Below are 54,979 nucleotides of genomic sequence, written 5' to 3' on the forward strand. Positions count from 1 at the left end.
GGTCGGGTCCACCGTGGTCTGGTGGTCGGACTTCCAGTCCTCGCTGCCGCCGCCGTTGAACACCATGTCCAGCGTGAAGTTGTTGGCGGTCTGCCACTGCTTGAGGTACTGCGCGTCCGCCTGGGTCATCCGGATCGGGTTGGCGGTGTCCGGGGTGCCGGGCGGGCAGGTGACGTCACCGGGGGTGCACTTGAGCACGGTGTCCCAGCGGTCGTCGGCCAGGAACACGTCGTCCACGTGGGTGGCGAAGTAGTTGCGGTCGTAGCCGAGGTGGACGCCCTGGGTGATCCAGTCGACCATGCCGCGGGCCAGCAGCCGGTACTGCTGCTGGTACTGGTTGTAGACGAACGTGACGACCAGTTCCTTGCGGCCGTCGTGGGTGTACTCGCCGACCAGCGAGCCGCGGCTGGTCGTGCCCGGTATCGCCGCGTCGACCAGCGGGACGAAGGAGGCACCGGTCGGCAGGTTGGCGAGCGGCGTCGCCAGGTAGCCGTAACTCTCGCTGACGTTGGGGTCGTTGTCCTCGAACGGGACGCTGCCCTTGAGGTACCCGAACGGACCGGAAGTCCCGGCCGTGGTGGTGGCCGCCTGGAATCCGTCGAGGGTGCCGACGAATCCCGGATTCTGGGCGTAGTTCAGTCCGACCGCCGGACTGGCCCACGTGTACGCGTCGATCTGCCGGACGTTGAAAGCGGCTTCGTACGTGGCGATCGCCGTCATCTCGGCGGCGCTGTTGGGGAAGGGGTTTTCGTTGGGCAGCACGATGCCCTGGTACTTGCCCCGGGGGAGCCCGTTCACCGTGTCGCTCAGGAAAGCCGAGTTGATCACGGGACGGTTGGGGTCATTGAGACTGACGACCTTGTACGGCGTGCCCTGGCTCTTCAGCTCGGCGGTGATCGCCGCGACGGACGGACCCCCGTCGTCGATGACCAGGACGGTGAGGTCGATCCTGGGCGGCGTGGTGTCGCCGTGGGCCAGGGTGGTCTGCAGGCCGCTGGCCAGCAGAACTGCCGCTGCGCAGGCGGCAACTCTTCGGGTCGTTTGACCCATGTCTGATCCTCCCCTTGGGCAGGCCCCGCGCTGCTCGGCGCTCGCCTGCCCGTGTAGCTGTTCGCGGGCAGCAGGCTGCCCGGCGCCCATCCTGGTCGAGCGTCGACGGTGCGAGGGACCAATTGGGCGAGAGTGCAGCGAACCTGTTACCAACGTTCATGGTGAAGCCATGGAGGCGCTGATTGTGACCGCAACCGGACCGCCCGCGCAAATAATGAATTGAAAATGAAAAACCGGAAGCCGAGTGCTACAGCTGGTTACCGACTGTGCGGCTCACACGGATCCGTGGGGCACCTACACTGTCGTCGTTGCGCCTGACACTCTTGCACATCATGTCGCTGCAATGGGCAGGTTCATGCAATATCGGGCACCGCTGTGCCATGTGACAGTTCGAATTTGCAATGGAGGCTCGCGGGTGACCGATGGGCGGATCGCATCCGAGCGAATCGGGGACGTACGGAATGCGCTCCCGAAGCCGGGCCGAGCGGTCCTGGTCGGGCGCAGTCTCGGTCTGCGCGGCGCGGTCAACGCTCGCGACCTGGGTGGCTACCGGACGGCCGGGGGGCGGGTGGTGCGCGGTGGCGTCGTCCTGCGCAGTGACGGCCTGAACCGGGTCACCGCCGAGGACGTCGACCCGCTGGGCGCGCTCGGCCTGCGCGCGGTGGTCGACCTGCGCAGCTCCGACGAGATCCGCGAGGCCGGTCCTGACCTGCTGCCGGACGGCGTGACCTCCCACCACCTTCCGTTGCTGGCAACGGACTTCGACATCAACACCACGCTGCGCGGCGCCCTCTCCGACCGCAGCGCGCGCAAGCAGCGCGGCCTGCTCGGCAACGGCCGGGCGGCCGCGATGATGACCGGGCTCTACCGCTGGTTCGTCACCGACCCGGTGGCCCGCGAGCGCTTCGCCGCCCTGCTGCGGCTGCTGGCCGACCCGGGCGGCGTGCCGCTGCTGTTCCACTGCTCGGCCGGCAAGGACCGCACCGGCTGGGCGGCCGCGCTGGTGCTGACCGCCCTGGGCGTGGACCGCGAGACCGTGCTCGCCGACTACCTGCTCACCAACGAGCGCTCCGCCGCCGTGGTCGAACGGGTGCTGGAGGACTTCGGCAGCCGGGGCCTGATGCGCGAGCCCGAGCTCCTCCTGCCGGTCTTCCGGGCCGACCGCGGCTACCTGGACGCGGCCTTCGCGGAGGTCGAGGCCGGCTGGGCCGGCTTCGACGCCTTCTGGCGGGAGGGGCTCGGGCTGGACGAGGAGGTACTGGCCGGACTGCGCGCCAACCTGCTGGACGGCGGGACGGACTAGGGCCTGCCCGGCGGTCAGCCCTCGCTGATCAGCCCCTCCCGGAGCTGGGTGAGCGTCCGGGTGAGCAGCCGGGACACGTGCATCTGGGAGATGCCGATCTCCTCGCCGATCTGGGACTGGGTGAGGTTGCCGAAGAACCGCAGCATGATGATCCGGCGCTCGCGCGGGGGCAGCTTGGCCAGCAGCGGCTTGAGCGACTCCCGGTACTCCACGCCCTCCAGCGCGAGGTCCTCGTAGCCGAGCCGGTCGGCCAGCGGCCCCTCGCTGTCCTCCTCGCCGGGGCTGGAGTCGAGCGAGCTGGCGGTGTAGGCGTTGCCCACCGCGAGGCCCTCGACCACGTCCTCCTCGCTGACCCCGAGGCAGGCGGCCAGCTCGGCGACGGTGGGGGAACGGTCCAGCCGCTGGGACAGGTCGTCCCCGGCCTTGGTGAGTGCCAGCCGCAGCTCCTGGAGCCGGCGCGGCACCCGGACCGACCAGCTGGTGTCCCGGAAGAAGCGCTTGATCTCGCCGACCACGGTCGGCATCGCGAAGGTGGGGAACTCCACCCCGCGCTCCGGGTCGAAGCGGTCGATCGCCTTGATCAGGCCGATGGTGCCGACCTGGACGATGTCCTCCATCGGCTCGTTGCGGCTGCGGAAGCGGGCCGAGGCGTACCGGACCAGCGGCAGGTTGAGCTCGATCAGGGTGTCGCGGACGTAGGTGTGCTCCTCGCTGCCGGGCTCCAGTGTGGCCAGCCGCAGGAACAGCGAGCGGGAGAGTGTCCGGGTGTCCAGCCCGGAGCCGGGCGGTGCCTCGGCGGGCGTCCCCTGGGCGGGTGCCCCCTCGGTGGGCACCCCCGGGCCGACCCGTTGGAGCGGGATCCGGTCCTCGGCGACCGCCGTGCCCTTGGCCTGACCAGCGTGGATCTCCGCAGTGCCCAGCTCTCCGGACATGCACCCACCCCCTTGTGACTGACAGTTGAACGGGGGCCGTCGCACGGAGGTTCCCGGCGGGGGCCCAACCCCCTCCATACCGGAACACGGCCCACGGCAAACCCGAACGTCGCGAGTTGTCACACGGGGGTAACGCGCTGCAACCTCACTCTTCCCAGGAGTTGCCGGTCCGAAGCCTCGTCAGGATCCGGGAGAGCAGCCGGGAGACGTGCATCTGGGACATCCCCAGCTCGGTGCTGATCTGCGACTGGGTGAGGTTGGCGAAGAACCGCAGCATCACGATCCGCCGCTCCCGTTCGGGGAGTTGCACCAGCAGGTGGCGGACCATGTCGCGGTGCTCGACCTCGGCCAGCGCGGAGTCCTCGTAGCCGAGCCGGTCCAGCAGGGCGAGGCCGCCCTCGTGCTCCTGGGCGGCCTCCAGGGAGGCCGCGTTGTAGGCGCGCCCGGCGTCCAGGCAGGCCCGGACGTCCTCCTCGGGGATCCGCAGGCTGGCGGCGATCTCGGGCACCTTGGGGGCCCGCCCGTGCAGTACCGTCAGCTCCTCCATGGCGCCGCTGACCTGCACCCACAGTTCCTGGAGCCGGCGCGGGACGTGCATGGTGCGGACGTTGTCCCGGAAGTAGCGCTTGATCTCGCCGAGGATGGTCGGCAGCGCGTAGGTGGGGAACTGGACGCCCCGGGTCGGGTCGAAGCGGTCGATCGCGTTGATCAGACCGATGGTGCCGACCTGGACGACGTCCTCCATCGGCTCGCTGCGGCTGCGGAAGCGGGTGGCCGCGTAGCGGACCAGCGGGATGTTCACCTCGATCAGCGCGGCCCGGACCCGCTCCCGCTCGGGGGCGTCCGGGGGCAGCTCGGAGAGCCGCTCGAACAGCACCCTGGTGAGCGTCCGGACGTCCACGGCGGGCCGGCCACCGGGGCCGCGAAGCCCGTCCGGGCGGAGCTCGCCGGCCGGGCTGATGATCGCCGCCAGTACCTCGTCCACGGACACGTCACCCCTCCCATAGTCGACAACGGCGGGCCCTGCGGATCGGGTGTCGCTGGCTGGTTCACACCTCGCCATGTCCGGCAAAACCGGTCATAGCATCACAAGGTGGGCGCAGGTCGGGCAAGCACCCGGTGGAGGTGTGTTGGTGGGGTGCCCGAACTCCCCGGCGCCCGCCGGCGAGGCGCCGCACGGGTCGTTCCCGGACAGAGCAGGACGCCCCGCCCGGAGGCCGGGCGGGGCGACGCGGGCCGTCCGGGGGACGGCCGGGCGGGATCAGACCTCGATGTCGGCGATCACCCAGGTCGCGAACTCGCGCCACTGGCCCGCCGCGGCCTGGTGCGCGGGGTGGGTCAGGTAGGCCTGGAGGGACTCGCGGTCCTCGACCAGGCTGTTGATCGCGTAGTCGTACGCGATGTCGCGCTCGGTGGTGTTCCAGCCGCACTCCCACTCGCGCAGCTCGGGGATCAACGAGCCGAGTTCGGCGAACGCCTCGGCGCCGGCGAGCGCGCGCTGGTCGTCCTTGGCGACGCCCTCGTTGAGCTTGAAGAGGACGAGGTGGCGGATCACGATGGCCGCTCCTTACTTGATCAGACCGGTCATGAAGGTACCGACCGCCTTGGCCGCGTTCGAGATGCCCTCGAAGCCCAGCTGGACGAGTTCGGCGGACCGGGCCGGTGAGGTGATGATCGAGTAGAGCACGAAGATGAGCAGGAGGACCATGCCGATCTTCTTCGCCTGCGCCATCGTGACCTTCCTCCCTGCGGTGGGCCGCCGTCATCCGGGTCCCCGAGCGGCCCTGCAGGGCAGCTTATCCACCGGACGGGCTATCAAGTGTGCGGCGCGTTGGCCCGGCGGGACGAAGGTCCCCGCGAGTGGGGCCTTTCTCCGGGTGCCCCGCCGTCGGCCCGGCGGCAGGATGGACGGCGTGCCCGGGGTCTGGCAGGAATCCCCGGCATGTGGATCCGGAGTTCCCCGCTGTGGGACCGGCCGTCGCGGCTCCCCCCGGACGCGGCACCGGTTGTGGGACTCCGCCGGGGGAGCGGTCGGCCCCCCCCGAGCCGCTCCCCCTCCAGGCTCCGTACGGGCCGGGCCGTGGTGGTCACGGGCCCGGAGTGCGGGGCCCTTTCCGCGTCCGGGGGTGCGCGCAAACGCCGAGGGCCCGTCCGGATCGGACGGGCCCTCGGGCTTTCCAGCGGTAGCGGTGGGATTCGAACCCACGGTGGAGTTGCCCCCACACACGCTTTCGAGGCGTGCTCCTTTGGCCGCTCGGACACGCTACCGAGGGGAACTCTACCGGACGGGTGGCGCGGTCACGAAATCCGTTCCCGGGGGCGGCTCGCCGACGGGAACGGCGGCGTGGTCGGCGGCGGGATCACGGGATCAGCGGTGGGTGTCGAAGAAGGCGCGCAGCTGCTCGCCGCACTCCTCGGCGAGGACGCCCCAGATCACCTCGGGCCGGTGGTTGAGCCGGCGGTCGCGCATCACGTCGAAGAGCGAGCCGGCCGCGCCGGCCTTCTCGTCGAGGGCGCCGTAGACCACCCGGTCGATCCGGGACAGCACGATGGCGCCTGCGCACATCGTGCACGGCTCCAGGGTGACCACCAGGGTGCAGCCGCCGAGCCGCCACTCCCCGGCCTTCCCGGCGGCCTGCCGGATCGCGACCACCTCGGCGTGCGCGGTCGGGTCGCCGACCGCCTCGCGCTCGTTGTGGCCGCGACCGAGCACCTCGCCGTCCGGGCCCAGGACGAGCGCCCCGACCGGGACGTCCCCGGTGGCCGGCGCCAGGGCGGCCTCGGCGATGGCGAGGCGCATCGGCGCCGCCCAGCGGTCGCGGACCGGGTCGGGGCGGACGGGGGCGGGCAGTGGGGGGACGTACGGGACGGTCAGCGGGGTGGATGCGGGCTGCATGGCATCCAGTGTCGGGCATCCGGTGGTGGACACCGGCCTGACCGGTGCCGCTACCGGACCGCCTCCAGGACCTCGCCGCAGCCCAGCGCCTCGGCGATCTCCTCCAGGGCGTCGCCCGGCACCGCGCCCTCGCCACTGAGGGCGAGCAGTTCGTCGGCGGCCAGGCCGAACTCGGTGAGCAGGTGGGCGTCGCCCAGCGGGCCGACCGGGACGCCGCCGCGGCCGTCCGCGTCCTCGTCGTCCTGCTCCTCGGCCTCGGCCTCCTCGTCCAGCAGGTGGTCCAGGTCGCCGAACTCGCTCTCGCCGGCCTGGTCGACCAGCTCGTCGGTGAGGACGGAGCCGTAGGAGCTGCGGGCGGCGGCGGCGCCGTCCGACACGAAGATCCGCGGGTCGTCCTCACCGTCCACCCGGACGATGGCGAACCAGGAGTCCTCCTGTTCGATGAAGATCAGGACGCTGTCGTCGTCCTGGGCGGAGCCGCGGGCCAGGTCGGCCAGATCGGCCAGGGTTTCGACGTCGTCGAGCTCCGTCTCGCTCACATCCCACCCGTCCTCGGTGCGAGCAAGCACTGCAGCGAAGTACGCCACCAGGGACACTCCCAAGATCATCGGTCTCGGCTGTCGGCGCGCTCGGGCGACGCGAAAATCTGGCCGCCCCCGCGCCAGAGGCGGTCCGCTTGTTCGGACCGTCCCATCGGAATCGTGACAGAAAGCCCGCCCTTGCGGGGGCTGTTCGGCAGCGCGTCTTTGCAGGTCGTGTCGGAAGGGCCGGGCGGCCGGCGGCCGAGCCGGGCCGGGGCCCGCCGACGCCGGTCGAATTTTGGCCCGAACGCCTGTCGGGTCGGTGACGGGCCGGGCCGGGGTCGGATCGCAGGGGTGGGGGAGCCGGGCCGGGCCGGCTCAGATGCGGAAGGTTCGCATCCGCATCGCTTCGCGCATCCGGCGTTCCTTGGTCCGTCGGGGCTGGACCCGCTCCCTCAACTCGCGGGCCTCGGTGAGCTCGCGCAGGAAGACGGCCCGCCGCCTGCGGCGCTCCGACTCGGTCTCCGGGGGGTCCTGCGGCGGGCCGGCGTGAAGGGCCGCCCCGCCGACGGGCTCGTCCGCCGAGCCGTCCCCGGCTTTCGGGTTGCTCGTCATAAGACGTGACATTCCCAGAAGCGCCGGGTTGATACCACAGGAACCGGTTCCGTCCGGACATCCGCCGCTCGTCACGGCGTGTCACCGAAAGGTGACCGCGGCCGGTGGGCGGCCTGGCACGGCGTGTCGTACAGGCGTCCAGGACCGGGCTAACCTCGGTACATGCGTCTCCACGTCGTCGACCACCCCCTGGTCGCCCACAAGCTCTCCACCCTGCGCGACGAGCGCACCGACTCGCCGACCTTCCGTCGCCTGACCGACGAGCTGGTGACCCTCCTCGCCTACGAGGCCACCCGGGACGTCCGCACCGACGAGGTGGAGATCACCACCCCCGTGGCGGTCACGCTCGGCACCCGGCTCAGCTACCCGCGTCCGCTGGTCGTGCCGATCCTGCGGGCCGGTCTCGGCATGCTGGACGGGATGACCCGCCTGCTGCCGACCGCCGAGGTCGGCTTCCTCGGCATGGTGCGCAACGAGGAGACCCTGGAGGCCTCCACGTACGCCACCCGGATGCCCGACGACCTCTCCGGCCGCCAGGTCTACGTGCTCGACCCGATGCTGGCCACCGGCGGCACCCTGGTCGCGGCGATCAGGATGCTGATCGAGCGCGGCGCCACCGACGTCACCGCCGTGGTGCTGCTGGCCGCGCCGGAGGGCGTCGAGGTGATGAAGCGCGAGCTGGCCGACCTGCCGGTCACCGTGGTCACCGCCGCGCTGGACGAGCGGCTGAACGAGAACGGCTACATCGTCCCCGGCCTGGGCGACGCGGGCGACCGGCTGTACGGCACGGCCGGCTGACCTTCCGAACGTCCGAGAGCCCCCGGCCGCGCGGCCGGGGGCTCTGCTCTTCCCCGCCGTGCGGTCAGCAGCTGCCGGTGGCGCTCGGGGTGGGGGAGGGCTTGATGGCCAGGGCGAGGGCGGCGGCCGCCTGGGTCTCGTCCAGCAGGGCGTTGTAGCTGTCGCCGATCACGAAGTCCACGCTGGCGTCGGTGCGGGCGTCGGCGGTGACGGTGGCCCCGGCGATCTGGGAGCTGACCAGCGTGCCGGCGGCGGCGCCGGTCGGGCCGGCGATCACCTGGGCGGTGCCGGGCACCTTCTTGTCCAGTTCGGCGGGCGCGTTGCCGACCTTGCCGATGACGAAGCCGCGCTTCTTGAGCTCGTCGGCGGTCCGCCCGGCCAGGCCGGCCTTGGTGGTGGCGTTGTAGACGTTCACCGTGACGGCCGTGGGCGCGGGGACGGCGTGCGGGTCCAGCGCGGCGGCCGGGGCGCCGGAGGCCGCGGGGGTGCCGGGGGTGGCGCCCGGGGTCGGGGCGGCCAGCGGCTTGCCGGACGGGTCGGCGCAGGCCTGCGCGGAGGCGTTTCCGGTCCTGCCGCGGAAGATGTCGTACAGCTGCACGCCGCCGAGGCCGATCAGGGCCAGGGCGAGCAGGGCCGCGAGCGCGGCGATCACCTTGCGACTCTTCTTCGGGGGCCGGCCAAGCCGCGGGTAGGCGTTGCCGGTGATGCGGTACTGCTTCCCCTTGAGGCCTTGGGGAGTCAACATGCTCACGGTTTGTCTCCCCCTCGTGCCGGGGCGGGGTCGGGATGACGGGCGGCCGGGCAGAGGCGTCCTCCCGGTGCGGGCGGATCCCCTGGTCGCGGCCGTAGTCAGCAGCGTAGTGCCGGACAGCTGGGAAGGTACTAAATGATCATCATCTGGCGTACCCCGGCACCCGAAAGGAGGTACCCGGGTACGCGCGGACCGCCCTCCGCCGGGTGGCGAGGGGGCGGTCCGGGAAATCGCCGTGCGGCCGTCAGTCCATTTCGAGGACACGGGCGTGCAGCACCTGGCGCTGCTGCAGCGCGGCCCGTACGGCCCGGTGCAGCCCGTCCTCCAGGTAGAGGTCGCCGTGCCACTTCACCACGTGGGCGAAGAGGTCCCCGTAGAAGGTCGAGTCCTCGGCCAGCAGGGTTTCCAGGTCGAGTTGGCCCTTGGTGGTCACCAGCTGGTCGAGCCGCACCGGACGCGGGGCGACGTCAGCCCACTGGCGGGTGCTCGTCCGGCCGTGATCCGGGTACGGCCGCCCATTGCCGATGCGCTTGAAGATCACACGGAAAGCCTACCGTTCGGACGGCGGATGGCCCAGCAGCCGCGGGGGCGCCACGCGCACGGTTGTGGGCTGGGGGTGGGTGATTGCGGCTGTTTGATGGGAAATGTCGTGAACATCGCCCGGTCGCGGCCGGGTTCAGGCCGTGTTTTTGGCGTCTGATCCCGTCCGGTCGCGTGCACCGATGTCCTCCGCCCCGCCCCGCAGACCGTCCGGGAGGTCAGGGGGACGTCTCCGGCCGCTCGGCCGGGCGGCGGCTCGGGCAGGAGATCCCGCGCAGCCTGTTCGGGACGTCCAGTGGCGGCGGTGAGTCAGCTCCCGAGCGCGGCGCCGATCCGGTCGAGGGAGGACAGCCGCATCAGGCCGTAGTGGTAGAACTCGACCTCGGGGACACCGAGGCCGCGCAGCACCCCGATCTTGGCGGCGAGGTTCTCCGGTCCGTCGCAGTCCGCGGCCATCGGGCGAAGGATCACCGCCATCCGCTCCGGCCGGACGCCGTGCAGGGCGAAGGCGGCGAGCTTCTCCCGGACGGCCTCCGGGGTCCCGGCGTAGCCGAGGGTCTCGATCTGGTCGGTGGCCGCGGCGAGGGCGGGCAGGTCGATTCCCGCCAGCCAGCCCCTGCCGGGGCCGCCGCCGTCCATGAAGCTCAGCCGCATGCCGTGGTGGCGGGCGCGTTCGGTGAGTTCGGCGGCGAGCGAGGTGACGGTGGCGGCGGAGGCGTCCACGTAGCCGGCGAAGGCGCCGTCGGCGAGGGCGCTCAGGTCGGCGGGCTCGGCGGCGGCCTCCTGATCGGCCAGGCGGCGGCGCAGTTCGGCCCGGACGGCCTCGGCCACCTGCTCGGCCGGGACGCCCGTGCGGGTGGCGGCGGCGCGGCAGTGCGGGCAGAAGCAGACGCCGAGCAGGGCCTCGGCGGTCGGGCCCAGCTCCTCGAAGTAGCGCTCGTGGTGGTAGCCGTGGCGCAGGCCGTGGAAGTGCAGGGACTCCGCGCGGATCGCGTCCACGCCGTACCGCGCCAGCTCCTCGACCAGGGTCAGCGCGTACTCCCGTACCTCGGGGTGGGCCGGGCAGAGCTCGGTGAGGTGGCGGTCGCCGAAGGCGTTGGCCGGGGCGCAGTCGGGGTGGGCGAAGCCGAGCCGGTCGTTGTGGCAGAAGACCGTCCAGGCGTGCAGCCTGAGGCCGCGGCGGCCGGCCTCGGCGGCGGCCTCGGCGAAGGGGTCGCGCGCGCCGATCGCGGTGGACGGGACGGGCGCCAGGCGACGACCCGCCCAGCGGGCCGGGTCGGGGCGGAAGTACGCGGCGCCGGGCTCCAGGTAGCGGATCACCCGGCGGGGGTTGCGCGGGAAGACGTCGCGGGCCTCGTGGTAGACCGAGGCCAGGGTGACACCGCCGACGCCGGCGCGGTCGGTGAGGTTGCCGAAGAAGGTGTCGGCGCCCTCGTCGAGCAGGTCGGTGGCGAAGGCGAGGACGGACGACTCCACGGTGCGGCTCCGGAGCTGGGGACGGGTGCGTCGTTCACGCTAGCCGGAGGGCCGGTAATGGTCTATACCTGGTGTGCCCGGTCGGGTCACAGGCCCAGGTCGTCCAGCTCCTTGAGCAGGGCGGCGTTGGGGCTGCCCGGGGCGGGAGCCGCGGGGACGGGCTTCGGTGGCTCCTGGTTGCGGAGCCGCGCCGGGTTGCGGAGCAGGTAGGCGGCGGCCAGTCCGCCGATCAGCCCGCCGAGGTGGCCCAGCCAGCTGACGCCGTGGGCGATCGGCAGCACGCCGATCAGGATCGTCCAGTAGACCGCGGCGACGCCGACGCCGACCACCGCGTCCAGCAGGTTGCGGTCGAGGACGCCGCGCAGCACCACGTAGCCGAGGTAGCCGTAGACCATGCCGCTCGCCCCGGCCGTCACGGTGTTCGAGCTCTCCAGCAGCCAGATGGTGAGCCCGCCGGACACCGTGATCACGAGGCTGGCCAGCAGGAACTTCCGCATGCCGCGGTAGGCGGCCAGGAAGCCCAGCACGAACAGCGGCCAGGAGTTGGAGATGATGTGGTCCCAACTGAAGTGCAGGAACGGCATGGTGAACATCTCGGGCAGGTCGTCCACCCGCTCCGGGCGCAGGCCGTACTCCTTGGACAGGTCGTAGTCGTCCAGCCAGTTGACCACCTGGACGGACCAGATGACGGCCTGGATCCCGAGCATGGTGAACAGCGCGCGGCGGGAATCCGAGAACAACTGGGCGAGTTTCGAGGCCATGTCGTCGACTGTAGGGGCGGCCGGATCGGTCGTGCACCCCATTACAGTGATCCGTGTCATTCCGAGCGTGAGAGGTGCACCCCATGAGTGTTCGTCCGCCGTTGCCGTACGAGTTCCTGCCGCGGGTTCCGTCCTTCGAACTGAGCAGCCGGGACATCACCGAAGGCGGCACGCTGGGTCAGGAGTTCATCCACGGCGGCGGCAACCTCTCGCCGCAGCTGTCCTGGTCGGGCCTGCCGGAGGGCACCCGGAGCATCGCCGTCACCTGCTACGACCCGGACGCGCCGACCGGCTCCGGCTGGTGGCACTGGCTGGCCCTCAACCTGCCCGCCGACACCACCGAACTGCCGCGCGGCGCCGGCTCCTCGGACGAGTCCCTGCCGGGCGCGGCCTCCTTCCACGGGCGCAACGACTTCCCGGACAACAAGTACGACGGCGCCGCCCCGCCGCCCGGCGCCCCGCACCGGTACGTGTTCGCGGTGCACGCGCTGGACGTGGAGAAGCTGGACGTCACCGCCGACACCCCGGCCGCCCAGATCGGCTTCAACCTCACCTTCCACACCCTCGGGCGGGCGCTGCTGACGGCCGAGTACGGGGTCTGAGCCTCCTTTCCGCCGGGGCCCGCCGTCCACAGAGCGGCCCCCGGCTCAGCCCCCCGGCTCAGCCCCCCGAGGCGCCGCGCGGTCGGCCCGGTCCGCGATCGTGCGCAGGTGCTCGCGCAGCTCCGGCGGCTCGTGCACCTCGAAGTCGCAGTCCAGCATCAGCAGTCCGGCCGCCAGCCACTTCAGCGAGTCGGCCCGGGAGCGCAGACGGCAGCTGTGGTCGTCGATCGGTTCGAGCTCGTAGTCGCCGGTCCAGGGCATCCAGCCGTCGACCTCGGCGGCGGGGCGGTGGACGGTGGCCACCATGGTGTGCGTCGGTGAGTGGCGGCGCAGCCGGCTCGCGACGAACCCGGCGGCGTCCTCGGCCGGGAGCGGGCGCGGGGTGAAGCGGGCGCCGGTGGCGAACGGTTCGGTGATCCGGTCGACCCGGAAGAGCCGCCAGTCGTCCCGGTCCAGGTCGTAGCCGATCAGGTACCAGCGGCGGCCGGTCGAGACGAGCCGCTCGGGCTCGACGTTGCGCCGGGTCTCGGCGCCGTCGCGGGCCCGGTAGGCGAAGCGCAGCCGCTCGTGGTTGGTGACGGCGCCGGCGAGCAGGGTCAGGGCCTCCGGGTCGACGGTCGGGCCGTCCCCGGTGAGCAGCGGCACGGTGGCCGTGTTCAGGGTGCCCACCCGGTGCCGCAGCCGGCCCGGCAGCACCTGGAGCAGCTTGCCGAGTGCCCGTACCGAGGCCTCCTCGATGCCGACCACGGCGTGCCCGGCGGCCGCCCGCAGGCCGACCGCGATGGCCACCGCCTCCTCGTCGTCCAGGAGCAGCGGCGGCATCGCGGTGCCCGCGACCAACCGGTAGCCGCCGACCGCGCCCATGGTGGCCTGCACCGGGTAGCCGAGGTCGCGCAGCCGGTCGATGTCCCGGCGGATGGTGCGCGGGCTGACGCCGAGCCGCTCGGCGAGTTCGCTGCCGGGCCACTCGCGCGGGGTCTGCAGCAGGGACAGCAGGTTCAGCAGCCGGGCCGGCGTGTCACTCATGCCCTCCAGCATGCCGGAGGAACTGGGACAGGGTCTGACCTACATGACCCGTACCGTTCCGGACGTGCAGCAGCGGACGAGTGAGGAGAACGGAATGACTACGGCGGGAGCCGACCGGCGGAGGTGGATCGCGCTGGCGATCGTGATGGTCGCCTCCTTCATGGACCTGGTGGACGTCACCATCGTCAACATCGCCATCCCGAGCATCCAGCAGGACACCGGCGCCTCCTTCAGCGCCATCCAGTGGGTCACCGGCGGCTACGCGCTGGCCTTCGCGATCGGCCTGATCACCGGCGGGCGGCTCGGCGACATCCACGGCCGCAAGCGGCTCTTCCTGATCGGCATCGGCGGCTTCACGCTGGCCTCGGCGCTGTGCGGGCTGGCCTCCGGCCCGGAGATGCTGGTCGCGATGCGGATCCTGCAGGGCGGGACGGCGGCGCTGATGGTGCCGCAGGTGCTGTCGATCATCCACGCGACCTTCCCTGCGGAGGAGCGCGGCAAGGTGTTCGGGATGTTCGGCGCGGTGGTCGGGCTGGGCGCGGTGTCCGGTCCGATGATCGGCGCGCTGCTCACCGAGTGGAACCTGCTGGGCCTCGAGTGGCGGCCGATCTTCCTGATCAACCTGCCCGTCGGCATCGCCGGGCTGCTGCTCGGACGCCGCTTCATCGACGAGTCCAGGGCCGAGCACGCGCTCAAGCTGGACCTGGTCGGCGTGGCGCTGGCCAGCCTCGGCCTGCTGATGCTGATCTACCCGCTGACCCACGGCCGGGAGGCCGGCTGGCCGCTCTGGGGCTACCTGTCGATGGCCGGCAGCCTGCCGGTGTTCGTGCTCTTCGTGGTGTACGAGAAGGCCAAGACGCGGCGGGACGGCTCGCCGCTGGTCGAGCTGTCGCTGTTCCGGGTGAAGAGCTTCGCGGCCGGGATCTGCGTGCAGCTGGCCTTCGGCGTCGCGCTCGGCATCTTCTTCCTGGTCTGGACGCTCTACATGCAGGTCGGCCTCGGCTGGAGCCCGCTCAAGGCGGGTGCCACCGGCATCCCGTTCTCGCTCGCGGTCTCCACGGCGGCCGGGCTCTCGGTGCAGAAGCTGGTGCCGCGGTTCGGGCGCAAGGTGCTCCAGGCGGGCGCGCTGATCATGGCGGTGGGCGTGCTCGTCTACATCGGGGAGGCGCACCGGTACGGGACGGGCATCGCGCCCTGGCAGATGGCGCTGCCGCTGGTGGTGATGGGCCTCGGGATGGGGCTGATCGTCGCGCCGATCACCGACGCGATCCTCTCCGAGGTGCCGCGCCGGCACGCCGGGTCGGCCTCGGGGCTGATCAACACCGTGCAGCAGGTCGGCAACGCGCTCGGGCTCGGGCTGGTGTCGGTGGCCTTCTTCGGGGCGATGGACGACGTGGTCGCGCCGGACGCGCTGGGAACGGCCTTCGGCGGGGCGTTCGTGCACGCGATGTGGTGGGTCGCGGGGGTGCTGCTGGCGGTGTTCCTGCTGATGTTCGCGCTGCCGCGCAAGCGCGGGGTGGCGGTCGAGGCCGGTGCCCCGGACGGCGCGGAGCAGCGGGAGTCCGTCCTGGTGTGACGGCTCCGGGTTTCCGGTCCCGGGCTTCCGGTCCCGGGTTTTCGGTTCCGGGTTTTCCGATCTCGGGGGGGGGAGGGCCTCGGTCGCGCTGCGCGGCCGGGGCCCTCGTCGCTCACGGGGAGGGCCGCATCCGCGGGCGGTACGCCTACGCGCTGGTGCCCGCCAGCCGGTAGTCGCGGCCGCTCCCGGCCGGGGCCGGCCGGCGGCTCAACGTGCGCCGGAGACGGCCGCGGTGGCCGTCCGGGTGGTGGTGCGGGGCTTGGCGGCGGCCTTGGCCTCCTTCGCCGCGCGCTTCGTCTCCTGCTTGAACTCCCGTACCAGAGCGAGGGATTCGGGACCGGTGATGTCGGCGACCGAGCGGTGCGCGCCTTCCTCGCCGTAGACTCCGGCGGCCTCGCGCCAGCCCTCGGGCCGTACCCCGTACTGCTTGCCGAGCAGGGCGAGGAAGATCTGCGACTTCTGCTTGCCGAAGCCGGGGAGGGCGTTGAGGCGGCTGAGCAGTTCCTTGCCGGTGCGGGCGTCCTTCCACAGCGCGGCGGCGTCTCCGTCGTACTGCGCGACGAGGAACTGGCACAGCTGCTGCACCCGTTTGGCCATCGCGGCCGGGTAGCGGTGGACGGCCGGTTTCGCGGAGAGCAGGGCGACGAACTCCTCCGGGCTGTAGGTGGCGATCTCGTGGGCGTCCAGGTCGTCCCGGCCGAGGCGCTGGGCGATGGTCAGCGGGCCGGTGAACGCCCATTCCATTGGCACCTGTTGGTCCAGCAGCATGCCGACGAGCGCGGCGAGCGCACTCCGTCCGAGCAGTTCGTCGGCCTCGGGCTGCTGGGCGAGCCGGACGGTGACGTTCATGAGGTGTGGCCTCCTCGGAGTTGACGTCGGTCGGCGCCCAGTCTGGATGACGTGACGTGGACGGACGCGGTCAACACGCCCGTACCTGGGGAAGTCTTGGTGATTCCAGCCCTTGTCAGACAGGCTTTGTTCGTTGGCGGAGCGGTTGTTGGCCGTTTCCCGGCGGCGGTGCGGAAACAATTTTGTCCGCGGCTGTCACATCCGCCTGGTGCTCCGGGTCAGTGCTGTGTCCGACCGGATCCGATCGACTCGGATCGACCAGCCATCGAACGGGGAGTGCTCCAATGTCCGTCGCCCACATCGTCGTCACCGTCCTCGGCGCCCTCATGGTCGGCTTCTCGGCGTACTCGGTCTTCGCCAAGGCCGAGTACGTCGTGGGGCCGCTCGCCGAGTACGGCGTTCCGCGCGCCTGGTGGACCTGGCTCGGCGTCGCCAAGGCGGCCGGGGCGCTCGGCCTGCTGGCCGGCCTCGCCGTCCCGGCCGTCGGCTACGCGGCCGCCGTCGGCATCGTGCTCTACTTCCTCGGCGCCGTGATCACCGTCGCCCGTGCCGGCGCGTACGCCCACATCCCCTTCCCCCTGATCTATCTGGCCCCGGCCGCCGCCTCCCTCGCCCTGGGACTCGCGGCCTGACCGGCCTCCCACCGCGGGGGCGGGTCGGTCGTCGGCGCGGGAGTCGGCCTGGAGTTCGACCGGGGGGTCGGGCCGGTGGTTCGAGCAAGTGGGTCATTTCATATGACTGTTTGGGTTGCGGCGGTGGGTCGAGGTGGCTGGGGTCATCCTTTCTCCAATCGACGCGTCCAGAAAGGCTCGCCCGCCGTGACCCAGCCGTTCGAACTGCCGTCCTTCTACGTGCCGCACCCGGCGCGACTCAATCCCCATCTGGACGAGGCGCGGGCCCATTCCTCGGAATGGGCCCGGGAGATGGGGATGTTGGAGGGGTCCGGGATCTGGGAACAGTCGGACCTGGACGCCCACGACTACGGACTGCTCTGCGCCTACACCCATCCCGACGCCTCCGCCGAGGCGCTGTCGCTGGTCACCGACTGGTACGTCTGGGTGTTCTTCTTCGACGACCACTTCCTCGACATGTACAAGCGCACCAACGACCGGCGGGCCGGCAAGGCACACCTCGACCGGCTGCCGTTGTTCATGCCGGCCGACCCGGCCGCTCCGATGCCCGAGCCGGAGAACCCGGTCGAGGCGGGCCTGGCCGACCTGTGGCGCCGAACCGTGCCGGTGATGGGGGAGGACTGGCGGATCCGGTTCGCCGAGAGCACCCGCAACCTGCTCAACGAGTCACTGTGGGAGCTCGCCAACATCGACGCCGGCCGGATCGCCAACCCGGTCGAGTACATCGAGATGCGCCGCAAGGTCGGCGGGGCGCCGTGGTCGGCGCAGCTGGTCGAGTACGCGGCCGGGGCCGAGGTGCCGAAGGAGGTGTCCGGCTCGCGGGCGCTGCGGGTGCTGATGGACGCCTTCTCCGACGGTGTGCACCTGCGCAACGACATCTTCTCGTACCAGCGCGAGGTCGAGGACGAGGGCGAACTGAGCAACGGCATCCTGGTGTTGGAGCGGTTCCTGGAGTGCTCCACCCAGGAGGCCGCCGAGGCGGTCAACGACCTGCTCACCTCGCGGCTGCAGCAGTTCGAGAACACCGTGTTCACCGAACTGCCGGTGCTGTTCGCGGAGACCGGGCTCGACCCGGAGGGCCGGGCCCGGGTGATGGCGTACGTCAAGGGGCTGCAGGACTGGCAGTCCGGCGGGCACGAGTGGCACATGCGGTCCAGCCGTTACATGAACGGCGGTGGATCGGCGGCCGGTTCGGCCGGTGAGGTGGCGCCGGGTTCGGGCGGAGCACTGCCCGGGATGCCCGGGGCCGGCAACTGGTGGGACCGGTACGCGATCGGCGGGATCGGGACCTCGGCGCTGGACATCCTGCGCAAGGGGGCCGGGACGGCGCAGGACCCGGCGGCGCCGGCCGTACGGCGGGCGCGGTCGCACGCGCACGTGCCGTTCCAGCCCGTCGGGCCGTCCCGGCTGCCGGAGTTCGAGCTGCCGTTCGCGCTGTCGCTCAGCCCCCACCTGGACGGCGCGCGGGAGCGGGTGGTCGAGTGGGCCGAGCGGGTGGGCCTGCTGGCCGAGCACCCCGGCGTCCCCGGATCGGGCATCTGGGACGCCGAGTCGATGCGCGACTACGACCTGCCGCTCTGCGCGGCCGGCATCCACCCCGACGCCAGTGCCGACCAACTCGACGTCGCTTCGGCCTGGTTGGCCTGGGGCACCTGGGCCGACGACTACTACCCGAGGGTCTTCGGCAGCACGCGCGACCTGGCCGGGGCCAAGGCCGCCAACGCCCGGCTGCCGCTGTTCATGCCGCTGGACGGCGAGCCGGTGCCGGAGCCGGTCAACGCGCTGGAGCGCTCGCTCGCCGACATCTGGGAGCGGACCGTCGACCCGATGACCGTCGAGGCCAGGGGCGCGCTGCGCGAGTCGATCGAGGTGATGACGGCCAGTTGGATCTGGGAGTTGAGCAACCAGATCCAGAACCGTGTCCCGGATCCGGTCGACTACCTGGAGATGCGCCGCTCCACCTTCGGCTCCGAACTCACCACGATGCTCGCCCGGCTCGGCCACGGGAGGACCGTCCCGCCGGAGGTGTACCGGCACGGCTCGATGCGCGCGCTGGAGAACTCCGCGATGGACTACGCGTGCATGATGAACGACGTCTTCTCGTACCAGAAGGAGGTCGAGTACGAGGGCGAGCTGCACAACGCCGTGCTGGTGGTGCAGAACTTCTTCAACTGCGACTACCCGTCGGCGCTGCGGATCGTCGGCGACCTGATGCACTCGCGGCTGGACCAGTTCCGGCACGTCGCGCAGAACGAACTCCCGGTCATGTACGAGGACTTCGCGCTCGGCGCGGAGACCCGGGAGACGCTCGACGGGTACGTGAAGGAGCTGGAGAACTGGCTCGCGGGCATCCTGAGCTGGCACCGGGGCTGCCGCCGGTACCGCCCCGAGGACCTGGAGCGGCACTTCGGCGCCGAGCGGGACCTCGCGGGCGCGGTCCGGGCCCGGGCGGAAGCGGCGGCCGCGACCGGGGCCGGGGCCGGGGTGGGCGTGGGGAGCGGAACGGGCGCGGTGCCGCTCGGCCCGACCGGCCTGGGCACCGCCTCGCTGCGCGCGCCGGTGAGCGGGGCCGTACCGGTGAGCGGGGCCGCACCGGTGAGCTGAGCCGTACGCCATTGCCGGAGCGGCGCACCCGTGCGGGCCATCCCGCGCGGGTGCGCCGAGCCGTGGCTAGGCTGACCAGTCGGGGGCCGTGCGCGCCTTCCGGCGCGCGTCCGCACCGTCATGGACGAGGGCTGAGAGATGGCTGCGCTACCTGAGGGCACACCCTGTTGGGCCGACGCGATGTTCACCGACCTGGAGGGCGCCAAGGCCTTCTACGGCGACGTCCTGGGCTGGACCTTCGGCGAGAGTTCGTCGGAGTTCGGCAACTACACCCAGGCGTACTCGGACGGCAGGGCCGTCGCAGCGATCGTGCCGCCGATGCCGGGGAGCCAGGCGCAGTCCGCCTGGTGCCTCTACCTGGCCTCGCCGGACGCCGCCGCCACCGCCGAGCGCATCCGGACCCACGGCGGCGAGGTGGTGATGGGGCCGATGCAGGTCGGCGACTTCGGCACCATGGTGATCGCCAGGGACCCGGGCGGGGTGGTGTTCGGCGTCTGGCAGGCCGGGACCCACGAGGGCTTCGAGAAGCAGGACGAGCCCGGGGCGTACAGCTGGGCCGAGATCGTCACCCGCGAACCCGGGAAGGCCGACTCCTTCTTCCCGGCGGTCTTCCCTTACGGCACGCGGAAGATGGACTCCGAGCAGATCGACTACCGGATGTTCCTGGTCGGCGGCCGGCCGGTGCTGGGCCGGATGGGGGCGCAGGGCGACTTCCTGCCGCCCGAGGCGCCCTCGTACGTGAGTGTCTACTTCGCCGTGGACGACGCCGACGCCGCGATCGAGCGGCTGAAGAAGAACGGCGGCGCGGTGTACTTCGGGCCGATGGACAGCCCGTTCGGCCGGTTCGCGGCGGTCGGCGACCAGCAGGGCGCGGCCTTCGGGCTGATCGACCTCGGCCGGAGGGTGGGCGCGCAGCCGCCGACCGCGGACGTCTGACGGGCCGGTGGGGTGGTCCGGGTGCGCTCCTCGAAGGAAGCCCGCGGGAGAGCTCAGGACACCTCAGGACACCTCGACGCCGAGCAGCTCGCGCAGCGCCCGGCAGCCGTCCGGGGTGACTTTCAGGGCCCGGCCGGTGCCGATCCGCTCGACCCAGGCACGGTCCAGCGCGGTGCGGCACAGGGCCGCGCCCAGCGCGCCGCCGAGGTGGCTGCGGCGCTCCGTCCAGTCCAGGCAGCTGCGCACCACCGGGCGCCCGCCCGGGCGGCCGGCGTGCGGCGGCAGTTCGATCGCCTGCGCGGCCAGCCAGTGGTGACCGCGCTCGGTGACGGCGAGCCCGGCGTGGTCGGTGACCAGGCCGTGGTCGAGCAGGGCGTCGGCGAGGGTTACGCCGAGGCGGCCGGCCAGGTGGTCGTAGCAGGTGCGGGCGCGGGCCTCGGCGCTCTGCCGGGTGGCCTCGCCGAGGTTGCGGGGCGCCGACCGCACGGCGGGGGCGGGAGCGTCGCCGGCGGGGGCGTCGGCGGTGGGAGCGGCAGCGGCGCCGGTGGACACGGCGGCCTCGGCCGTGGCCTGGGCGAAGACGGCGAGGTCCTCGATCACGGTCGCCACGGCGGTGGAGGCCAGCCGGACGTACCGGTGCCGCCCCTGCCGTGCCTCGGCCAGCAGCCCGCCCGTGATCAGCCGGGACAGGTGCTCGCTGGCCGTGGACGGCGCGACGCCCGCCGAGCGGGCCAGCTCGCCCGCCGTCCAGGCGCGGCCGTCCAGCAGCGCGCAGCAGAAGGCGGCGCGGGTGGGGTCGGCGAGCAGCGCGGCGAAGGCGGCGAGCGCCGAGCCCCGTGGGTCCACTGTCATGCGTCCATGGTCGGCCATGCCTCCAGGGTCGACCCGGCACTGTTCGGCCGGCGCCGAAACGACCCGGGACCACGATGGCGGCATGAGCGATCCGTGGCCCCAAGACCCGACGTCCCCTGAAGTGACGTCCCCCGAACTGACCTTCTCCCGCTACGAGGACGTGACCGCGGCCCTGGCCGACCCGGCACTGGTCCCGCCGCCCGCGACGCCCGGCCCGTACGGCACGGTGGCCTGGCTGCGCTCCGCCGTCGCCCGGTTCAGCGCGGGCGAGCCGCACGCCCGGCGCCGGGCGCTGGTGCTGGCCGACCTGGAACGGCTGGACCCGGGCGAGCTGCGGGTCCTGGCAGCGGGCGGCTTCGACCCGGACCTGCGGCTGCGGGTGGTGCGGACGCTCGCGCGGGCGCTCGGCCTGGCGGACCCGGAGGCCGTCGCCCGGGACGTGAAGGCGGTGGCCCGGGCGTACTTCGAGCCGGCACCGGACGATCCGGCGGCGGACGCCGCGGTGGCCCGGCTGCTGCCCGCGATGGGCGACGAGGACCCGGAGACGGCCGCGAACCGGATCGGGCTGCTCGTCCAGGCCTGCGAGGCCACCGCCACCCTGGTCGAGCACGCCCGGCGCAACGGCGGCGGACCGGCCGCAGCCCTGCGGGACGACCCGCCGATCCGGGCGATGCGCCGCTCCGCCGCCCGGCCTACCGAGGTCGGCGGGACCGTCGTCCCCGCGGGGGTGCAGGTGCTGCTCGACCTCGACGCCGCCCGGGAGCCGGGTCGCGAGCCGCTGGCCTTCGGCGCCCCGCCCCGGCTGTGCCCGGGCCGCTCGCAGGCCCTGGTGATCGCCGAGGGCATCCTGTACGGCTCCTCCGACCCGGCGGACACCTCCCGGCCGCCCGCCGAGGAACCCTGCTCGCAGGCCGAACTGGCCGCCCTGATCCCGCAGATGATCGACCACGTGCTCGCCCTGGCGGCCACCTGGACGGCCTGGGACGGCCGCCCGTTCCTCAACGCCGACGGCCGAACCTACACCCCGCACAAGGCGATCCGCCGGGTCACCGACCATCTCCTCGACCACTGGGCCGAGTTGGAGGCCCGCCTGGCGGGCGAGCCGGCCACCGCCGACCACTGGCACGCCTCCAACGTCACCACCCCGGCCGACCTGGTGCCGTTCACCGTCGCCGACCTGGACGAGGCCCGCAGCCGCCTCACCCGGCTCGGCCGGATCTGGTCCCTGCGGGTCGCCGCGCTGCCGGAACGGCAGTTGGACGACTCGCCGGGGGCGGGCTGGAGCTTCCGGCACATCGTCTGCCACCTCGCCCGGACCGGCTCCTACTACGTGGACTCGGTGGGCCCGATCGGACAGCAGGGCGCAGTATGACCCCGCCCGCCGCGATGAACCGGCCCGCCGCGATGACCCCGTTCGCCGCCCTGCACCACCGCCCCGGCCGTCCGCTGCTGCTCCCGAACGCCTGGGACCACGCCTCGGCCGCCGCCCTCGCCGCCGCCGGCCACCCCGCGATCGGCACCACCAGCCTGGGGGTGGCGGCCGCCGCGGGACTGCCCGACGGCGCCGCCGCCACCCGTGCGGAGACCGTACGGCTGGCCCGGCGGCTGGGCCGCGACGGCTTCCTGCTGAGCGTCGACGCGGAGTCCGGCTTCAGCGACGATCCGGACGAAGTGGCCGCCCTGGCCGTTGAGTTGGCGGCGGCCGGCGCGGTCGGCATCAACCTGGAGGACGGCCGGCCGGACGGCACCCTGGCGCCGTCCGCCGTCCACGCGGCGAAGGTCGCGGCGGTGAAGGCCGCCGTGCCGGAGCTGTTCGTGAACGCCCGCACCGACGCCTACTGGTGCGGCACCGAGGGCCCCGAGCCGGAGGCCGTACGGCGGCTGGACGCCTACCAACGCGCGGGCGCGGACGGGTTGTTCGTGCCCGGGCTGGGCGATCCGGCGGTGATCGCCCGGCTGGTCGGCGGACTGTCCGTCCCGCTCAACATCCTCTGGTCGCCCGGCGGTCCGGGCCTCGCCGAGCTGGCCGGGCTCGGGGTGGCGCGGGTCAGCCTGGGCTCGCTGCTGTACCGCTCGGCGCTGGCGGCGGCGGTGGCGACGGCCGCCGCCGTGGCCTCGGGCGGGCCGGTCGGTCCGGTGCCGGGTTACGCCGAGGTCCGGGCACTGAGCGGGAGTTGAGGGTCGGGCGGGCCGCGGGCGGTCCGGGTTCAGTGCCCGGGCCACCGCCTCGCCTCGATCCCGTCCAGGATCACGTTGAGGCCGCGGAGGAAGCCGCTGTCCCGGCCGGCCTTGATCTCGTCCGGCACCTGGGTGGTGTACAGCCGGTGCAGTCGCGGGTGCGTCCTGGTGGCTTCGACGACGGCGGGCAGCAGCTGGTCCAGGAACTCCTGCTCACCCCGCCCGCTCCTGCTCAGCGCGCTCAGCCAGGCGGCCTCCACGCTGGCGGTGCCGATGGTGTAGCCCACGACGACGCCCATCACGTCGTTGGCCTCGGCGAGTCCGAAGCCGGCCGCCTCCATCAGGGCCAGCAGGGCCTCGGAGAGCCGCATCCAGTTGGGGCCGAGGTAGACCATCCCGACGTCGCCCATCACGGTGACCATCCAGGGGTGGCGCACGACGGCCGCGCGCATGCCCTCGGTGCACTCGACGATGACCGCACGCCAGACCGCCGGGTCCTCGGCGCCCTCGGCGCGGGCCAGCGGGAGTTCGCCGAAGACGTGGTCGACGACCAGGGCGAGCAGTTCCTCCTTGTTGGCGACGTGGGTGTAGAGCGAGGTCGCGCCGGCGTTGAGGCGGGCGCCGAGCTTGCGCATGCTCAGCGCGTCGATGCCCTCGGCGTCCAGCAGGGCGAAGGCCTCGGCGACGATCTGCTCGCGGCTGAGGGCGGGCTGGGGCCGCCGTTTCTGCGGACGGTTCCACGGCGACGCGATGCCCGGCTGGGGGCCGGTCCGGTGCTCCGGCGGGGTGTCCTCCGACTTGGCCGTCATCAGGCTCTCCATTCCACGTGCCCCCTGGTCGGGTGCGGTCCGTCCAGCATAGGCCCCGGCGCCGCACACCGTACGGCCTTGCGAACAGTGTTCGGTCTCCGTACAGTGTTCGGCGTGGCGCACACCGTTCGGTCGGGGACGGGTGAACGGTGTGCGCCGCGAGGGACTTCCGCGCGGCTCGTCGCCGACGCGAGGACGTGCGCGGGGCCGCGGCCGACGCGCCGAATCACAAGGGGGGATCGCGGTGGACCGTCACCCGCGTCGCTGGCTCATCCTGGTCGTGCTCTGCCTCAGCAGCCTGGTGCTGGTGATCGACAACATGGTGCTCACGGTGTCCGTCCCGCCGATCGCGGAGGATCTCAAGGCCGGGGCACAGGACATCCAGTGGATCATCGACTCGTACATCCTGGTCTTCGCCGGGCTGCTGCTGACCTCGGGAAGCCTGTCCGACCGGTTCGGACGACGAAAAGTGATGATCATCGGGCTGGCGCTGTTCGGGGCCGCCTCACTGGTCGCGGCGGTCGCCGCCAGTCCCGGTGAGCTGATCGCCGGCCGGGTGCTGATGGGCGTCGGCGGCGCCCTGGTCATGCCGAGCACCCTCTCCATCCTGATCACCGTCTTCGACGACGAGGAGCGGCCCAAGGCGATCGCCGCCTGGAGCGCGGTGGCCATGATCGGCCTGGTCGGCGGCCCGGTGCTGGGCGGCGCGCTGATAGCGCACTTCTGGTGGGGTGCGGTGTTCCTGCTCAACGTGCCGGTCGCGGCGGTGGCCATCGTCGCGGCGGTCGTGCTGATGCCCGAGTCCAAGGGCCCGTGGCGCAAGCCCGACCTGCCCGGCATGCTGCTCTCGATGGTCGGCATGACCGCACTGGTCTGGTCGATCATCGTCCTCCCGCGGGACGGCTTCGCCCACGTCGGCACCCTCGCCTCGATGGCCGTCGCGGTCGCCGCGCTCACCGCCTTCGGCATCCGCCAGGTCCGCACCGACTCGCCGATGGTCCCGCTCAAGCTGTTCCGCAACCGGGTCTTCACCGGTGCGAGCTTCTCCCTCGTGCTGCTCACCTTCGCCACCGGCGGCCTGATGCTGGTGCTCACCCAGTACCTGCAGTTCGTCCTTGAGTTCACCCCCACCGACACCGGCCTGGCCTTCATTCCGCTGGCCGTCGCCTCGCTCGCCTTCAACGTGATCGGCGCCGCGCTCGGCAAGAAGCTCCCGGCGCGGGTGCTGACCGCCGTCGGCATGGTGATCATCGCGGCCGGGTTCGGCCTGCTGGCCACGCTGTCGGTCGGCGACGGCTTCACCAAGGTCGCCCTGGCCATGCTGGTGCTCGGCATCGGCTCCGGCCTCGGCATGCCGGCCGCCGCCAACGCCCTGATGGGGGCGATCCCCGGCGAGCACGCCGGCGTCGGCTCCGCGCTCAACGACACCATCCAGCAGTCCGGCGCCGCGCTCGGCGTGGCCATCCTCGGCACCGTGCTCTCCAGCACCTACACCGGCTCGATGCCCGCGGACGCCCCCGCCTCCGCCCGGCACGCCATCACCGACGCCCTCGCCCTCTCCGCCGGCAGCGGCGACACCGGCCTGGCCCGGGCCGCCCGGGAGGCCTTCAACACCGCCACCTCCACCACCTTCACGGTCAGCGGGATCGCCGTCCTGGCAGCGGCGGTGCTCACCCTGGTGCTGATGCGGGGCACGGCGGCCGCCCAGGCCCCGGCCGAGCCCGCCGAAGCCGTCGAGCCCGCCGTCGAGGCGGTGGCCTGAGCCCCTCCGCAGCGGCCGGTACCCCGCCGGCCGTGACCCCCCACCGGCCCCGGCTGCCCCGCGCAGCCGGGGCCGGCGGGCTTCCCGGGCGCGGGCTTCCGAGGGCCGCGGGCTTTCCCGGGGGCCGCGGGTTTTCAGGGCGCACGCCCCGTCCGGCCCGCGTAGCCTTCGGACCATGTCCACCCACTACGCGGAGCGCCCGTCCCGTTTGCCGGGGGCGGTGCTGTGGACGAAGGGCGGAGGCGGGGCGGGGGCCGACGGTGCAGCGGGCGGGCTGGTGCTGCCGGACGGGTGCATGGACCTGCTGTGGACGGAGGGCCGGCTGCTGATCGCCGGGCCGGACACCCGGGCGTTCCGGCCCGGGCCGGGGCTGGGCGGGCCGTGGGCGGGCGTCCGCTTCCGCCCCGGGGCGGGGCCCGCGCTGCTCGGCGTACCGGCGCACGAACTGCGGGACCGCCGGGTCGAGTTGGCGGACCTGTGGCCCGGCTGCGAGGCGCGGCGGCTGACCGAGCGGATCGACGCGGCACCGGACCCGGCCGCCGCACTGGAGGAACTGGCGCTGCGCCTGGCGGCCGCGGCGCCGCCCGAGGACCCGCTGGTACGGGCGGTGGCCGCTGCACTCGCGGCCGGGCGCGGCGTCGCGGCGACGGCCGAGGCGGTCGGGCTCGGGGCCCGGCAGCTGCACCGCCGCTCGCTGGCCGCATTCGGCTACGGCCCCAAGACCCTCGCCCGGATCCTGCGGCTGCAGCGCGCCCTGGGGCTGGCCCGTTCCGGCGTCCCGCTCGCCGAGACGGCGGCCCGGACCGGCTACGCGGACCAGGCGCACTTGGCCCGTGACGTACGGGAGTTGGCCGGGACGCGGCTGACGGCGCTGCTGTGACGCGAGGCTCTACAGCGGCGCGAGCAGGTCGACGCCGTTGCCGTCCGGATCGAGCAGCGAGGCGTACCGCTGGCCCCAGAAGGCGTCCCACGGCTTCAGCTCCCCGTGGTACCCGGTGTCCGTCAGTTCCCGGTACACCGCGTCCACGTGCGCCGGGCTCTGGCAGCGGAAGGCCAGCGCCGCCCGGGCACCGCCGATCGGCGGCTGCCGGTCGGGGTGGAAGGAGCGGATGGTCGCCTCGGTGTCGAGAACCAGGAGCAGCCCGCCGGGCAGCTCGGTCTCGACGTGCGGCTCCTGCTCGGAGCCCTCGGGGAAGACGAGCCCCAGCCGCCGGTAGAAGGCGACCGAGGCGGCCATGTCGGCGACGGCGAGGCCGACGAAGGCGAACTGCGGTGCGGGTGTGCGGTCCATGCCCGCCACGGTAGGCGGGGCACGGGCGGGCGGTCTTGAACGAATCGGACGTCCACGGGCGATTCCCTCCCGGAATGCCGGACAGCGCCCCCGACCTCGACGAACCGATTCACCTCGCGCCGTACGACCCGGCCTGGGCCGCCCTCGGCCCGGCGCTGGCGGACCGGCTCGCCGACGGGCTGTGGGGGCTCGGAGTGGCGGCCGGGGCCGAGCACATCGGGTCCACCTCGGTGCCCGGCCTGGCCGCCAAGCCGGTGCTCGACGTCCAGATCGGCTGCGCGCCCGGGGAGACCGACGCGGTGGTCGGCCACGTCCGCGGCCTCGGCTTCGAGTACCTGGGCGAGGCGGGCGTCCCCGGGCGGCACTACCTGCGGCGGCGCGACGACCAGCCCGCCAACGTCCACGTGGTGGAACTCGGCGGGCCGCTGTGGACCGACAACCTGCTGTTCCGCGACCACCTGCGGGCCCACCCCGAGGAGGCCGCCCGCTACGCCCGGGCCAAGCGGGAGGCCGCCGGGGCCACCGGCCGACTGCTCGCCTACTCGGCGCACAAGGCGGCGACGGTGGCCGAACTCCTGGCGCGGGCGCGCGAGGCCCGGGCCTGAGCGGCGGCCGGGGAGTCCGGGCCCGAGCGGCGGCCGGGCGGCCCGTTGTCAGTCGCTCCTTGTACCGTCGATCACGGCAGCAGTGGTCTTCGCACGGGGGTGTGACGCATGTTCAGGACGGACCCGGAGACGCCGGACGTCTTCCGTACGCCGGTCGACGAGGTCTTCGTCCGCAGCCACCTCGGCCGGCACCCGCAGTTCGACCCCGCCGGCTGGACGCTCACCGTCGAGGGCCTGGTGGAGCGGCCGCTGCGACTGGACTTCCGGGATCTCCGAGGCCTGCCGCAGACCGGCTTCACCGCCGTCCACGAGTGCTTCGGCAATCCGCGGCACCCCACCGTGCCGACCCGTGCCGTCACCAACCTGGAGTGGGCCGGCGTGCCGCTCGCCGAGGTGCTGGCGCTGGCGGGTCCGCGTCCGGAGGCCCGGCACGTCTGGCTGGAGGGCGCCGACCGCGGCGACTTCGCGGGGGAGAGCGACGTGAGCTACCTCAAGGACCTGCCCCTGGAGGAGGCGCGCGCCGAGGTCGTCCTCGCCCACACCATGAACGGCGAACCGCTGCGCCCCGACCACGGCCACCCGGTGCGGGCGGTGGCGCCACGGATGTTCGGCACCAACTCGGTCAAGTGGCTGACCAGGATCGTGCTGGCCGCCGAGCGGCCCGAGCACCTCTTCACCACCCGCCTGTACACCCGCGTCCTGCCGGGGGAGAGCGAGTCGCGGCCGGTCCGGGAGAAGGACGTCAGCAGCAAGCTGCTCACCCCGGGGGACGGGCGGTCCGTCCCGGCCGGGGACTGCGAACTGGCGGGCTACGCCTGGAGTTCCACCGAGGTGACGGCCGTCGAGGTCGCCGTGGACGACGCCGACTGGCAGCCCGCCGAGCTGGACCGGCGGGGCCCCGGCTTCGGCTGGCAGCGCTTCCGGCTCCGGCACGACCTCGCCCCCGGCCCGCACCGCATCCGCTGCCGGGCCACCGACTCGGCCGGGCGGGTCCAGCCGCTCACCGGGGACCGCAACGCCGTCCACGAGATACGGGTGACCGCGGAGGTCAGCGGGCGGCCGGCTGGGCGGTGACGGCCGGGCGGACGTGGGTGAGCATCAGGTCGAGGAACCGGTCGGGGTGGCGGAAGCTCGCGAAGTGGCTGGCGTCGCGGATCAGCGTGAACTCCTTGACCGGAGCGGTGACGTCGTCGAAGAACCGCCTGGCCGGCGCGGGCGGGGTCAGGACGTCGCTGTCGCCCTGGAAGACGAAGAACGGGATCCGGAAGTCCGTCCCCTCCGCCCGCTCGTCGAGGGCGGCGGCCTCCAGCTGGAGCCGCTCGGAGAACTCCATGGCCTTGAGGTAGGACCGCAGGCCGCGCAGGGTGTGCAGGGGTGAGAACCAGAGCGAGCGCATCACCACGGTCTTCATGGTGTCGTAGGAGAGCGGGTCGCTGGTGAGGACCAGCTTGTTGTACTCGGCGACGTCCCTGGTGGTCCACTTCGAGCGGTCGGCGCCCATCGCCACGGCGGCGGCCAGCTCCTTCTCCTTCTTCCGGCCGGCGGCGCGCAGCCGGGCGAGCAGGGCGTCGTAGGCGGTGCGCTCCCGGCCGCCGTCGATGATGTTCTGGTCGGTGCCGACGTAGCCGGAGTACAGCTCCGGGTGGTTGCGGGCCAGCCGCAGGCCGAGGACGGTGCCGAAGGAGTTGGCGACCAGCAGCAGCCGGTCGACGCCGAGCCGGGCCCGCAGGTGCTCGGTGACTTCCAGGGCGTCGCGGTACAGCTGCTGGTGGGTGAGCTCGCCCTGCCCCTGCGGGCCGCCCGCGGCGAAGGTGAATCCGGCGCCGCGCATGTCCCAGCGGACGATGGTGAAGTGCTTCTCCCAGGCGCGGGTGCGGGGGAGGAAGACCAGGTTGGAGGCGCCGGGGCCGCCGAGGATCTCCAGGACGACCGGGTTGCGGCGGTCCTCGCCGCGGATGGAGACCCACTGGTCGATGCCGCCGATCCGGACGAAGCCGGACTCCTCGATGCCCGCCGGGGCGGTGATCCGCAGCTTCCCGGCGAACGCGGCGCGCTTGAGCTGCCGGTAGCCCAGCAGGCCGGCGACGGGAGCGGCGAGGGCGGCGGCTGAGACGGTGGCGATGGTGGCGAGCATGGTGTATCCCCCAAACTGTTTATCGCGTCAGCAGATGTGTTTAAGGTATATACAGTTCGAGGCGCTGTCAACGGGCGGCGCCCGGGAACAGCCGAGGACCGTCGAGAGGGAGGCCGGGATGGCCAAGGAGAAGGCGCGCGACCTGCGCGCGGGCATCGCACTGCTGTGGGGCGAGCAGGACCAGCCGACCCGGGGGCCCAAGCCCAGCCTCACCCCCCAGCGCATCGCGGCCGCCGCGGTCGAGATCGCCGACGCCGAGGGGCTGGACGCCGTCTCCATGAACAAGGTCGCCGTCGGGTTCGGCGTCTCCGCGATGGCGCTCTACCGCTACGTGCCCGGCAAGGCCGAACTCGTCGAGCTGATGGTCGAATCCGTGCTCGCGGACGTCCCCGACCCGTCGACGGCCGGTACCGACTGGCGGGAGCGCGTCACCGCCTGGGCCCGCCGCTCCGCGGAGGTCCACCGCGCCCACCCCTGGCTGCTGGCCGTCACCGCCATGCGCCGCCAGCTCATGGGCCCCAACCAGCTCGGCTGGCTCGACGCCGCCCTCGCAGCCCTGGAACCCAGCGGGCTCACCGCGGCCGAGCAGCACCGGGTCTTCGTCCTGGTCGCGGGCCTGGTGCGCACCGTCGCCCAGCAGGACGCCGACTTCGACGAGCAGCACAGCCAGGAGTGGAACAGCCTCACCGGCGAGCTACTGGACCGACACGCCGACCGCTTTCCCACCCTCACCCGCGCCATCGCCGCCGGCGCCTTCGCCCCCGACCCGGTCGACCCCCTGGACTTCGGCCTCGCCCGCATCCTCGACGGCGTCCAACTCCTCCTCGACCGGCCCACCGACCGGGCCTGAGGCACCCGGGCCGCCGCCGCAACACCTGCGGCCGGGCCGCAGATGAGCGGTCCGGGCCGCCGGGTTCGTCGTCCCGCTACCTCGGCAGCAGGACGGCGTACTCGCGGATCAGTGCCGCGGTGCCGTCCTCGACCCGGGCGGCGACGGCGGGTCGGCCGCCGCGGCGTGATCCGGGCGGAATCAGCGACATGAGTTCTCGTCAGAAGATGCCGAAGTCGGTGATGTCCGGGCGGTCGGTGGTCCAGAGGTGGGCGTGGCGGGCGAGTTCGACGCGGGAGCTCAGGCCGACCTTCCGGAAGATGTTCCGCAGGTGGTAGTTGACGGTGTGGGGGGAGCGTTGGATGCGGGAGGCGACCTGCTGGTTGGTGAGTCCCTGGCTGACCAGGTGGGCGACGGTGCGTTCGACGTCGCTCAGGGCGTCGGCGTTCTCCTCGGCCGCGCGGGCCGCCGGGTCGGGCGCGGGCGGTACGGGCGGTGCGGGCGGTGCGACCGAGGGGGCCGGCGCGGGGGCGACCGCTGGGGCGGGCAGCCGGGGCGGGGCCGGGGCCTCGGCGACTGCTTCGGCGGTGCGCCGGTGGGAGCGGGTGTCGAGCATGGCCGCCAGGTCCTCGGCCGCGGCGGTCCGGGCCCAGTGGTGGCCGTGCTCGGTGGCCGCGCGGACCAGGCCGTCCGGGTCGCCGTGCAGCAGGCTGACGGCGTGGACGGCGGAGGCCGCGAGGGTCGGGATGCCGGGGTTCTCCTCGGCGAGCCGTTCGGCCTCGTGGGCGGCGACCGCGGCCCAGTGCGGGTCCCCGGCTTCCTGGGCGGTGCGGACGAACCAGGCGGCGGCCCCCGGCTGGCGGGTGAAGAGCGCGGCCCGCGGGCCCGGGTCGGGGTACTGCTGCTCCATCTGCGCCAGCGCGGCGTGCGCGCCGTGCCGGGCCGCGGTGACCTGCAGCTCGACCCAGTCGTAGACCGGGGAGGGCATGCGGCCGGCGCCGTCGGCGAGGGTCTGCCGGTAGCGGCGGACGAAGGCCTCGGCGCCGTCGTGGTCGCCGAACCGCAGGGCGAGTTGGCCGAGCGTGGCCAGTAGCGGCGGCACGTACAGCAGGGTGCCCCGGCACATCGCGGCGGCCAGCGCCTGCTGGGCCTCGTCGCGGGCCTCGGCGAGCCGGCCCCGGTGGCTGAGCAGCCGGGCCCGGTGGAGGGCGACGATCGAGTCCATCCCGCCGCCGCCCAGCCCGGTCAGGTCGGCGACGGCGGCCCGGACGGTGGACTCGGCCTCGCCGTACGCCCCGACGTCGAGGAGCCGGTCGGCCAGCACCAGGTGCAGGTAGGCGCGCCAGACCGGTGACGGCATGGCCTGGGCGCCGTCCACGGCGGCCCGGGCCAGCCGGAGCCCTTCGGTGAGGCGTCCGTCGGACAGCACCAGGTCGGAGAGGACGGCCGTGGCGGCCAGCACCTCCGCGTCCGGGGCGGTCCGGTCGTCGTGGCCGCGCAGCACGGACTCGGCGTGCCGGCGGCCGCGGTCGGGGTCCTGGAAGTGCCGGCCGAAGGCGCGGCCGGCCAGTACGGCGCTGCGCACCGTGGCCGGCAGTTCCGGCGTGCCGGCGGTGCCGCGGCCGAGGATCTCCTCCGCGGTGGCGAGGGCGAGCCTGACCTCGCCACCGGCGAGGCGGAGTTCGACGAGCAGGCAGCGCAGGCGGGCGTTGAGTTCCGCGGGCAGGCCGAGGGTCAGGGCGGTGCCGAGGAGTTCCACGGCGCGGTCGACGGAGCCGACCGAGGCCAGCGCCCGCAGCAGCCCCAGCGGGTCGGTCACGAGAGCGCGCAGCAGCGCGGCGATCTGGTCGGCGCTGCCCTGGGTGGCGAGCAGGCGGGCGGAACTCAGGAGGGTCGAGTCCGCGCGCTTCTCGGTGATGCCGACGAGCGGATCGGCCGCGCCGGTGGGCGCGGCCGACGGCAAGGACAAGGACACTGGGTTCACACCGCTCTCCCCGTGTCCGCGGCGCGTGTGGTGGCCGCGGATCGATCGTCTCGCGCTGGTTCACCATGTCGTCCGCGGCGCTGTGGGGCCACGGACACACAAGCGATTCTACGGTCCTTGATCCGCCTTTGGTGTGAACACGACGTTAAACGACACGGGGAGCGAACATGCGTGCACGCCCTACAGTCGGTCCGTGGGTGCCTCCAACTGCGCGCCGTGCGACCGGTATTCGGCCGAGGCGCTGACGAGGGTGAGCAGCAGGGTCAGTGCCGCGCCACACAGCACCGCCGTGCCCGGCTCCGCGTTGGCGAGGATGACGGCGGTGAGCGAGGCGGTGAGGCTGTAACCGACCCCCTGCACCGCGTACATGAGGGAGTATCCGGCCGCGAGCATCCCGGCGGGCACCCGCTCCCGCAGCGACAGGTTGCGGGTGACCATCACCCCGGACTTGAACGCGCCGGCCAGGACCAGCCCGACGGCGATGCCCACCAGCCCGGGCAGCACCGCGATCAGGGCGACGAACGCCGCCATCGCGACCAGCAGCACCAGGCTCTGCGCTCGCGGCCCGCCGGGCCACCGCCGGGCGCCGTACAGCAGGCCGCCGACCACGCTGGCGACCGAGAACACCGTCAGCAGCGGGCCGGACCAGCTGACCGGCAGCCCACGGGACTCCAGCAGCGCGGGCAGCACCAGTTCGGCGGTGGCCAGCAGCGCCATCGCGGCGGCGCTGGTCAGGTAGACCGGCCAGCCGGCCGCCAACGCCCGCCCGCGCGAGGGCGGTTCGGCCGCGCCCCGGCCGGCCTGCTCCCCGTCGGTGTCGGCGGCGGGCAGCATCCGGACCCCGGCCGCGGCCAGCGCGGCGCAACAGGCGGCGAGGCCGAGCGGCGCGCCGGGTGCCGCGCCGAGGGCCAGGAACGCCACCGCGGCCGGGGCGACGGCCCAGATGGCCTGGCTGAGCGTGGTCTCCACGCTCAGCGCCCGGGCCACCCCGTGCTCCGGTACGGCGGCGACCAGCAGCGCCCGCAGCCCGCCGGCGTGCGCGGAGGGGGCGGCCCCGGCGAGGAAGGCCAGCACCACGGCGAGCGCGGGCGGCGCCGAGTGGCAGAAGGCGAGCCCGGCGAAGGCGCCCGCGCCGCCCAGCAGCCCGAGGGAGAGCTCGCGCCGCAGCCGGGCGCCGTGCAGCCGGGCGCCGAGCAGCGGCGCGCCGACGACCTCGCCGACCACGTACGCCCCGCCGAGCACGGCGCCCAGGGTGTACCCGCCGGAGGTCTCGCGGACCAGGAACACCAGGGCGAGCGGTGCCATGGCGACCGGCAGCTTCGCCGCCAGGGTGACCAGCAGCCAGGGGCGGATCCCGGGGCGGCCCAGCAGTTCCCGGTATCCCATGGCCGGGGGCTCGCCCCGGTCCTGCTGTTTCAGCGCGCTCCCGTGGTCGGCGGCGCGCCGCTCGCCCTCGCTCACCGGCGTTCTCCTTCACTCACTGGCGTTCTCGTTCCGGGCCGGTTCCCGGTTGATCCCCGGTCCTGGTTGTTCCCCGGTCCCGGTTGTTCCCCGTTCCCCGTTCCCGGTTTCCCGTCCCGCATGGACGTCCCTGGTCACTCACCCGCGGTCCCGAACAGGGCGTCCACTTCCTCCTCCAGTACCCGCGCGGCGGCGTCGTCCTCCGCGATCAGGCAGCAGCCGCCGAAGCCGCCGGTGCGGCCGTTGTCGTGGACGGTCACCACGACGCCGGTGCGCCGGGCCGGGTCGAAGGCCAGCGAGGTGGCGGTGAGTTTGTCCAGGGTCGTCCGGAAGCCGGGGAAGGCGACCCGGCGCTTCTCGATCAGGACGCGCTCGCGGGTGTAGTCGCCGCCCACCAGCTCCTCGCCGATCCGGTGGATGTGCGCCGAGCCGACGACCCGGCCGTTGATCTCGTTGACGAGGATGGTGTCGTCCGGGGTGACGATCGCGTCGACGCTGAGGCTGCCGCGGTAGCCCATCCGGTGGAGCGTCTCGGACAGCTGCCGGGAGTCGTCGAGGAAGCCGGCGAAGGCGGGCAGCCGGACCGAGGGCGCGGGCACGATCAGCCCGTTGATCACCGGCTTCATCCGCATCTCGCCGTGGCCGACGAGCCGTACGCCCTCGTCGGTGACGAGCAGCTCGGAGTAGATGGCGGGCGATTCGGGCGTGTAGTGCTCCAGGACCACCCGGCCCCGGTGCGGGCCGGCGTAGTGCGCCCAGCGCCGGTCCAGGTGGGCGGCGAGCGCGGCGCGGTCGGTGATCAGCTCGGTGCCGGTCGCCCCGATCGGTCGGATCCCGGGCACGGGGCTGATGATCTCGTTCCCGATGCCGCCGACGTGGAAGTCCTGCTTGACGATCACGGGCTGCCCGGCGCCGATCGCCTCCCAGAGGAACTCCTCCGCCTCCTGCCGGTCGTCGGTGACTGTGCCGAACGGCACCGGGATGCCGTGGCCGACGGCCAGCGCGCGGAAGGCGGCCTTGCTGTTGAGCAGCGCGGTGCCGCTCTGGGCGGCGAACGGGAAGCCCGGGGTGTGCCGGTCGAGCCCGAGGGTGCGGGCGAGCCGGACGCTGACCCGGTCGAAGTGGAACGGCAGGATGGTGCGGACCTCGTGGTCCCGTACGGCGGCCTTCAGCCGGGTGACGAACTCCGGATCCTCCAGCCGGTCCCGGGAGAGCACGTCCTCGCCCAGGCTGCCGACGGGCGGCACCACGACGGCCCAGGATCCGCGGTCGATGCCCTTCAGGGCGGCGACGTAGGACAGGAACTCCTCGTCCAGCTGGACCGGCAGGACCAGGACGTCGCCCGCTTCGGCGAGCCAGACCATCCGCTGGGCCTGGCCGGCCACGTAGCGCCGGTACTCGGGGGTCAGCGAGCCGAGGTCGCCGATCATCTCGTCGGTCCGCTGGTTGCTCACGATCAGTTTCGGCATGGCGGGTCCTCTCCGGAGGGGTGGGTACGAGCGGGGTGCTCAGGCGGTGCGCGCGACGACGGCCGGGACGGCGGCGGTCGGGATCGCGGAGGTCGGGACGGCAACGACGGCCGGGACGCCGAGCAGTCCGGTCACGGACTCCCGCAGGACGTCGAAGCCGTCCGTGCTCAGCACGGACTCGGGGTGGAACTGCAGCGAGTGGAAGTGCGGTCCGCGCAGGCCGTGCACCTCGCCGCTCGCGGCATCCCGGCTGACCGCGACACTCCCGGCCAGGGTGAGGGGCACGAACTCGTCGCGGTCCGCGACGGCCGCGAAGCTGTTGTAGAAGCCGACCCGGCGCTGCCGGCCGAACAGGTCGACGACCTGCTGCCGCCCCTGGTTGGGCTGCGGCTTGCGGACCAGGGGCAGGCCGAGCTCTCCCGCGAGCACCTGGTGGCCGAGGCAGATCGACAGGAACGGCCGTTGCTCGCCCAGCAGTTGGCGGGTCAGCGCGCGAAGGGTGGCGATCTTGGCGTCGCCGACCTCCCGGGGGTCGCCCGGCCCTGGGCCGACCACCACCAGATCGGCCCCGTGCAGCTCGACGCGGCCGTCCGCCCCCCGTACCAGGTCGTCCCAGCGGCGGATCTCCGGCTCCAGTCCGAGCGCGGCGAGTTGGTGGCCGATCATCGCGGTGAAGGTGTCCTCGGCGTCGACCAGCAGCACCCTGCCCCGGGCGCCCCCGTGCATGGCGACGTCCGGCCGGCTCAGCCAGAACGGGGCCAGCTGGGCGTTGCGCCCGGCCAGCGCGGCCCGGATCCGGGCGTCCCCGGCCCAGGCCGAGGTGTCGACGGCGGCCGGGGCCGGCCCGGCGGCGCCCGGCGTCCCGCGGACGGCCGCGAGCATTCCCGCCGCCTTGGCGTACGTCTCTGCGACCTCGGCCCGCGGGTCGGAGTGGCGGACCAGCGTCGCGCCGACGCCCATCCGCAGCCGGCCGGCCCGGTCGATCCGGGCGGTGCGGATCAGGATCGCCGAGTCCAGCCACCGCCCGCCCGTCGCGTCCCGGCCGACCAGGGCCAGTACGCCGCTGTAGTAGCCGCGTCCGCCCGGCTCGTAACGGCTGATCAGCTCGCACGCGGACTCCAGCGGGCTGCCCGTCACGGTGGGAGCGAACAGGGTCTCGCGCAGGATGTCCGGTATCGGCCGGGTGCTGGACCCCTCGATCAGGTACTCGGTGTGGGCCAGCCGCGCCATCGGCTTGAGGTACGGGCCGACGACCCGCCCGCCGCCCTCGCAGATCCGGCCCATCATCTTGAGTTCCTCGTCGACCACCATCAGCAGCTCGTCGGTCTCCTTGCGGTCCGCGAGGAAGTCGAGCAGCCCGGGCACGGACGGCCCGTCGGCCGGGTAGCGGTACGTCCCGCTGATCGGGTTCATCACCACCTCCCCGTCGATCGCGCTGACGTGCCGCTCCGGCGAGGCGCCGACGAAGTAGCGGTCGCCCGCGCGGACCAGGAAGGTCCAGTACGTGCCGCGCTCCTGGGCCAGCAGCCGGCGGAAGACCGACAGTGCCGCCCGCGCCCCGAAGCCGTCGATCTCGGCGGTGAACGGCCGCTCCAGGACGAAGTTGGCGCCGCGCCCGTGGCCGATCTCCTCGGTCAGCACGGTTCGGACGAGTTCCGCGTACGCCTCGTCGTCGAGGGCGAACTCGGCGTTGCGGACGGCGAGTCGGTCGTCCGGCAGCAGGCGCAGCGCATCGGCGAGGTCGACCGACTCCTGGTCGGTGACCCGCAGCGCGAGCAGCGGCGCGCCGTCGTCGGGGGCCGCGAAGCCCCGCTCCGCGACCTGCCGGAACGGTACGACGACCAGCAGCTCGTGCCGGGCGCCTGCGGGCCCTGCCGGCCCGTCCTCCAGGGGGAGTTCGGCCAGCGAGGCGAGCTCGGCCACCTCGCCGAGCACCACCTCCACCCGGTCGGCGGCACCGCTCTCCGGCCGGTGCAGCAGGGCGTACGCGGCGGGCTCGCCGTCCGGTGCGAGCAGCCTGCCGAGCAGGCCTCCCGGGGCCTCGTCGTGCAGCGGCCGGGTGTGCCCGGTCATGGCGCCTCCTGGAACGGCTGGAGCGAGCGGAAAGGGGGGATGGCAACGACACTTCCGCACGGCCGGGAGGCCCACAACTACTCGAATTCGCAGGTCAATCGAGGAATGCGGCGAGCGGGTGGGGCAGACCCACTCGGTCGAGTAGTTCCGCCGGTGTCGGCGCCGCGGCTAGCGTCGAACACGATCACCTTCGCGACGGACCTCCCGGCAACGGAACATCCGGCGCCCTGCGCCCCGTGAGGATCCCCGAGGCTCCCCCGAGATCTCCCGAGAAAGGGACGCCAGTGTCGGTCGCACACCAGGACCGTGCCGAAAGGCTCACCGAGGACGAGATATTCCGGGCCCACCGGGGCGGCAAGCTCCGCACCCAGGTCCCCATCACACCGCTGGACGCCCGCGCGCTGTCCGCCATCTCCACCCCCGGGGTCGCCCACGTCAGCCGGGCGATCGCCGAGGACGGCCGGCTGGCCGCCGACTACACCTGGGCGCACCGGCTGGTGGCCGTCGTCAGCGACGGCACCGCGGTGCTGGGCCTGGGCGACGTGGGCCCGGCCGCCGCGCTGCCCGTCATGGAGGGCAAGGCGGCGCTGTTCAAGGCGCTGGGCGGGCTGGACTCCGTACCGCTGGTGCTGAACACCCGGGACGTGGACGAGATCGTCGAGACGCTCGTCCGGCTGCGCCCCTCGTTCGGCGCGATCAACCTGGAGGACGTCGCCGCGCCGCGCTGCTTCGAACTGGAGCGCGCCCTGGACGCGGCGCTGGACTGCCCGGTGATGCACAACGACCAGCACGGCACGGCGATCGTGGCGCTGGCCGCGCTGCGCAGCTCGGCCGACCTGCTCGGCAAGCCGCTGCCGTCGATGCGGGTGGTGGTCTCCGGCGCCGGCGCGGCGGGCACGGCCTGCGCCCGGATGCTGGTGGCCGCCGGGGCGGGCGAGGTCATCGTGCTGGACTCGCGCGGCGTCATCCACCACGGTCGCCCGGAACTCTCCACCGCCAAATCACAGTTGGCCGAGCTGACCAACCCGCGCGGACTGCGCGGCGGCCTGGCCGACGTACTGCCGGGAGCCGACGTCTTCATCGGCGTCTCCTCGGCGACCGTCCCCGAGGAGCTGATCGCCGCCATGGCGCCCGGCGCCGTGGTGTTCGCGCTGTCCAACCCCACCCCCGAGATCGCGCCGGACGTGGCCGCCCGGTACGCCGCGGTGGTCGCCACCGGGCGCAGCGACCACCCCAACCAGATCAGCAACCTGCTGGCCTGCCCCGGGATCTTCCGCGGCGCCCTGGACGCCGGGGCGACCCGGATCACCGAGCGGATGATGCTGGCCGCCGCCGACGCCATCGTCGCCCTGGCGGCGGAGGACCTCGCCCCGGACCGGGTGGTTCCGAGCGTGCTCGACCCGCGGGTGGCCCCGGGCGTCGCCGCCGCGGTCGCCGCGGCCGTGCGGGAGCCGGGTGCCGCCCGGGAGCCCTTCTCCACGAGCACCCCGCTCGCCGCGGGCGCCCCGCTCTCCGGAGGCGCCCAACTCGCCGCGGGCGCCCCGCTCGCCGCCGTTCCGTCTTCCGTATCCGTCGAGGAGCGACCGTGATCGACCGCACCAGCACCCTCACCGCACTCGACTCCTTCCGCGCCCCCCTGGCCGAGGAGGAGCTCCTCCCCTACCGGAGCCGTCCCGCCGGGCAGCAGCCCGACTGGGGGGACGCCTGGCTGGTCGACAAGGTGCGGGCCGACCTGGCCGCCCTGCCCGGCCTGGTCGCCTGGGACGAGGTGCGCCAGCTGCGCACCCTGCTCGCCGAGGCCGCCGCCGGACGGCTGCTGGTCGTCCAGGCCGGCGACTGCGCCGAGGACCCGGCCGACTGCACCCCGGAGGCCATCTCCCGCAAGGCCGGGCTGCTGGACGCGCTGGCCGGCGTGCTGCGGATGAACGCCGGACTGCCCGTCGTCCGGGTCGGCCGGATCGCCGGCCAGTTCGCCAAGCCCCGGTCCCGTCCCACCGAGGTCGTCGAAGGCGTCGAACTGCCGGTGTTCCGCGGCCTCATCGTCAACGCGCCCGACCCCCAGCCGATGGCCCGCCGCCCCGACCCGCTGCGCCTGGTCACCGGCTACCGCGCCGCCGCCCGGGCCATGGCCCAGCTGCGCCGGCACGAGGAGACCTGGTCCCCGCTGCCCGACCCGGTGGTCTGGACCAGTCACGAAGCTCTGCTGCTGGACTACGAACTGCCGCTGCTGCGCCGCTCCTCCGACGACCGGCTGCTGCTCACCTCCACCCACTGGCCGTGGATCGGCGAGCGCACCCGCGAACCGGACGGCGCCCACGTGCGGCTGCTGGCCGACGTGGTCAACCCGGTCGCCTGCAAGGTCGGCCCCGGCTGCACCCCCGCCGAACTGCTGGAACTGTGCCGGATCCTGGACCCGGACCGGGCGCCCGGACGGCTCACCCTGATCGCCCGCTTCGGCGCGGGCCGGGCCCCCGACCGGCTGACGGACCTGGTCCGGGCCGTGCGCGAGGCCGGCCACCCGGTGAGCTGGCTGTGCGACCCGATGCACGGCAACACCGTCAGCGCGCCCGACGGCCGCAAGACCAGGGCGCTGTCCGCCGTGGTCCAGGAGGTCGGCGAGTTCCTGACGGCCGTCCGCCGCGGCGGCGGCGTCGCCGCAGGCCTCCACCTGGAGGCGACGCCCGACCCGGTCGCCGAGTGCGTCGCCGACACCGCGGCCGTCGCCGACGCCGGCCGGCTCGGCCCGTACACCACGCTCTGCGACCCCCGGCTGAACCCGGAGCAGTCGCTCACCGTCGCGGCGGCCTGGCGCCCCTGACCGCCGCCGCTCCCTTCCTGCCCCCGCCCTCGCTGTCCGCCGCCACCACACCCTGACGAGGTCCCGCCTTGAGCATCAGCCCCATCCCGCCGTACCCCATGCCCACCGAACGCGACCTGCCGGAGAGCCGGGTGCCCTGGACACCGGACCCGGACCGCGCCGTCCTGCTCGTCCACGACATGCAGGAGTACTTCCTGCGCCCCTTCACCGCCGACCGCTCGCCCGCCTCCGAACTCCTGCACAACTGCCGCCTGCTCCGGGCCCGTTGCGCCGACCTCGGCGTTCCCGTCGTCTACACCGCCCAGCCGGGCGACATGGACGACGAGCAGCGCGGCCTGCTCAAGGACTTCTGGGGCCCCGGCATGCGCGCCGAACCGGGCGACCGCCGGATCGTCTCCGCCCTCGCCCCGCAACCCCGCGACCACGTCCTCACCAAGTGGCGCTACAGCGCCCTGCACCGCTCCGGCCTGCTCGAACTGCTCCACGACAGCGGCCGCGACCAGCTCATCCTGTGCGGCGTCTACGCCCACGTCGGAGTCCTGATGACCGCCGTGGACGCCTTCTCCCACGACGTCCAGCCCTTCCTCATCGCCGACGCCGTCGCCGACTTCTCCCTCGACCGGCACCGCATGGCCCTCTCCTACGCCGCCAACAACTGCGCCGCCGTCACCACCACCCGCACCGCCCTGCTCGCCCTCGGCGCCACCGCCACCGCCGCCGCCGACCGCGCCGAGGCCCCTCTCCCCGTCTCCTGACCCCCCGTACGAGGACACCGGGGGCCCGGGCCCGCACCCCAGCGGCCCGGGCCCTGCGCCGCCCCTCAGCCCACGGCCCTGCGGCCGAGCGCAGCGACGCGCTCCTCCTCGGCCGGGGCCGACTCCTTCACCGCGTAGGCCACCGGCCACACGTCACCGTCGTCCAGCGCCGCCCGGTCGCTGAACCCGTGCGTCGGTCCGGGGCGGTGCCGGGTGGTGCGGATGCCGCGGGAACGGCTATCCGGCGGCCTCCCAGGCGAACCCGTCCGGGTCGGTGAAGGGACCGGACGCGCTGCCGAGCACGACGCGGTGCGAGCCCGTGCCCTCGGCGGGGACACCGAGGTCCTTGGCCAGACCGCGACGCTTGTACAGCGCCAGCTTGACGGAGCCGGACCCGTTCGGGGCGAACTCGGCGTACTTGCCGCCGAAGCTCTTCGCCACGGTCAGGCCCCGGTCGACGTAGAACCGCTTGCTGGCCCTGACGTCCTCCACGCCCAGCAGCAGGACGACCTCGTCGATCTCACGGGTGGCCGGGCCGCTGTCCTTCTTCGCCGAGGTCGCCACCTTCCAGACCGTCCCGTCCGGCGCCAGCACGACACCGCCGTAGCCCCACAGCGACCTGGCGGCGGGCTTCAGCACCTCGGCGCCGGCGTCCACGGCGTCGCCGAGGAAACCGTCGACGGTGGCCGGCCCGGGCACCGTGAGCGCCAACGTGAAGCCCCGGAACCCGCTGGACCGCGCTTCGGAGGCCCGCAGGTCGACGTACCCGTCCACCCCGAACGCGGCGTGGAAGCGCCGGGCGGCCGGGAGGTCGGCCACCTCGAGGGTGACGGAGGTGAGGGAGACAGCGGATGCGGTGGTGGTTGCCATGGCCACCACGCTAGGAGGCGACCCCCGCCGGGGGCTTCTCGAATCGTGACCGGTCCTTCGGGCGCGGGGCGCCGTCCTGGACGCGGCCCCTGAACGCCCTGCCCGCCGTGACGGCCGTGAGTGCGTGGTCGACCGTTCGCGTCGGGTCAGCGCAGCGCGAGGACCTGGCCGGGCAGGATCAGGTCCGGGTCGTCACCGATGGTCTGGCGGTTGAGCGCGTAGAGGGTCGACCAGCCGTCGGGGGAGCCGACTTCCTGGGCGATGCCCCCGAGGGTGTCGCCGGGACGTACGGTCCAGGTCTCCGGGCCGGCTTCGCCCGCGTCCGTGCCCCCGTCGCTGATGACGGGCGGCGTGTCCTCCGGGACGGCGCGCTCGGTACGCGGGGCGGGCGCCTGCGGCCGCGGGTGCGCGGGGCCGTGGCCGCCACCGGCGTGGGTGCCGGTGTGGCTGTCGGCGCGGTCGCCGTTGTGGCCGGCCCGGGCTCCGCAGACCGGCCAGGGAGCCAGGCCGCGGCGCTCGGCGAGGTGCTCGGCCACCGCGATCTGCTGTTCGCGGGTCGCCCCGTCCGGGCGGGGAGCGTAGGCGAGGCCGCCGTTGGCGCGCCAGGTCGCCGTGTCGAACTGCAGTCCGCCGTAGTAGCCGTTTCCGGTGGCGGCCTGCCAGCGCCCGCCGCTCTCGCAGCGGGCCAAGGCGTCCCAGTCGGTTCCCCCGGTCCGGACCCCCGTGGGCACGGCGACAGCGAACGATGCCCTGGCACCGCCGAGGACGGCGGCGAGGGCGAGCAGGGGAAGCAGCAGAACGACGAGCAGGCGACGGACCACGGACAGCGGCGACATGAACACTCCGTACCTCGGAGACAGAGACCAGGCGTCGAAGCGCCTGTTCCACTCATGCGTCACGCGAGCGCGGACGACCGCCAGACACACCGCAACCCCGTCCCGTCGGCGGTCCGACACCACTCGAACGCTCCGATCGCCCCGCCCTTCGGGCGACGCCGCCGAACCGGGCCGCAGCCCCTCCACTGTCAGCCGGGAGATCCGGCGCAACCGGCCTCCCGTGAACGGCCGGTACCGGCCGTTCACGCGGCTCAAGCCCGCGCCGACGGGCGCCGGCCCCGCCCCGAGCCGTCGGGCGCCGGCCCCGCCCCGAGCCGCCGGGGAAGATCGCCTCGCCCTCGACCCCCGACTGCGGAACGCGGTCCAGACCGTCCTGGACGAGCAGTGGAGCCCGGAAACAGATCTGCCACGGGCCACCCCTGGGCGCCGTGGGGGTGCCCCGTGCAGCGCTGCTGCGTCGGGGCTTCGCCCTGGAGTACGCCACGCTGGGCTGGAACGTGGTCGGCACCGTGATCCTCGCGATCGCGGCGATTGGTGCTCGGTCGGTGGCGCTGGCCGGCTTCGGCCTGGACTCACTGATCGAGATCGGCGCGTCCACCGTGGTCATCTGGGAGCTGTCCGGCAGCGGCGAGGACCGCCAGAAGCGCGCGTTCCGGCTGATCGGGGTCGGCTTCGCCCTGCTCGCGGTGTACCTGCTGGTGCAGTCCACCTGGGTGCTCGCCAGCAGCTTCCGCCCGCACCACTCCACACTCGGGATCGTCTGGACGGCGATCACCGTGGCGGTGATGTTCGCCCTCGCCTTCGGCAAGGCCCGCACCGGTGCAGCTCTGGACAACCCGGTCCTCAAGACCGAGGGGCGTGTCACCCTCATCGACGGCCTGCTGGCCGCCGCAGTCCTGCTCGGCCTCGTCCTCAACACCACCTTGGGCTGGTGGTGGGCCGACCCGGCCGCCGGCTACGTCCTCGTCTACTACGCGGCGCGCGAGGTGAAGGAGATCTTCTTCGGCGACCACTGAGCGCCGCCCTCACGCATCGAGGCTCGCGGCAGTCGCCGGGGCCTCGCCGCAGAGTGGGCCGCTGAGGCCCAAAAAATCGAAACTGCGACCAAAACTGAGACCAGGGCACGAAGAAGGCTCCGACCGGAACCCGGTCGGGGCCTTCAACTGCCTTGCTAGGCAAAGGCGGAGGATACGAGATTCGAACTCGTGAGGGGTTGCCCCCAACACGCTTTCCAATTCTCCCGAACGCCGTCCGCCGGGGTCCACACTCGTGCTGACCTGCAGCGGAGCGAACCGCTGGGCGGCGACTGAACCCGGCTGGACGGGGGTGAATGAGACCAGAACTGAGACCAGCTGGCTCCGCTTACCAGGCCGGACAACCCCTGCTCACGACGTCTCTGGCCAGCTGGCTCCTGCAGCCTCCGCTATGAGGCGAGATCTGAGCAGGAGTTCGGCTGCCGGGGTGTGGTTTGGCCTGTGCCCGGCCGCGGTAGCGATGCGGATCAAGCACCTGGCCATCCGGCCCGTCGTCGACGCGGACGGTTACCTCCTCGGCGTCCTCACCGCGGGCTGCGCTGCCACCCTGCTCGCCACTCCCTCCGCTTGAACCGTCGTGTCCATGCGTCCTGCCGTCGTCATGACGACCGTGGTTTCACGGTGCCGGGTCGGTTGCCCGGCCTCGCAGGAGGAGGTCGGCCCAGACGGTCTTGCCGCAGCCTTCGGGGAAGGCACCCCAGTGCAGGGCGAGACGGTCGACGATGAACAGTCCGTGACCGCCGATCCGGGCAGGCTGGTGGCTGCCGGGATCGGGTGGGGTGATGTCGGCCCGCGGATCCGTGACGGTGATGCGCAGGCGCGAGCCGTCGTCGTCCAGGTCCATGGCGAGGGGACCTGCCGTGTGCCGGACGGCGTTGGTGAGCAGTTCTGATGCGACCAGTTGGGCGTCGTCGCCGGTGGTGGAGCAAGTCAGGCGCCAATCGGCGAGGGCTCGGCGGGTGAACGCCCGCCCTTCGTTCACCGAGGAGGCTCCGCTGCCTGCGGCGAAAGCCAGGTGGCGGTGGTGATGGACGGCTGTGGACATGGTGGTCGCCTCCCATCGGTTCGGGCCCATGGCGCCCGGACGACGAAGTCCCGTCGCACCGGGACGGCTACCCGTTGGGGCCAGGCTCACGCGCCGGGCCGGGCAGTGCGCGCGGGGGCGGGGCCACAGGGGGCGGGCAAGGGGCGTCGGTCCGGCAGGGGCCGAGGAAGACGGGCGAGCGGCCCGGACTCGCGGAACCGTGGGCTTCCGGACCTGCGGCGGATTCGCCCGGCCGCGTCGGCTCCGCACGGTGAACGGCCGGGGCCGGACGCCACGAAGCCGGAGCCGCGGTGGAACCGTGCCGTGCTCCGCACGCCCTCGGCATCCTGTCGACCGGCTGGAGAGCGCATCGCCCGGCAGTGGGGCGTAATGGAAGGAGCTGCCTCGGTTCACGGATCCGGGGCGCCCGGCTCGGCAGAAGCGGCGCCGGCCCCGACGGCGGGAGCAAGACGGCGGTGAGCGAGGATGAGCGGTGACCAGCCGTCCGCCACGCCGGAACCCGGTCGGACGCACGGTACCGGCGAGCACCAGCTGTGGGGCCCGCTGTTGGACCGGACCCAGGAACTGCCGCCCCAGATGATCGCTCCACTGGTCGCCGACGCGGTGCGCCGGTTCGGCGGTCGCGACCCGGTCCTCCTGCTGCAGGACTATGGACAGCTGGTCCTGGCACCCCTGCACGGGCGGGGGCTGACGGCCGGAGAGCCGGTGCCGATCGACGCCTCACCCGCCGGCGAGGCGTTCCTGCGCGGTGTTCCCGTCGAGGAACCGCAGGAGGACGGCGTGCGGATGTACCTGCCCTTGCCGGACGGCGGTGACCAGGTGGGGGTGCTGGCCCTGACCCTGGACGCCGTCGACGAGGACGACCGCCGGCTGCTGCGGGTCTTCTGCGCCCTGGTCGCCGATCTGCTGGTCACGAAGAACGCCTTCACCGACCGGATCTTCCAGGCCCGGCGCCTCCAGCCGATGAGCGTGGCCGCCGAGATCCAGTGGTCGCTCCTGCCGCCGCTCTCGATGACGGTCCCCCTGGTCGCCGTGGCGGGCATCCTCGAACCCGCCTACCACGTGGCCGGGGACAGCTTCGACTACGCGCTCAACGACGACCTCCTGCACGTGGCGACCATCGACGCGATGGGCCACGGACTGGACGCCGCCACCATGGCGACCGTCGCCATCGGTGCGTACCGGCACGCCCGGCGCGCCGACATCGGACTGGCGGAGATCTACGCGTTCATGGACCGGGCCATCGCCGAGCAGTTCGGGCCGGACCACTTCGTCACCGCGCAGATGATGCGCCTGGACACCGTTACCGGCCACCTGCAGTGGGTCAACGCCGGCCATCCCGCACCACTGCTGATCCGCGGCCGTCTCGTCGTCGAGCGACTGGAGAGCGCCCCCACCCTGCCGGTCGGGTTCGGCGGCGAGCAGCCGGTGATCAGTGAGCGGCGACTGCGGCACGGGGACCGGGTGCTGTGCTTCACTGACGGCCTGGTCGAGGAGCGGGCGCCCGGCGGGGAGCAGTTCGGCGAGCACCAGCTCATCGACTGGGTCAACCGCGTCGAGCGCTCGGATACCGGGCTCCGGACCATGGTGCGCATGCTCTCCCATGTCCTCAAGGAGGAGCGGGGCGGGCGCACGAGCGACGATGCCACCCTGTTCGCGATCGAGTGGCGCTGACCCGTCGGCGTCCCCTGCGACGGACGGGCGACCGCCCACCTGATCGGCCGGGCGCCGCCCCGAGCACCGCATGTCAGGGTGCTCCGGGCCCCGGGTCGGGGTGCCGGAGGTCGAAGACGGTGGCACGGATGTCGCGGATGACCGTATCGAGGCGGCCGACGGTGTCGAGGAGGTGCTGCTGCCGGTGGGGCGGTGCGGTGGTGGCCAGGCCGTTGAGGGTGAGACTGATGGCGAAGATGCCCTCGATGACACGGTCGCGCAGGTCCTGGGCGATGCGTTCGTGGTCACGGACCTGTGTGACGAGCTCGGCGTCGGCGCGTTCGGCGGCGAGCCGCTCGGCGAGAGCGGCCTGAGCGGCGAAGACGGTCAGCATGTCGAGCTGGTCGTGGTCGAATCCCGCCCGGCCCGGTTGGCGCGTGACGAAAAGGACCCCGGTACGGCTGCCGCGGGCGGTCAGAGGGGCGAACATGGCCGGGCCGGATGCGGGGGACAGGTCGGTGTCCGGCTGGTGGGAGCGTCCGTCGGTGGCCAGGTCGGCGGTGATCAGCGGTTCGCCGCGGGTCAGGACGAGTCCGGTCAGAGACTGTGCGGTGGGCAGGTACTGGCCGGTGACGCGGTCGGCGTACTGGCCGGCGGCAATGCGGATGACCAGGCGCTCGGGGGTCTCGGGAAGGGCGATCGCCGCGATGTCGGCGCCCGCGACCTGCCGCGCCTGCTCGACGATCAGCGCGAGCACCTGGTCCGGCTCGGTACGGGCCAGGAGGGCGGAGCTGATCAGGGCCGTGGCGTGCTGCCACGCTTCCCTGCGCTGGGCTTGTTCGTAGAGCCGGGCGTTGTCGACGGCCGCCGACGCGGCACCGGCCAGCGCTTGGAGGAGTTCCTCGTCCTCCGTGGTGAACGGTGCCGGCACGGTGCCGGCACCCTGCTTGTCGGCGAGGTAGAGGGCTCCGAACGTCCGGCCGCGGGCCCGGATCGGCACGCCGAGGAAGCTCCGCATGGTCGGGTGGCCGGTCGGGAAGCCGTACGTGTCGGGGGCCGCGTTGATGTCGTCGATCCGTAGCGGACCGGACTGCGTCCGTAGTCGGCCGAGGACACCTTCGCCCCGGGGCCACGGACCGATTTCCCGGGCGGCAGACGGTTCGATGCCGCTGTGCCGGAACTGGACGAGCCGACCTTCGTCGTCGAGTACGGCCAGGGCGGCGAAGCGGGCTCCCAGCAGCTCACGGGCGGCGTTCACCAGGTGGTCGAGCACCCCCGGGGAGGCGATGTCCGTGGTGACCGCGAGAACCGCCCGAAGGAGGTCACGCAGTCGGCTTTCCGCGTGCAGGACGTCATTGGCCCGCGTCACGACGGCCTGGACGGCACGGTCGAGCTCCAGACGGGCGGGGTCGGGGATGTGCACGAAGCCGGGCGGGTCACCGGGCGGACCGTTCGCAGGAGTTCCCACCGGGCCGCACCTCCGCACGTCTCACGACTTTCCGGCCACAGTCCTTATGCCCGTTCGCGGGCCCGTTCAGGCGTTGGGCGTGGGACCGGGGTACGGGAGCGGGGCACGGCCGGGACCGGCTCCGGTGATCGGGAACGTCCGGCCGTCCACCTGCGTGGTCGTGATCCGCAGCAGGGATTCCGCCGGGCCGGGAACCCAGGGCGTCTCGGACCCGGTGCGGCTGATGAGGCGATCGGCCTCCCCGGCATCGGTCACGGGGTGGGCGTAGCCGGTCACACTGACGCTCCACGCGGTGCCGGAGTCGGCACCCTCCGCTTCGAAGAGCACGACATCGCCGTCCGCCAGCCGCTGCAGGCGGGCATCGGCACCGGCGCCGACCACGACGTCCTCGTCGAGGAGGTAGTTCACCGGGGCGACGACGGGCAGGGCCCGCGCGGTGAACACCACTCTGCCGTAGCCGGTGCCCGCGAGCAGGGACAGGCATTCCCGGCGTTCCAGCCCACCGGGTACCTGCGTCGTCTCGTCCATGCCTCCATGCTCCTCGTCCCGGCACGAACCGCGGCATGGGTCACTTGGCCCTGCTCGTCCGCCGTCCGGCCGCTGTTCGAGGGGACCGTTCGACGGTGCGACAGGTGGCCTGCCGCACGGCGCGGAGACATGGACGGTGTCCTGCGGCCGCTGTGTCCGGTCACCCCCTCATCCTGTCTGCCGGCTGGCGGCGTAGGTGTCCGCCAGCGCGGTGCGGACGCTCGAGTAGATCGTGAAGACCTGGTCGGTGCCGGTGATCTCCAGTACCCGTCTGGTCTGAGGCGGCGGTGCGGCGAGCACCATCTCCACGCCGGCGGCCTTCGCGCGCCGGCGGGCGGTGAGGAGCGCGTTGAGGCATACCGAGTGGCAGAAGGCCAGGCCGGTCAGATCGACGATCAGCTGGGGCGGGCGGGTCTGCATTACCCGTGCGAGGGCTTGCTGCAAGGGCTGGCGGTCCTCCAGGTCCACCTCGCCGTCGAGGCGGACGATCACCGCCTGTCCGTCAACCACCGTGGTGGTGGCTCGCAGCTGCGGTGTGAGGTGCTGGAGGCGGTCGGGCGCGGTCTCACGGATGCTCACCATGATGATCACCGGTAGGAAGCCTCTGCTGGTGGCCGGAGCCGGGGCGGGGATCGGGGCCGCCGAACAGGGCCAGCAGGCCTGCGATCTCCTGGTGGGCCTCGGCGGGATGGCGGAAGTACGTGCCCTCGACGACGTGGTAGTGGTTGCGGCGCCCGTGCCGTGTACGAACGAGGAAGCCGGCGTCCTCCAGGTCGGTGACGATCGCCTGTACGGCCCTCTCCGTCACTCCGCACGTCGCCGCCAGGTCCCGCAGGCGGACTTCCGCGTCACGCGAGATCGCCACCAGTACACGTGCGTGATGCGTCAGGAACGTCCACCTCGTCCGGGGCCCCTGTTCATCCCGCATACCACAAGTATGCTCTCGAATTCCGGTTCCGGAATGCCCGAGTCCAGGATCGTCAATGGTCTTCGCCACCCGGCCACCCTGCGCGGCGTCTGCCCTATCCCCGCCTCCGCCCGCCAGGTGGAGTGATCCGTCGGCTGGGCTCTGAACGGCAGTGGACGGGGGGTGAACGCAACCAGAACTGGTCGCATCAGGCCTCTCCCGCGCGGTGGGGATGACGTCTCGTTCGCGTCACTCCTGGGTGCGGACCTTCCCCGTCGCGGTGTACGGGCCGCGGCGGACGGACCGGCCCGGGGCTGAGGGGGCGGAGTACCGTGGGAATGTCGGAACGGCTCGACCGGCAGCGACGGAGGACCGCCTCTGCGGTAGCGGACGGGACGTCCGTCCGCGGATGGGTGGCGTGCCATGTCGGATGAATCCGGTACCTCGCACCACGGCCTTCTTCCGGAGCGGCTGCGGCAGGCCGCGAAGCCGGGGACGGTCCTGCTGCGCCTGGCGACCACACGGTCGCGCGAGGGCGCGCTGGACGGCGCCTGGTGGCCGCGTTCACGGGATGTCGGCGCCGAGTTGCCCGGTCTGGTCAGGGCGTTGACCGAACACCTGGGCCCCGTGGTGAGCGTCGGGCTGGACGCGGACGCCTGGGATGAGGTGCCGCCCAGCCTGGTCATCGACGGCCGGCCGGTGCACATCGACCGGTACCCGGTCGGCGATGACACGGTGATCGTCACGCGGGGTGACCGCGATCACTTCAGCCTGCTCGTCGTTCCCCCGCAGGCGGCTCAGGAGGCAGCCCTGGCCGCGATGGCACGTGCGGTCGAGGCCGGTGGCACCGCCTCGGCGCGGCAGATCCTCGTCTCGACCGGCATCGGCTCCGAGCCACCGATCGAAGCGACCTGAGAGGACCGGCATCGCAGGCTGGGCCCCTCGGAAGGACAGGAGAGGCAGGGGCGACAGGATGTCCGTCTACGTGAAACTCTCGCCGGAAGCCCGGGCGCCGGCGGAGCCGTCGAAGGGGCCGCTGGACCTGCAGTACGAGGACGGCGCGGACGGCGTGATCTTCGAGTACGACCTGCACCCGAGCGGCGCGCTGCGCGTCCTGCGGGTCTTCGAGGACACCCCGCACCGGATCGAGGCGTGTTTCAGCCCCGGGGCGTGGCTCCAGGTCGCGGGTACCTACCTGCGAAGCGGCTCCGAGTACTGACGGCGATCCGCCGGGAGCGCAGGAGGATCGGGAGGCGGCGTCATCGGTGGTCGGCGCCATCGGTGGTCGGCCGAGGGCACAGGCCGGAACACCCGGGTGACAAGGGCCCGCCCCACCGGGCGGAGCCCCAGGCCGAGACGGAGGGGTCGCGTACCGGCCAGATGATTCCTCGCCGGTCGGACACCCTCGCGGAGGGCTCCTCGGCGAGCAGTTCGCTCGCGGTCCCGGTGTTCGCGGGATCGGCGGCCTCGGCCATCAGCCGGGCGGCCTCGACGGCTCCCGTCCGTGGCGGGACGACCAGCAGGGTCAGTCGGCGGGCAAGGTGCGAGCGGACCGAGATCGTGTGCTGGTCCTGCACGGCGGTGAACCCGCCCGCGTGGACGGTGTGGCTCACATGGACGGTGCGGCCCGCGATCGGGATCCGCCGGGGGACGGTCAACCACTGAGCCGGGTTCACGGTGATTCCGGCGACCCGGCCCCACCGCTTGTTCAGTTCGGCGGCCAGGGCGGGGAGTTCGAACGGAAGGTCGTGCGATCGGGGCCACCAGGCCCCGTCCAGCCGTCCGGCTCGCGGGCCGTCCGGTGTCAGGGAGAACCGCGGGGCGAGTTCGGCAGTGGCAAGCGTCGCGCCGTCGATCTCAGTCATGATCAAGGACCTGTCTCCGAACCTGACCGGTGCCAAGTTCGGGATCGCCGTTCGCCGGAGACGACGCCAGTGTCCGTGCCGGCATGCGAGGTGCCTTCGGTGATGTCCAGGCTACTCCCGGTCCGGCCCGGACCCGGCATGGTGTTCAGCCGGCTGAACGGTCGCGATGCCCACGTAGTCGGACTCCAGCTTGCCGGTCTTGTGCTCGTCGGCGTCGACACACGTCGTGGCCGCGCCACTCCCGGATGCCGCCTGCCTCGAAATCGGCCACCTCCTCCGCTCTTCGTTCCGTCGTGGCATTGGAGCCGCCGACCTCCCCGGTCGCCCTCCACCCGCCCGCCTCGTACGGTCGAGTCAGGGCAGGAGCGTTGGCACAGGAGGTCACGATGCGGCGCTACCGGTGGATTCTGGAGACCCAGAACGATGACGGCCGCTGGTCCCGGCAGGACGACACGACGATGCCGAATCCGCTGGAGTACGACGGTCCGCCGCAGCGGGCGGCCAACCACCTCCGGGACGTGTTCGTTCGCACCCTCTCCCGACCCGCGCCGGGCCCCCGGGCAGTCAGGGTCCGACTGTGGGAAGGGACCGGCATCGACGGCGAACCCCAAGCGGAGACCGAGTGGTCACGCGAGTGACACACCCGGCCCGCGCGGGCCGGGCCGGGTGTGCCGTCCTCCCGACTAGGCGGGTACGGGCCAGGAGGCTGCCCGGTCGCGGGCGATGTCCGCCCGCCTGCCGGCCTCACCAGCTCCGTTCGAGGGAGCGACGGCCGATGGCAGGAAGTCGGAGCGGGACGCCGGCTTTGCCGCACCGTCGCCCGTCTGAGCGGCGAGCAGGTCGCTCGCAGTACTGGTGTTCGCCGGGCCGGCTGCCGCGGCCATCAGCTGGGCGGCACCAGTGGCATCCGTCTCCGGCGGGACTACCAGCAGGGTCAGCCTGCGCGGGGCGTACGAGAACACCGCGATCGTGTGCTCGTCCTGCTCGGTGGTGAACCAGCCGGCGTGGACGGTGTGCCCGGTGACCGGGATACGGCGGGGGATGAGCGGCCACTGCGCGGGGTTCACGGTGATCCGGGTGATCCGGCCCCACCGCTCGTCGAGCTCGGCGGCTAGGGAGGGGAGTTCGAGAAGAAGATCACGCGACCGGGGCCACCAGGCCCCGTCCAGCCGACCGGCCCGCACGCCGTCGGGCGCGAGGGAGAGCCGCAGGGGGGATGCGGGGGTGGTCGGCGTCGTCGCACGATCGAGGATCGCAGTCATGATCAAGAGCCTGTCTCCGGGCCCGACCAGGGCCGGGTCCGGGAGAGCCGTTCGCCGGAGACGACGCCAGTATCCGGTGCCGGCATGCGAAGTGCCTTCGGTGATATCCAGGCTACTCTCCGCCCGGCCCGAACCCCGCACGGTCACGGTGGCCGGTTCCGCAGCCCGGCGCCTTCGGACGAGACCGCGGGCGACGAGGGCGGGCGTCCCTCAGGCCTGGCCGAAGTGGCCCGCCCGGTCGGCGAATTCCACCATCGGTAGGCGGCGGTCGTCGTGGCCCGACCGGACGAGCAGCCACGGCTGAACACGAGGAAGGGCCTCCGCCGCGCCGTGCCGAGCGGGAAGGACCTGTCGAGGAAGTCCTTCACGAGTCCGAGTCTCGCACCCTGCGCAGCCTTCCCGTGGGTGGCGTCCGCCGACAGCGACGCTCTGGGTGCACCTTTTCCAGTGATGAGCTGGGGTGTCCCCCGGCGAATGACGGATGGTCACGGATGGTCGGGGATACTGGCTTCGATCGCAGGGCTGTCTTCGTCCACTGTTCGCAGCTCTGTCGGTAGTTCAACTCAATCCTTCCGCAAATCATATCGACGTAGTGCGTCCCGCTGGGTGCCGAATTCTCCCTGACATCGGAGGGTGAAGGCGTATTCGCCGGACCCGGAGCGGTGGGGACAGGTGGCTCGGCCAGAGAACCGTGCGACTACAGGTAGAAGCCTGGGTTTACACAGCGGCTCAGGTCACCCCAACGGATCGTATGCGCATGGCGTGTTCCGGGTAAATCTAGATCCATCCTCTCTACCTGGTGCAACGGGCGCTCGATCCTCGGGCGCCCCTTGGCCACATGAAGCAGTGGTTCGGCGCGCATGTCGACGAAAAACATGGAATTCGTCGCGTTTCTCACAGGAATGGGACCCTAGGTGACACTGAACTTCTCTGCTGTGCCGCACTGGCGCAGGATTTCCGCCTGGATCGCGGGGATCGTGTTGATCGCCGCCGCCGGTGTGGCCTTGACACCGGTGCGGGCGCACGCCATCGCGACCGCCGTTCCCCTCGGTACGGCGGACAGCTTCGCGGTGCTTGCCGGCCAGTCGGTCAGCAACACCGGTTCTTCCGTCATCACGGGAGACGTCGGAGTGAGTCCGGGAACGGCCATCAGCGGATTTCCGCCCGGCCTGGTGAACGGGACCATCCACTCCGCGGATGCCGTCGCCGCTCAGGCGCAGAACGACTTGACCACGGCGTACAACGACGCCGCCAGCCAGGCGCCGGACGCCATCATCTCCGCTGACCTGGGTGGTCAGACGCTGGTTCCGGGCGTCTACAAGTCCGCTACCTCTCTCGGACTGACGGGCACGCTCACTCTGGACGCCCAGGGCGATCCCAACGCCGTGTGGGTCTTCCAGGCTGGATCGACCTTGACGACGGCCTCCGCCAGCCGCGTGATCCTCACCAACGGCGCCGCCCCGTGCAACGTGTTCTGGCAGGTCGGAAGCTCCGCGACGCTCGGCACCAACTCGACCTTCGTGGGCAACATCCTGGCCCTGACCTCTATCACCGTGACCACCGGCGCAAGCATCGACGGTCGGGCGCTGGCCCGGAACGGCTCCGTGACGCTGGACACCAACAGGATCACCCGGGAGACGTGTGCCGTCGGCACCACCGGCGGGACCACGGCGGGTACGACTGCGGGCACCACGACCGGTGGGACCACGGCCGGTACGACCGCGGGCACCACGACCGGCGGCACCACGGCCGGTACGACCGCGGGGACCACGGGCGGGGTTCTGGGCGGCCTGGTCGCGGGCAACACGGGCGGGGTTCTGGGCGGTCTGGTCGCGGGCAACACGGGCGGTCTCCTCGGCGGCCTCGTCACCGGTGGCACCACGGGTGCCACGACCGCGGGTACCACGGGTGCTACGACCGCAGGCACCACAGCCGGTACGACCGCGGGCACCAGCGGTGGGGAAACCGGTGGCAATGGACACCAGTGCGGCCCCTGCGACCACTGTGGTGACTGCCACGAGCACTGCCACGAGCACTGCGGTGACTGCCACCAGCACTGCGGTGACTGCAGCCACTGCGATCACTGCGGTGACTGTGGCCACGGTGATCACTGCGCTTCCTGCAGTGACAAGTGCGGGTCCGGCAACTGCTGCTGTGAGCCCGCGACCTGGTAGCCGATCCGCCGTGTGCGGGTCCCCAGGTCGTGAGGCGTGAGCACGAGCGCACCTCTCGCGTGGGTGTGGCCCCCGGACCGAGCCGGCCCCTGCGGCGGTGGCTCGTGTGATCGATGGAGATCGGCGGCGCGCGGCGGATCATCAGATCCCGCCGCGCGTCGCCCGGCCCCTCGTCCGGGGAACGCGCTGCTGGCCGAGGGGTGCCGGACGCGCACAACAAGCTCAGGGAAAGCAGAGCGAAGGGAGCAGCCAGGATGGGACGAACCGGACGCAGCCGCACCTCGAACGACAGCAGGTCTGTGGGCCTGGCGGATTCGGGCCCCTGGTCGGCCGATGAGGAGAACGACACCGCGGTGGAGCCGGCTGACCGGCCTGCGGGCGGGGCGCCCGGGTCGTCGGCGGAATGTACGGGACAATCGAGACTGCTGCGGACGGTGACAGCGAGCGGG

At 72.9% G+C, this 54,979-nt stretch carries 55 protein-coding genes, 1 tRNA gene and 1 pseudogene (1 of these 57 running past the window's edge); 24 read left to right on the forward strand and 33 right to left on the reverse strand.

What is annotated here, in order from left to right; genetic code table 11:
* A protein-coding gene (locus tag BOQ63_RS24170; RefSeq protein WP_063756480.1) for a hypothetical protein crosses the window boundary here: on the reverse strand, positions 1-1,050 show its beginning. 1,239 nt of this gene lie to the left of the window's left edge; 1,050 of the gene's 2,289 nt are visible here — the first part of the coding sequence; its start codon is at positions 1,048-1,050; its stop codon lies off the left edge, out of view.
* Between the two features lie 415 nt (positions 1,051-1,465).
* Between BOQ63_RS24170 and BOQ63_RS24175 the strand changes: the two genes are divergently transcribed.
* On the forward strand, positions 1,466-2,353 hold the full coding sequence (locus BOQ63_RS24175) for a tyrosine-protein phosphatase (protein WP_050366690.1): 888 nt from the start codon (positions 1,466-1,468) through the stop codon (positions 2,351-2,353).
* A 14-nt stretch (positions 2,354-2,367) separates the two neighbouring features.
* Here the strand turns inward: BOQ63_RS24175 and BOQ63_RS24180 are convergent, their stop codons facing one another.
* From BOQ63_RS24180 to BOQ63_RS24215, 8 genes are all read right to left on the reverse strand, one after another.
* A complete protein-coding gene (locus BOQ63_RS24180; RefSeq protein ID WP_030278488.1) occupies positions 2,368-3,285 on the reverse strand; it encodes an RNA polymerase sigma factor SigF in 918 nt (305 codons plus the stop codon).
* Between the two features lie 145 nt (positions 3,286-3,430).
* Positions 3,431-4,276: an RNA polymerase sigma factor SigF gene (locus BOQ63_RS24185; protein ID WP_370863317.1), complete on the reverse strand. Its 846-nt coding sequence runs from the start codon at positions 4,274-4,276 to the stop codon at positions 3,431-3,433.
* 270 nt (positions 4,277-4,546) lie between these two features.
* A complete protein-coding gene (locus BOQ63_RS24190; protein WP_030278492.1) occupies positions 4,547-4,840 on the reverse strand; it encodes a Dabb family protein in 294 nt (97 codons plus the stop codon).
* 12 nt (positions 4,841-4,852) lie between these two features.
* Positions 4,853-5,017, reverse strand: a complete 165-nt coding sequence (locus tag BOQ63_RS24195) for a hypothetical protein (protein ID WP_167344920.1) — start codon at positions 5,015-5,017, stop codon at positions 4,853-4,855.
* A gap of 449 nt (positions 5,018-5,466) precedes the next feature.
* Positions 5,467-5,553, reverse strand: a tRNA-Ser gene (locus BOQ63_RS24200).
* A gap of 100 nt (positions 5,554-5,653) precedes the next feature.
* On the reverse strand, positions 5,654-6,181 hold the full coding sequence (gene tadA, locus BOQ63_RS24205; protein ID WP_078866975.1) for a tRNA adenosine(34) deaminase TadA: 528 nt from the start codon (positions 6,179-6,181) through the stop codon (positions 5,654-5,656).
* A 50-nt stretch (positions 6,182-6,231) separates the two neighbouring features.
* The gene (locus BOQ63_RS24210; protein ID WP_030278496.1) at positions 6,232-6,789 is read right to left on the reverse strand and encodes a tRNA adenosine deaminase-associated protein; all 558 of its coding nucleotides are present in this window, start codon (positions 6,787-6,789) and stop codon (positions 6,232-6,234) included.
* 291 nt (positions 6,790-7,080) lie between these two features.
* Positions 7,081-7,317: a hypothetical protein gene (locus BOQ63_RS24215; RefSeq protein ID WP_030278498.1), complete on the reverse strand. Its 237-nt coding sequence runs from the start codon at positions 7,315-7,317 to the stop codon at positions 7,081-7,083.
* Between the two features lie 162 nt (positions 7,318-7,479).
* Between BOQ63_RS24215 and upp the strand changes: the two genes are divergently transcribed.
* Positions 7,480-8,115 carry a uracil phosphoribosyltransferase gene (gene upp / locus BOQ63_RS24220; RefSeq protein WP_030278500.1) on the forward strand — a complete coding sequence of 212 codons (636 nt, stop codon included), beginning with the start codon at positions 7,480-7,482 and terminating at the stop codon, positions 8,113-8,115.
* Between the two features lie 64 nt (positions 8,116-8,179).
* On the opposite strand, the gene BOQ63_RS24225 is transcribed toward upp, so the two are convergent.
* From BOQ63_RS24225 to BOQ63_RS24240, 4 genes are all read right to left on the reverse strand, one after another.
* Positions 8,180-8,860: a LytR C-terminal domain-containing protein gene (locus BOQ63_RS24225; protein ID WP_094742895.1), complete on the reverse strand. Its 681-nt coding sequence runs from the start codon at positions 8,858-8,860 to the stop codon at positions 8,180-8,182.
* Between the two features lie 250 nt (positions 8,861-9,110).
* Entirely contained in the window at positions 9,111-9,407 is a 297-nt protein-coding gene (locus tag BOQ63_RS24230; RefSeq protein ID WP_030273186.1) for a type II toxin-antitoxin system VapB family antitoxin, read from the reverse strand.
* A 308-nt stretch (positions 9,408-9,715) separates the two neighbouring features.
* Positions 9,716-10,882: a hypothetical protein gene (locus BOQ63_RS24235; protein WP_072654946.1), complete on the reverse strand. Its 1,167-nt coding sequence runs from the start codon at positions 10,880-10,882 to the stop codon at positions 9,716-9,718.
* An 86-nt stretch (positions 10,883-10,968) separates the two neighbouring features.
* A complete protein-coding gene (locus BOQ63_RS24240; RefSeq protein WP_030278506.1) occupies positions 10,969-11,643 on the reverse strand; it encodes a rhomboid family intramembrane serine protease in 675 nt (224 codons plus the stop codon).
* Between the two features lie 83 nt (positions 11,644-11,726).
* On the opposite strand from BOQ63_RS24240, the gene BOQ63_RS24245 reads away from it, so the two are divergent.
* A complete protein-coding gene (locus BOQ63_RS24245) occupies positions 11,727-12,245 on the forward strand; it encodes a YbhB/YbcL family Raf kinase inhibitor-like protein (RefSeq protein ID WP_030278508.1) in 519 nt (172 codons plus the stop codon).
* 45 nt (positions 12,246-12,290) lie between these two features.
* Here the strand turns inward: BOQ63_RS24245 and BOQ63_RS24250 are convergent, their stop codons facing one another.
* Positions 12,291-13,271, reverse strand: a complete 981-nt coding sequence (locus BOQ63_RS24250; protein ID WP_030551994.1) for a helix-turn-helix transcriptional regulator — start codon at positions 13,269-13,271, stop codon at positions 12,291-12,293.
* A gap of 94 nt (positions 13,272-13,365) precedes the next feature.
* Here BOQ63_RS24250 and BOQ63_RS24255 point away from each other — a divergent pair, with 94 nt between their 5' ends.
* Positions 13,366-14,847: an MFS transporter gene (locus tag BOQ63_RS24255; RefSeq protein ID WP_030278511.1), complete on the forward strand. Its 1,482-nt coding sequence runs from the start codon at positions 13,366-13,368 to the stop codon at positions 14,845-14,847.
* Between the two features lie 207 nt (positions 14,848-15,054).
* Here the strand turns inward: BOQ63_RS24255 and BOQ63_RS24260 are convergent, their stop codons facing one another.
* The gene (locus BOQ63_RS24260; RefSeq protein ID WP_046386337.1) at positions 15,055-15,696 is read right to left on the reverse strand and encodes an HhH-GPD-type base excision DNA repair protein; all 642 of its coding nucleotides are present in this window, start codon (positions 15,694-15,696) and stop codon (positions 15,055-15,057) included.
* Positions 15,697-15,980: 284 nt separating this feature from the next.
* Here BOQ63_RS24260 and BOQ63_RS24265 point away from each other — a divergent pair, with 284 nt between their 5' ends.
* The 3 genes from BOQ63_RS24265 (at position 15,981) to BOQ63_RS24275 (ending at position 19,868) form a co-directional block, all read left to right on the forward strand.
* The gene (locus tag BOQ63_RS24265) at positions 15,981-16,328 is read left to right on the forward strand and encodes a DoxX family protein (protein WP_030278515.1); all 348 of its coding nucleotides are present in this window, start codon (positions 15,981-15,983) and stop codon (positions 16,326-16,328) included.
* A gap of 186 nt (positions 16,329-16,514) precedes the next feature.
* Entirely contained in the window at positions 16,515-18,932 is a 2,418-nt protein-coding gene (locus BOQ63_RS24270) for a terpene synthase family protein (protein WP_191093587.1), read from the forward strand.
* Between the two features lie 138 nt (positions 18,933-19,070).
* Complete coding sequence (locus tag BOQ63_RS24275; RefSeq protein WP_046387195.1) at positions 19,071-19,868, forward strand: VOC family protein; 798 nt, start codon at positions 19,071-19,073, stop codon at positions 19,866-19,868.
* A 63-nt stretch (positions 19,869-19,931) separates the two neighbouring features.
* Here BOQ63_RS24275 and BOQ63_RS24280 read toward each other — a convergent pair whose 3' ends face one another.
* Positions 19,932-20,720 (reverse strand): ArsR/SmtB family transcription factor, encoded by a 789-nt coding sequence (locus BOQ63_RS24280; RefSeq protein ID WP_030278520.1) that lies wholly within the window; start codon positions 20,718-20,720, stop codon positions 19,932-19,934.
* 82 nt (positions 20,721-20,802) lie between these two features.
* Between BOQ63_RS24280 and BOQ63_RS24285 the strand changes: the two genes are divergently transcribed.
* The gene (locus tag BOQ63_RS24285; protein ID WP_318299379.1) at positions 20,803-22,092 is read left to right on the forward strand and encodes a cytochrome P450 family protein; all 1,290 of its coding nucleotides are present in this window, start codon (positions 20,803-20,805) and stop codon (positions 22,090-22,092) included.
* Positions 22,089-22,898, forward strand: coding sequence for an isocitrate lyase/PEP mutase family protein (locus BOQ63_RS24290; RefSeq protein ID WP_223886030.1), 810 nt, complete (start codon positions 22,089-22,091; stop codon positions 22,896-22,898). The genes BOQ63_RS24285 and BOQ63_RS24290 overlap by 4 nt, the downstream gene beginning before the upstream one ends.
* 29 nt (positions 22,899-22,927) lie before the next feature.
* On the opposite strand, the gene BOQ63_RS24295 is transcribed toward BOQ63_RS24290, so the two are convergent.
* Positions 22,928-23,707: a TetR/AcrR family transcriptional regulator gene (locus tag BOQ63_RS24295; protein ID WP_072654948.1), complete on the reverse strand. Its 780-nt coding sequence runs from the start codon at positions 23,705-23,707 to the stop codon at positions 22,928-22,930.
* A 244-nt stretch (positions 23,708-23,951) separates the two neighbouring features.
* Here BOQ63_RS24295 and BOQ63_RS24300 point away from each other — a divergent pair, with 244 nt between their 5' ends.
* On the forward strand, positions 23,952-25,469 hold the full coding sequence (locus BOQ63_RS24300; RefSeq protein WP_037828011.1) for an MFS transporter: 1,518 nt from the start codon (positions 23,952-23,954) through the stop codon (positions 25,467-25,469).
* A 175-nt stretch (positions 25,470-25,644) separates the two neighbouring features.
* The gene (locus tag BOQ63_RS24305) at positions 25,645-26,349 is read left to right on the forward strand and encodes a helix-turn-helix domain-containing protein (protein WP_150476085.1); all 705 of its coding nucleotides are present in this window, start codon (positions 25,645-25,647) and stop codon (positions 26,347-26,349) included.
* A gap of 9 nt (positions 26,350-26,358) precedes the next feature.
* Here BOQ63_RS24305 and BOQ63_RS24310 read toward each other — a convergent pair whose 3' ends face one another.
* Positions 26,359-26,760: a VOC family protein gene (locus tag BOQ63_RS24310; protein ID WP_072654951.1), complete on the reverse strand. Its 402-nt coding sequence runs from the start codon at positions 26,758-26,760 to the stop codon at positions 26,359-26,361.
* 74 nt (positions 26,761-26,834) lie between these two features.
* Here BOQ63_RS24310 and BOQ63_RS24315 point away from each other — a divergent pair, with 74 nt between their 5' ends.
* On the forward strand, positions 26,835-27,365 hold the full coding sequence (locus tag BOQ63_RS24315; RefSeq protein ID WP_072654952.1) for a GrpB family protein: 531 nt from the start codon (positions 26,835-26,837) through the stop codon (positions 27,363-27,365).
* A gap of 108 nt (positions 27,366-27,473) precedes the next feature.
* Complete coding sequence (locus BOQ63_RS24320) at positions 27,474-28,439, forward strand: molybdopterin-dependent oxidoreductase (protein ID WP_046385696.1); 966 nt, start codon at positions 27,474-27,476, stop codon at positions 28,437-28,439.
* Here BOQ63_RS24320 and BOQ63_RS24325 read toward each other — a convergent pair.
* Positions 28,414-29,499: an alpha/beta fold hydrolase gene (locus BOQ63_RS24325; RefSeq protein ID WP_072654953.1), complete on the reverse strand. Its 1,086-nt coding sequence runs from the start codon at positions 29,497-29,499 to the stop codon at positions 28,414-28,416. The two genes, BOQ63_RS24320 and BOQ63_RS24325, sit on opposite strands and share 26 nt — an antisense overlap.
* 118 nt (positions 29,500-29,617) lie before the next feature.
* On the opposite strand from BOQ63_RS24325, the gene BOQ63_RS24330 reads away from it, so the two are divergent.
* Positions 29,618-30,349, forward strand: a complete 732-nt coding sequence (locus BOQ63_RS24330) for a TetR/AcrR family transcriptional regulator (protein ID WP_030551975.1) — start codon at positions 29,618-29,620, stop codon at positions 30,347-30,349.
* Between the two features lie 199 nt (positions 30,350-30,548).
* On the opposite strand, the gene BOQ63_RS24335 is transcribed toward BOQ63_RS24330, so the two are convergent.
* The 4 genes from BOQ63_RS24335 to BOQ63_RS24350 form a co-directional block, all read right to left on the reverse strand.
* The gene (locus tag BOQ63_RS24335; protein ID WP_150476087.1) at positions 30,549-32,297 is read right to left on the reverse strand and encodes a helix-turn-helix transcriptional regulator; all 1,749 of its coding nucleotides are present in this window, start codon (positions 32,295-32,297) and stop codon (positions 30,549-30,551) included.
* 195 nt (positions 32,298-32,492) lie between these two features.
* A complete protein-coding gene (locus BOQ63_RS24340; protein WP_223886031.1) occupies positions 32,493-33,773 on the reverse strand; it encodes an MFS transporter in 1,281 nt (426 codons plus the stop codon).
* Positions 33,774-33,907: 134 nt separating this feature from the next.
* The gene (locus BOQ63_RS24345) at positions 33,908-35,242 is read right to left on the reverse strand and encodes a preATP grasp domain-containing protein (RefSeq protein ID WP_072654955.1); all 1,335 of its coding nucleotides are present in this window, start codon (positions 35,240-35,242) and stop codon (positions 33,908-33,910) included.
* A gap of 39 nt (positions 35,243-35,281) precedes the next feature.
* Positions 35,282-37,315 carry an anthranilate synthase family protein gene (locus BOQ63_RS24350; RefSeq protein ID WP_072654956.1) on the reverse strand — a complete coding sequence of 678 codons (2,034 nt, stop codon included), beginning with the start codon at positions 37,313-37,315 and terminating at the stop codon, positions 35,282-35,284.
* Positions 37,316-37,599: 284 nt separating this feature from the next.
* Between BOQ63_RS24350 and BOQ63_RS24355 the strand changes: the two genes are divergently transcribed.
* From BOQ63_RS24355 to BOQ63_RS24365, 3 genes are all read left to right on the forward strand, one after another.
* Positions 37,600-38,904 (forward strand): NAD(P)-dependent malic enzyme, encoded by a 1,305-nt coding sequence (locus tag BOQ63_RS24355; RefSeq protein ID WP_107488539.1) that lies wholly within the window; start codon positions 37,600-37,602, stop codon positions 38,902-38,904.
* 47 nt (positions 38,905-38,951) lie between these two features.
* Positions 38,952-40,133, forward strand: coding sequence for a 3-deoxy-7-phosphoheptulonate synthase (locus BOQ63_RS24360; RefSeq protein WP_030278546.1), 1,182 nt, complete (start codon positions 38,952-38,954; stop codon positions 40,131-40,133).
* A gap of 68 nt (positions 40,134-40,201) precedes the next feature.
* On the forward strand, positions 40,202-40,888 hold the full coding sequence (locus BOQ63_RS24365; RefSeq protein WP_318277432.1) for an isochorismatase family protein: 687 nt from the start codon (positions 40,202-40,204) through the stop codon (positions 40,886-40,888).
* Positions 40,889-41,125: 237 nt separating this feature from the next.
* Here the strand turns inward: BOQ63_RS24365 and BOQ63_RS24370 are convergent, their stop codons facing one another.
* On the reverse strand, positions 41,126-41,758 hold the full coding sequence (locus BOQ63_RS24370) for a VOC family protein (protein ID WP_030278549.1): 633 nt from the start codon (positions 41,756-41,758) through the stop codon (positions 41,126-41,128).
* A 146-nt stretch (positions 41,759-41,904) separates the two neighbouring features.
* Positions 41,905-42,594, reverse strand: coding sequence for a transglycosylase family protein (locus BOQ63_RS24375; protein ID WP_107488540.1), 690 nt, complete (start codon positions 42,592-42,594; stop codon positions 41,905-41,907).
* 157 nt (positions 42,595-42,751) lie between these two features.
* On the opposite strand from BOQ63_RS24375, the pseudogene BOQ63_RS24380 reads away from it, so the two are divergent.
* A pseudogene (locus tag BOQ63_RS24380) lies at positions 42,752-42,889 on the forward strand (IS30 family transposase); the annotation flags it as partial.
* Between the two features lie 139 nt (positions 42,890-43,028).
* Positions 43,029-43,610 (forward strand): cation diffusion facilitator family transporter, encoded by a 582-nt coding sequence (locus BOQ63_RS24385; protein ID WP_223886032.1) that lies wholly within the window; start codon positions 43,029-43,031, stop codon positions 43,608-43,610.
* A 634-nt stretch (positions 43,611-44,244) separates the two neighbouring features.
* Here the strand turns inward: BOQ63_RS24385 and BOQ63_RS24390 are convergent.
* Complete coding sequence (locus tag BOQ63_RS24390) at positions 44,245-44,673, reverse strand: ATP-binding protein (protein ID WP_046385453.1); 429 nt, start codon at positions 44,671-44,673, stop codon at positions 44,245-44,247.
* 465 nt (positions 44,674-45,138) lie between these two features.
* Here BOQ63_RS24390 and BOQ63_RS24395 point away from each other — a divergent pair, with 465 nt between their 5' ends.
* Complete coding sequence (locus BOQ63_RS24395; protein ID WP_030278558.1) at positions 45,139-46,347, forward strand: PP2C family protein-serine/threonine phosphatase; 1,209 nt, start codon at positions 45,139-45,141, stop codon at positions 46,345-46,347.
* Positions 46,348-46,420: 73 nt separating this feature from the next.
* On the opposite strand, the gene BOQ63_RS24400 is transcribed toward BOQ63_RS24395, so the two are convergent.
* From BOQ63_RS24400 to BOQ63_RS24415, 4 genes are all read right to left on the reverse strand, one after another.
* Complete coding sequence (locus BOQ63_RS24400; protein ID WP_050366694.1) at positions 46,421-47,794, reverse strand: GAF domain-containing protein; 1,374 nt, start codon at positions 47,792-47,794, stop codon at positions 46,421-46,423.
* Between the two features lie 66 nt (positions 47,795-47,860).
* Entirely contained in the window at positions 47,861-48,322 is a 462-nt protein-coding gene (locus tag BOQ63_RS24405; protein ID WP_072654959.1) for a pyridoxamine 5'-phosphate oxidase family protein, read from the reverse strand.
* 168 nt (positions 48,323-48,490) lie between these two features.
* Positions 48,491-48,904: an STAS domain-containing protein gene (locus tag BOQ63_RS24410; RefSeq protein WP_079183730.1), complete on the reverse strand. Its 414-nt coding sequence runs from the start codon at positions 48,902-48,904 to the stop codon at positions 48,491-48,493.
* Positions 48,888-49,250, reverse strand: a complete 363-nt coding sequence (locus tag BOQ63_RS24415) for a helix-turn-helix transcriptional regulator (RefSeq protein ID WP_046386108.1) — start codon at positions 49,248-49,250, stop codon at positions 48,888-48,890. Before BOQ63_RS24415 ends, BOQ63_RS24410 begins: the two co-directional genes overlap by 17 nt.
* Before the next feature lie 402 nt (positions 49,251-49,652).
* On the opposite strand from BOQ63_RS24415, the gene BOQ63_RS24420 reads away from it, so the two are divergent.
* Together BOQ63_RS24420 and BOQ63_RS24425 are read left to right on the forward strand one after the other, a co-directional pair.
* Positions 49,653-50,144, forward strand: coding sequence for a DUF5994 family protein (locus BOQ63_RS24420; protein WP_030551943.1), 492 nt, complete (start codon positions 49,653-49,655; stop codon positions 50,142-50,144).
* A gap of 58 nt (positions 50,145-50,202) precedes the next feature.
* Entirely contained in the window at positions 50,203-50,448 is a 246-nt protein-coding gene (locus tag BOQ63_RS24425; RefSeq protein ID WP_030278569.1) for a hypothetical protein, read from the forward strand.
* A 40-nt stretch (positions 50,449-50,488) separates the two neighbouring features.
* Here BOQ63_RS24425 and BOQ63_RS24430 read toward each other — a convergent pair whose 3' ends face one another.
* Entirely contained in the window at positions 50,489-51,094 is a 606-nt protein-coding gene (locus BOQ63_RS24430) for a DUF5994 family protein (RefSeq protein ID WP_050366696.1), read from the reverse strand.
* Between the two features lie 386 nt (positions 51,095-51,480).
* Here BOQ63_RS24430 and BOQ63_RS24435 point away from each other — a divergent pair, with 386 nt between their 5' ends.
* The gene (locus BOQ63_RS24435) at positions 51,481-51,732 is read left to right on the forward strand and encodes a hypothetical protein (protein ID WP_030551939.1); all 252 of its coding nucleotides are present in this window, start codon (positions 51,481-51,483) and stop codon (positions 51,730-51,732) included.
* Positions 51,733-51,777: 45 nt separating this feature from the next.
* On the opposite strand, the gene BOQ63_RS24440 is transcribed toward BOQ63_RS24435, so the two are convergent.
* Both BOQ63_RS24440 and BOQ63_RS24445 read right to left on the reverse strand, forming a co-directional pair.
* A complete protein-coding gene (locus BOQ63_RS24440) occupies positions 51,778-52,356 on the reverse strand; it encodes a DUF5994 family protein (protein WP_030278575.1) in 579 nt (192 codons plus the stop codon).
* 910 nt (positions 52,357-53,266) lie between these two features.
* The gene (locus BOQ63_RS24445; RefSeq protein ID WP_454130397.1) at positions 53,267-53,455 is read right to left on the reverse strand and encodes a hypothetical protein; all 189 of its coding nucleotides are present in this window, start codon (positions 53,453-53,455) and stop codon (positions 53,267-53,269) included.
* Between BOQ63_RS24445 and BOQ63_RS24450 the strand changes: the two genes are divergently transcribed.
* Positions 53,370-54,530, forward strand: a complete 1,161-nt coding sequence (locus tag BOQ63_RS24450; protein WP_465398195.1) for an ice-binding family protein — start codon at positions 53,370-53,372, stop codon at positions 54,528-54,530. The two genes, BOQ63_RS24445 and BOQ63_RS24450, sit on opposite strands and share 86 nt — an antisense overlap.
* The last annotated feature ends 449 nt before the right edge of the window (positions 54,531-54,979 follow it).

Source organism: Streptomyces viridifaciens, from assembly GCF_001888885.2.
Classification (GTDB): Bacteria; Actinomycetota; Actinomycetes; order Streptomycetales; family Streptomycetaceae; genus Kitasatospora; species Kitasatospora aureofaciens.

Bases quoted from the DNA above. Each gene is read 5' to 3' on its own strand.
- BOQ63_RS24280 (WP_030278520.1), bottom strand. From the start codon at position 20,720: ATGACAGTGGACCCACGGGGCTCGGCGCTCGCCGCCTTCGCCGCGCTG.
- BOQ63_RS24395 (WP_030278558.1), top strand. From the start codon at position 45,139: ATGAGCGGTGACCAGCCGTCCGCCACGCCGGAACCCGGTCGGACGCAC.
- BOQ63_RS24315 (WP_072654952.1), top strand. From the start codon at position 26,835: ATGCCGGACAGCGCCCCCGACCTCGACGAACCGATTCACCTCGCGCCG.
- BOQ63_RS24415 (WP_046386108.1), bottom strand. From the start codon at position 49,250: ATGCGGGATGAACAGGGGCCCCGGACGAGGTGGACGTTCCTGACGCAT.
- BOQ63_RS24275 (WP_046387195.1), top strand. From the start codon at position 19,071: ATGGCTGCGCTACCTGAGGGCACACCCTGTTGGGCCGACGCGATGTTC.
- BOQ63_RS24305 (WP_150476085.1), top strand. From the start codon at position 25,645: ATGTCCACCCACTACGCGGAGCGCCCGTCCCGTTTGCCGGGGGCGGTG.
- BOQ63_RS24410 (WP_079183730.1), bottom strand. From the start codon at position 48,904: ATGGTGAGCATCCGTGAGACCGCGCCCGACCGCCTCCAGCACCTCACA.
- BOQ63_RS24320 (WP_046385696.1), top strand. From the start codon at position 27,474: ATGTTCAGGACGGACCCGGAGACGCCGGACGTCTTCCGTACGCCGGTC.
- BOQ63_RS24370 (WP_030278549.1), bottom strand. From the start codon at position 41,758: ATGGCAACCACCACCGCATCCGCTGTCTCCCTCACCTCCGTCACCCTC.
- BOQ63_RS24430 (WP_050366696.1), bottom strand. From the start codon at position 51,094: ATGACTGAGATCGACGGCGCGACGCTTGCCACTGCCGAACTCGCCCCG.
- BOQ63_RS24425 (WP_030278569.1), top strand. From the start codon at position 50,203: ATGTCCGTCTACGTGAAACTCTCGCCGGAAGCCCGGGCGCCGGCGGAG.
- BOQ63_RS24420 (WP_030551943.1), top strand. From the start codon at position 49,653: ATGTCGGATGAATCCGGTACCTCGCACCACGGCCTTCTTCCGGAGCGG.
- BOQ63_RS24225 (WP_094742895.1), bottom strand. From the start codon at position 8,860: ATGTTGACTCCCCAAGGCCTCAAGGGGAAGCAGTACCGCATCACCGGC.
- BOQ63_RS24285 (WP_318299379.1), top strand. From the start codon at position 20,803: ATGAGCGATCCGTGGCCCCAAGACCCGACGTCCCCTGAAGTGACGTCC.
- BOQ63_RS24330 (WP_030551975.1), top strand. From the start codon at position 29,618: ATGGCCAAGGAGAAGGCGCGCGACCTGCGCGCGGGCATCGCACTGCTG.
- BOQ63_RS24325 (WP_072654953.1), bottom strand. From the start codon at position 29,499: ATGCTCGCCACCATCGCCACCGTCTCAGCCGCCGCCCTCGCCGCTCCC.
- BOQ63_RS24215 (WP_030278498.1), bottom strand. From the start codon at position 7,317: ATGACGAGCAACCCGAAAGCCGGGGACGGCTCGGCGGACGAGCCCGTC.
- BOQ63_RS24255 (WP_030278511.1), top strand. From the start codon at position 13,366: ATGACTACGGCGGGAGCCGACCGGCGGAGGTGGATCGCGCTGGCGATC.
- BOQ63_RS24210 (WP_030278496.1), bottom strand. From the start codon at position 6,789: ATGATCTTGGGAGTGTCCCTGGTGGCGTACTTCGCTGCAGTGCTTGCT.
- BOQ63_RS24265 (WP_030278515.1), top strand. From the start codon at position 15,981: ATGTCCGTCGCCCACATCGTCGTCACCGTCCTCGGCGCCCTCATGGTC.
- BOQ63_RS24345 (WP_072654955.1), bottom strand. From the start codon at position 35,242: ATGCCGAAACTGATCGTGAGCAACCAGCGGACCGACGAGATGATCGGC.
- BOQ63_RS24240 (WP_030278506.1), bottom strand. From the start codon at position 11,643: ATGGCCTCGAAACTCGCCCAGTTGTTCTCGGATTCCCGCCGCGCGCTG.
- tadA (WP_078866975.1), bottom strand. From the start codon at position 6,181: ATGCAGCCCGCATCCACCCCGCTGACCGTCCCGTACGTCCCCCCACTG.
- BOQ63_RS24390 (WP_046385453.1), bottom strand. From the start codon at position 44,673: ATGTCCACAGCCGTCCATCACCACCGCCACCTGGCTTTCGCCGCAGGC.
- BOQ63_RS24180 (WP_030278488.1), bottom strand. From the start codon at position 3,285: ATGTCCGGAGAGCTGGGCACTGCGGAGATCCACGCTGGTCAGGCCAAG.
- upp (WP_030278500.1), top strand. From the start codon at position 7,480: ATGCGTCTCCACGTCGTCGACCACCCCCTGGTCGCCCACAAGCTCTCC.
- BOQ63_RS24295 (WP_072654948.1), bottom strand. From the start codon at position 23,707: ATGACGGCCAAGTCGGAGGACACCCCGCCGGAGCACCGGACCGGCCCC.
- BOQ63_RS24310 (WP_072654951.1), bottom strand. From the start codon at position 26,760: ATGGACCGCACACCCGCACCGCAGTTCGCCTTCGTCGGCCTCGCCGTC.
- BOQ63_RS24290 (WP_223886030.1), top strand. From the start codon at position 22,089: ATGACCCCGCCCGCCGCGATGAACCGGCCCGCCGCGATGACCCCGTTC.
- BOQ63_RS24195 (WP_167344920.1), bottom strand. From the start codon at position 5,017: ATGGCGCAGGCGAAGAAGATCGGCATGGTCCTCCTGCTCATCTTCGTG.
- BOQ63_RS24435 (WP_030551939.1), top strand. From the start codon at position 51,481: ATGCGGCGCTACCGGTGGATTCTGGAGACCCAGAACGATGACGGCCGC.
- BOQ63_RS24245 (WP_030278508.1), top strand. From the start codon at position 11,727: ATGAGTGTTCGTCCGCCGTTGCCGTACGAGTTCCTGCCGCGGGTTCCG.
- BOQ63_RS24350 (WP_072654956.1), bottom strand. From the start codon at position 37,315: ATGACCGGGCACACCCGGCCGCTGCACGACGAGGCCCCGGGAGGCCTG.
- BOQ63_RS24250 (WP_030551994.1), bottom strand. From the start codon at position 13,271: ATGAGTGACACGCCGGCCCGGCTGCTGAACCTGCTGTCCCTGCTGCAG.
- BOQ63_RS24375 (WP_107488540.1), bottom strand. From the start codon at position 42,594: ATGTCGCCGCTGTCCGTGGTCCGTCGCCTGCTCGTCGTTCTGCTGCTT.
- BOQ63_RS24405 (WP_072654959.1), bottom strand. From the start codon at position 48,322: ATGGACGAGACGACGCAGGTACCCGGTGGGCTGGAACGCCGGGAATGC.
- BOQ63_RS24260 (WP_046386337.1), bottom strand. From the start codon at position 15,696: ATGAACGTCACCGTCCGGCTCGCCCAGCAGCCCGAGGCCGACGAACTG.
- BOQ63_RS24440 (WP_030278575.1), bottom strand. From the start codon at position 52,356: ATGACTGCGATCCTCGATCGTGCGACGACGCCGACCACCCCCGCATCC.